54 protein-coding genes and 1 tRNA gene (2 of these 55 cut by a window edge) are annotated in these 57,671 nt (G+C 47.3%); 42 read left to right on the top strand and 13 right to left on the bottom strand.

What is annotated here, in order from left to right; all coding sequences use genetic code 11:
- Together MTBPR1_RS12720 and MTBPR1_RS12715 are read left to right on the top strand one after the other, a co-directional pair.
- Positions 1-921: the 3' portion of a sensor histidine kinase gene (locus MTBPR1_RS12720; protein WP_069189391.1), read on the top strand. It extends 606 nt beyond the left edge of the window; only the last 921 of its 1,527 coding nucleotides appear in the window; the start codon falls outside the window, past its left edge; the stop codon is at positions 919-921.
- A gap of 13 nt (positions 922-934) precedes the next feature.
- A complete protein-coding gene (locus MTBPR1_RS12715; RefSeq protein ID WP_069189390.1) occupies positions 935-1,663 on the top strand; it encodes a substrate-binding periplasmic protein in 729 nt (242 codons plus the stop codon).
- 19 nt (positions 1,664-1,682) lie between these two features.
- Here MTBPR1_RS12715 and pap read toward each other — a convergent pair whose 3' ends face one another.
- A complete protein-coding gene (gene pap, locus MTBPR1_RS12710) occupies positions 1,683-3,221 on the bottom strand; it encodes a polyphosphate:AMP phosphotransferase (RefSeq protein WP_069189517.1) in 1,539 nt (512 codons plus the stop codon).
- Positions 3,222-3,373: 152 nt separating this feature from the next.
- Here pap and MTBPR1_RS12705 point away from each other — a divergent pair, with 152 nt between their 5' ends.
- From MTBPR1_RS12705 to MTBPR1_RS12675, 7 genes are read left to right on the top strand one after another with little or no spacing between them, the layout of a single operon-like run.
- Positions 3,374-5,146, top strand: coding sequence for an ATP-binding SpoIIE family protein phosphatase (locus MTBPR1_RS12705; RefSeq protein WP_069189389.1), 1,773 nt, complete (start codon positions 3,374-3,376; stop codon positions 5,144-5,146).
- A 6-nt stretch (positions 5,147-5,152) separates the two neighbouring features.
- Complete coding sequence (locus MTBPR1_RS12700; RefSeq protein WP_069189388.1) at positions 5,153-5,488, top strand: STAS domain-containing protein; 336 nt, start codon at positions 5,153-5,155, stop codon at positions 5,486-5,488.
- A gap of 26 nt (positions 5,489-5,514) precedes the next feature.
- Positions 5,515-6,333, top strand: a complete 819-nt coding sequence (locus MTBPR1_RS12695) for an MlaE family ABC transporter permease (protein WP_069189387.1) — start codon at positions 5,515-5,517, stop codon at positions 6,331-6,333.
- Positions 6,330-7,160 carry an ABC transporter ATP-binding protein gene (locus tag MTBPR1_RS12690; protein ID WP_069189386.1) on the top strand — a complete coding sequence of 277 codons (831 nt, stop codon included), beginning with the start codon at positions 6,330-6,332 and terminating at the stop codon, positions 7,158-7,160. The genes MTBPR1_RS12695 and MTBPR1_RS12690 overlap by 4 nt, the downstream gene beginning before the upstream one ends.
- On the top strand, positions 7,157-8,125 hold the full coding sequence (locus MTBPR1_RS18490) for an MlaD family protein (protein WP_083223080.1): 969 nt from the start codon (positions 7,157-7,159) through the stop codon (positions 8,123-8,125). The genes MTBPR1_RS12690 and MTBPR1_RS18490 overlap by 4 nt, the downstream gene beginning before the upstream one ends.
- An 18-nt stretch (positions 8,126-8,143) precedes the next feature.
- Positions 8,144-8,728 (top strand): ABC-type transport auxiliary lipoprotein family protein, encoded by a 585-nt coding sequence (locus tag MTBPR1_RS12680; protein ID WP_069189385.1) that lies wholly within the window; start codon positions 8,144-8,146, stop codon positions 8,726-8,728.
- A 5-nt stretch (positions 8,729-8,733) separates the two neighbouring features.
- Positions 8,734-10,074 (top strand): class I SAM-dependent RNA methyltransferase, encoded by a 1,341-nt coding sequence (locus tag MTBPR1_RS12675; RefSeq protein ID WP_083223079.1) that lies wholly within the window; start codon positions 8,734-8,736, stop codon positions 10,072-10,074.
- A gap of 89 nt (positions 10,075-10,163) precedes the next feature.
- On the opposite strand, the gene MTBPR1_RS12670 is transcribed toward MTBPR1_RS12675, so the two are convergent.
- The gene (locus MTBPR1_RS12670) at positions 10,164-11,102 is read right to left on the bottom strand and encodes a radical SAM protein (protein WP_069189383.1); all 939 of its coding nucleotides are present in this window, start codon (positions 11,100-11,102) and stop codon (positions 10,164-10,166) included.
- Positions 11,103-11,276: 174 nt separating this feature from the next.
- Here MTBPR1_RS12670 and MTBPR1_RS12665 point away from each other — a divergent pair, with 174 nt between their 5' ends.
- Positions 11,277-12,278 carry a response regulator gene (locus MTBPR1_RS12665; RefSeq protein WP_069189382.1) on the top strand — a complete coding sequence of 334 codons (1,002 nt, stop codon included), beginning with the start codon at positions 11,277-11,279 and terminating at the stop codon, positions 12,276-12,278.
- Positions 12,279-12,285: 7 nt separating this feature from the next.
- Here MTBPR1_RS12665 and MTBPR1_RS12660 read toward each other — a convergent pair whose 3' ends face one another.
- The gene (locus MTBPR1_RS12660; protein WP_069189381.1) at positions 12,286-12,681 is read right to left on the bottom strand and encodes a bacteriohemerythrin; all 396 of its coding nucleotides are present in this window, start codon (positions 12,679-12,681) and stop codon (positions 12,286-12,288) included.
- A gap of 195 nt (positions 12,682-12,876) precedes the next feature.
- Between MTBPR1_RS12660 and MTBPR1_RS12655 the strand changes: the two genes are divergently transcribed.
- Both MTBPR1_RS12655 and MTBPR1_RS18160 read left to right on the top strand, forming a co-directional pair.
- Positions 12,877-12,950: transfer RNA gene (locus MTBPR1_RS12655), tRNA-Gly, on the top strand.
- 566 nt (positions 12,951-13,516) lie between these two features.
- Positions 13,517-14,053, top strand: coding sequence for a site-specific integrase (locus MTBPR1_RS18160; RefSeq protein WP_165602672.1), 537 nt, complete (start codon positions 13,517-13,519; stop codon positions 14,051-14,053).
- Between the two features lie 163 nt (positions 14,054-14,216).
- Here MTBPR1_RS18160 and MTBPR1_RS18005 read toward each other — a convergent pair whose 3' ends face one another.
- Positions 14,217-14,507 carry a DUF6626 family protein gene (locus MTBPR1_RS18005; RefSeq protein WP_126465225.1) on the bottom strand — a complete coding sequence of 97 codons (291 nt, stop codon included), beginning with the start codon at positions 14,505-14,507 and terminating at the stop codon, positions 14,217-14,219.
- 118 nt (positions 14,508-14,625) lie between these two features.
- On the opposite strand from MTBPR1_RS18005, the gene MTBPR1_RS12645 reads away from it, so the two are divergent.
- Positions 14,626-15,228 carry a hypothetical protein gene (locus tag MTBPR1_RS12645; protein WP_069189379.1) on the top strand — a complete coding sequence of 201 codons (603 nt, stop codon included), beginning with the start codon at positions 14,626-14,628 and terminating at the stop codon, positions 15,226-15,228.
- 174 nt (positions 15,229-15,402) lie between these two features.
- On the opposite strand, the gene MTBPR1_RS18000 is transcribed toward MTBPR1_RS12645, so the two are convergent.
- On the bottom strand, positions 15,403-15,735 hold the full coding sequence (locus tag MTBPR1_RS18000; RefSeq protein ID WP_126465223.1) for a hypothetical protein: 333 nt from the start codon (positions 15,733-15,735) through the stop codon (positions 15,403-15,405).
- 123 nt (positions 15,736-15,858) lie between these two features.
- Between MTBPR1_RS18000 and MTBPR1_RS12635 the strand changes: the two genes are divergently transcribed.
- Complete coding sequence (locus tag MTBPR1_RS12635) at positions 15,859-16,422, top strand: tyrosine-type recombinase/integrase (RefSeq protein ID WP_069189377.1); 564 nt, start codon at positions 15,859-15,861, stop codon at positions 16,420-16,422.
- Here MTBPR1_RS12635 and MTBPR1_RS12630 read toward each other — a convergent pair.
- The gene (locus tag MTBPR1_RS12630) at positions 16,419-16,709 is read right to left on the bottom strand and encodes a hypothetical protein (RefSeq protein WP_069189376.1); all 291 of its coding nucleotides are present in this window, start codon (positions 16,707-16,709) and stop codon (positions 16,419-16,421) included. The genes MTBPR1_RS12635 and MTBPR1_RS12630 overlap by 4 nt on opposite strands.
- Positions 16,710-17,107: 398 nt before the next feature.
- Positions 17,108-18,124, bottom strand: coding sequence for an ACR3 family arsenite efflux transporter (gene arsB / locus MTBPR1_RS12625; RefSeq protein WP_069189375.1), 1,017 nt, complete (start codon positions 18,122-18,124; stop codon positions 17,108-17,110).
- Positions 18,125-18,814: 690 nt separating this feature from the next.
- Here arsB and MTBPR1_RS12620 point away from each other — a divergent pair.
- The 11 genes from MTBPR1_RS12620 to MTBPR1_RS12570 all read left to right on the top strand — a co-directional run bounded on the left by MTBPR1_RS12620 (position 18,815) and on the right by MTBPR1_RS12570 (position 29,295).
- The gene (locus MTBPR1_RS12620) at positions 18,815-19,816 is read left to right on the top strand and encodes an ABC transporter substrate-binding protein (RefSeq protein ID WP_069189374.1); all 1,002 of its coding nucleotides are present in this window, start codon (positions 18,815-18,817) and stop codon (positions 19,814-19,816) included.
- A 68-nt stretch (positions 19,817-19,884) separates the two neighbouring features.
- The gene (locus tag MTBPR1_RS12615; RefSeq protein WP_069189373.1) at positions 19,885-20,784 is read left to right on the top strand and encodes an ABC transporter permease; all 900 of its coding nucleotides are present in this window, start codon (positions 19,885-19,887) and stop codon (positions 20,782-20,784) included.
- Entirely contained in the window at positions 20,777-21,955 is a 1,179-nt protein-coding gene (locus MTBPR1_RS12610) for a quaternary amine ABC transporter ATP-binding protein (RefSeq protein ID WP_069189372.1), read from the top strand. Before MTBPR1_RS12615 ends, MTBPR1_RS12610 begins: the two co-directional genes overlap by 8 nt.
- A 69-nt stretch (positions 21,956-22,024) precedes the next feature.
- Positions 22,025-22,564 carry a shikimate kinase gene (locus MTBPR1_RS12605; RefSeq protein WP_069189371.1) on the top strand — a complete coding sequence of 180 codons (540 nt, stop codon included), beginning with the start codon at positions 22,025-22,027 and terminating at the stop codon, positions 22,562-22,564.
- Positions 22,565-22,658: 94 nt separating this feature from the next.
- Positions 22,659-23,162 (top strand): hypothetical protein, encoded by a 504-nt coding sequence (locus tag MTBPR1_RS12600; protein WP_069189370.1) that lies wholly within the window; start codon positions 22,659-22,661, stop codon positions 23,160-23,162.
- Between the two features lie 2 nt (positions 23,163-23,164).
- The gene (locus tag MTBPR1_RS12595; RefSeq protein ID WP_069189369.1) at positions 23,165-24,034 is read left to right on the top strand and encodes a phytanoyl-CoA dioxygenase family protein; all 870 of its coding nucleotides are present in this window, start codon (positions 23,165-23,167) and stop codon (positions 24,032-24,034) included.
- Positions 24,035-24,136: 102 nt separating this feature from the next.
- Entirely contained in the window at positions 24,137-24,601 is a 465-nt protein-coding gene (locus MTBPR1_RS12590; protein WP_069189368.1) for an Hsp20 family protein, read from the top strand.
- Positions 24,602-24,768: 167 nt separating this feature from the next.
- Positions 24,769-25,002 carry a DUF1150 family protein gene (locus MTBPR1_RS12585; protein WP_069189367.1) on the top strand — a complete coding sequence of 78 codons (234 nt, stop codon included), beginning with the start codon at positions 24,769-24,771 and terminating at the stop codon, positions 25,000-25,002.
- A 239-nt stretch (positions 25,003-25,241) separates the two neighbouring features.
- Positions 25,242-27,005 carry an outer membrane beta-barrel protein gene (locus MTBPR1_RS12580; protein WP_069189366.1) on the top strand — a complete coding sequence of 588 codons (1,764 nt, stop codon included), beginning with the start codon at positions 25,242-25,244 and terminating at the stop codon, positions 27,003-27,005.
- A gap of 187 nt (positions 27,006-27,192) precedes the next feature.
- Positions 27,193-28,554 carry a class II 3-deoxy-7-phosphoheptulonate synthase gene (locus tag MTBPR1_RS12575; RefSeq protein WP_069189365.1) on the top strand — a complete coding sequence of 454 codons (1,362 nt, stop codon included), beginning with the start codon at positions 27,193-27,195 and terminating at the stop codon, positions 28,552-28,554.
- 159 nt (positions 28,555-28,713) lie between these two features.
- Positions 28,714-29,295, top strand: coding sequence for a hypothetical protein (locus MTBPR1_RS12570; protein ID WP_069189364.1), 582 nt, complete (start codon positions 28,714-28,716; stop codon positions 29,293-29,295).
- A gap of 4 nt (positions 29,296-29,299) precedes the next feature.
- Here MTBPR1_RS12570 and MTBPR1_RS12565 read toward each other — a convergent pair whose 3' ends face one another.
- Complete coding sequence (locus tag MTBPR1_RS12565) at positions 29,300-30,760, bottom strand: DUF294 nucleotidyltransferase-like domain-containing protein (protein WP_069189363.1); 1,461 nt, start codon at positions 30,758-30,760, stop codon at positions 29,300-29,302.
- Positions 30,761-30,958: 198 nt separating this feature from the next.
- Here MTBPR1_RS12565 and MTBPR1_RS12560 point away from each other — a divergent pair, with 198 nt between their 5' ends.
- Positions 30,959-32,926 (top strand): sodium:solute symporter family protein, encoded by a 1,968-nt coding sequence (locus tag MTBPR1_RS12560; protein WP_069189362.1) that lies wholly within the window; start codon positions 30,959-30,961, stop codon positions 32,924-32,926.
- On the opposite strand, the gene MTBPR1_RS12555 is transcribed toward MTBPR1_RS12560, so the two are convergent.
- A complete protein-coding gene (locus tag MTBPR1_RS12555) occupies positions 32,923-33,813 on the bottom strand; it encodes a DMT family transporter (RefSeq protein WP_083223077.1) in 891 nt (296 codons plus the stop codon). The genes MTBPR1_RS12560 and MTBPR1_RS12555 overlap by 4 nt on opposite strands.
- Before the next feature lie 62 nt (positions 33,814-33,875).
- Between MTBPR1_RS12555 and MTBPR1_RS12550 the strand changes: the two genes are divergently transcribed.
- Complete coding sequence (locus tag MTBPR1_RS12550; RefSeq protein ID WP_069189360.1) at positions 33,876-34,166, top strand: YciI family protein; 291 nt, start codon at positions 33,876-33,878, stop codon at positions 34,164-34,166.
- On the opposite strand, the gene MTBPR1_RS12545 is transcribed toward MTBPR1_RS12550, so the two are convergent.
- Positions 34,163-34,906, bottom strand: coding sequence for an NRDE family protein (locus MTBPR1_RS12545; RefSeq protein WP_069189359.1), 744 nt, complete (start codon positions 34,904-34,906; stop codon positions 34,163-34,165). The two genes, MTBPR1_RS12550 and MTBPR1_RS12545, sit on opposite strands and share 4 nt — an antisense overlap.
- A gap of 113 nt (positions 34,907-35,019) precedes the next feature.
- On the opposite strand from MTBPR1_RS12545, the gene MTBPR1_RS12540 reads away from it, so the two are divergent.
- Positions 35,020-35,385, top strand: a complete 366-nt coding sequence (locus MTBPR1_RS12540; protein WP_069189515.1) for a DUF1476 domain-containing protein — start codon at positions 35,020-35,022, stop codon at positions 35,383-35,385.
- An 86-nt stretch (positions 35,386-35,471) separates the two neighbouring features.
- A complete protein-coding gene (locus MTBPR1_RS12535) occupies positions 35,472-36,743 on the top strand; it encodes an adenosylmethionine--8-amino-7-oxononanoate transaminase (protein ID WP_069189358.1) in 1,272 nt (423 codons plus the stop codon).
- 1 nt (position 36,744) lies between these two features.
- Here MTBPR1_RS12535 and MTBPR1_RS12530 read toward each other — a convergent pair whose 3' ends face one another.
- The gene (locus MTBPR1_RS12530) at positions 36,745-40,323 is read right to left on the bottom strand and encodes a FecR domain-containing protein (RefSeq protein WP_069189357.1); all 3,579 of its coding nucleotides are present in this window, start codon (positions 40,321-40,323) and stop codon (positions 36,745-36,747) included.
- A 53-nt stretch (positions 40,324-40,376) separates the two neighbouring features.
- Positions 40,377-42,740: a hypothetical protein gene (locus MTBPR1_RS18400; protein ID WP_126465219.1), complete on the bottom strand. Its 2,364-nt coding sequence runs from the start codon at positions 42,738-42,740 to the stop codon at positions 40,377-40,379.
- Between the two features lie 184 nt (positions 42,741-42,924).
- Between MTBPR1_RS18400 and MTBPR1_RS12520 the strand changes: the two genes are divergently transcribed.
- The 4 genes from MTBPR1_RS12520 to MTBPR1_RS12505 all read left to right on the top strand — a co-directional run bounded on the left by MTBPR1_RS12520 (position 42,925) and on the right by MTBPR1_RS12505 (position 49,661).
- Entirely contained in the window at positions 42,925-44,625 is a 1,701-nt protein-coding gene (locus MTBPR1_RS12520) for a peptidase domain-containing ABC transporter (RefSeq protein ID WP_069189355.1), read from the top strand.
- The gene (locus MTBPR1_RS12515; RefSeq protein ID WP_069189354.1) at positions 44,625-45,920 is read left to right on the top strand and encodes an HlyD family type I secretion periplasmic adaptor subunit; all 1,296 of its coding nucleotides are present in this window, start codon (positions 44,625-44,627) and stop codon (positions 45,918-45,920) included. Before MTBPR1_RS12520 ends, MTBPR1_RS12515 begins: the two co-directional genes overlap by 1 nt.
- Before the next feature lie 71 nt (positions 45,921-45,991).
- Positions 45,992-47,845: a TolC family protein gene (locus MTBPR1_RS12510; RefSeq protein WP_069189353.1), complete on the top strand. Its 1,854-nt coding sequence runs from the start codon at positions 45,992-45,994 to the stop codon at positions 47,843-47,845.
- Positions 47,846-47,975: 130 nt separating this feature from the next.
- Complete coding sequence (locus MTBPR1_RS12505; protein ID WP_069189352.1) at positions 47,976-49,661, top strand: methyl-accepting chemotaxis protein; 1,686 nt, start codon at positions 47,976-47,978, stop codon at positions 49,659-49,661.
- Here the strand turns inward: MTBPR1_RS12505 and MTBPR1_RS12500 are convergent.
- Positions 49,658-50,068, bottom strand: a complete 411-nt coding sequence (locus MTBPR1_RS12500; RefSeq protein ID WP_069189351.1) for a DUF3775 domain-containing protein — start codon at positions 50,066-50,068, stop codon at positions 49,658-49,660. The genes MTBPR1_RS12505 and MTBPR1_RS12500 overlap by 4 nt on opposite strands.
- Positions 50,069-50,234: 166 nt before the next feature.
- On the opposite strand from MTBPR1_RS12500, the gene hypA reads away from it, so the two are divergent.
- The 9 genes in view from hypA to MTBPR1_RS12455 are tightly spaced (at most 21 nt apart) and all read left to right on the top strand, a layout consistent with a single transcriptional unit that may run on beyond the window.
- Complete coding sequence (hypA, locus tag MTBPR1_RS12495) at positions 50,235-50,576, top strand: hydrogenase maturation nickel metallochaperone HypA (protein ID WP_069189350.1); 342 nt, start codon at positions 50,235-50,237, stop codon at positions 50,574-50,576.
- Between the two features lie 2 nt (positions 50,577-50,578).
- Positions 50,579-51,349: a hydrogenase nickel incorporation protein HypB gene (gene hypB, locus MTBPR1_RS12490; protein ID WP_069189349.1), complete on the top strand. Its 771-nt coding sequence runs from the start codon at positions 50,579-50,581 to the stop codon at positions 51,347-51,349.
- Positions 51,300-53,543 (top strand): carbamoyltransferase HypF, encoded by a 2,244-nt coding sequence (hypF, locus tag MTBPR1_RS12485; protein WP_240492897.1) that lies wholly within the window; start codon positions 51,300-51,302, stop codon positions 53,541-53,543. The genes hypB and hypF overlap by 50 nt, the downstream gene beginning before the upstream one ends.
- A 14-nt stretch (positions 53,544-53,557) precedes the next feature.
- On the top strand, positions 53,558-53,779 hold the full coding sequence (locus tag MTBPR1_RS12480) for a HypC/HybG/HupF family hydrogenase formation chaperone (RefSeq protein WP_338031289.1): 222 nt from the start codon (positions 53,558-53,560) through the stop codon (positions 53,777-53,779).
- A complete protein-coding gene (gene hypD / locus MTBPR1_RS12475) occupies positions 53,776-54,903 on the top strand; it encodes a hydrogenase formation protein HypD (RefSeq protein ID WP_069189347.1) in 1,128 nt (375 codons plus the stop codon). The genes MTBPR1_RS12480 and hypD overlap by 4 nt, the downstream gene beginning before the upstream one ends.
- Before the next feature lie 21 nt (positions 54,904-54,924).
- Positions 54,925-55,218, top strand: a complete 294-nt coding sequence (locus MTBPR1_RS12470; protein ID WP_069189346.1) for a hypothetical protein — start codon at positions 54,925-54,927, stop codon at positions 55,216-55,218.
- 10 nt (positions 55,219-55,228) lie between these two features.
- Positions 55,229-55,765 (top strand): acyloxyacyl hydrolase, encoded by a 537-nt coding sequence (locus tag MTBPR1_RS12465; RefSeq protein ID WP_069189345.1) that lies wholly within the window; start codon positions 55,229-55,231, stop codon positions 55,763-55,765.
- 11 nt (positions 55,766-55,776) lie between these two features.
- Entirely contained in the window at positions 55,777-56,823 is a 1,047-nt protein-coding gene (hypE, locus tag MTBPR1_RS12460; protein ID WP_276204547.1) for a hydrogenase expression/formation protein HypE, read from the top strand.
- Positions 56,824-57,671, top strand: partial view of a hydrogenase maturation protein gene (locus tag MTBPR1_RS12455; protein ID WP_240492896.1) — the 5' portion only. The gene runs 664 nt beyond the window's last position; 848 of the gene's 1,512 nt are visible here — the first part of the coding sequence; the start codon lies at positions 56,824-56,826; the stop codon falls past the right edge of the window. It abuts the gene before it with no gap.

Below are 57,671 nucleotides of genomic sequence, written 5' to 3'. Positions count from 1 at the left end.
CCAATCAGCTGGGAGAAGAAAGATGAAATCGCCATGGTCATCCATTCCTTCAACCAGTTGATGAAACGCCGCCAAGACCTGCACCAAGAAAACAAGCAACTCGCCAGTAACCTGTTAGAAGCGCAGAAAATTGAAGCCATCGGCCATCTCGCAGGTGGGATTGCCCATGAAATCAACACACCTATTCAATATATCAGTTCTAACATTCATTTTATGAATAGCGCACAAAAACGCTATGTGAGTTTTCTAAACAGTCTAAAAGATCAACTCTCAAAAGACAGTGACACCCAAAACACTGAAGAGTTCAACAAATGGGTTGAAGCAAAAATTGAAGAACTTGATCTGGATTTTATCTCAGAAGAAATAGACGGCTGCCTTACAGAAACAACTGAAGGCCTTACCATTATCAGCGACATCGTGCGCGCCATGAAAGAATTTAACCATAGTGGGCAAAAAGATAAGAGCCAAGTTGATATCAATGGCTGCCTTAAACGTGCTTTAACCATCTCTTCCAATCAATGGAAACATATTGCCCGTGTTGAAGAACAGTTACATGACGGTGACTGTATGGTCATGGGATATTATAACGAAATCAATCAGGTGATCCTGAATTTAATCATCAATGCCACCCATGCCATTGAAGACCACAAAACTGAGCGCAAGGGCGTCTTAAAAGTTACCAGCGCCCTCAATGAAGACCATTGCCTCATCACAATTTCTGATAATGGCACGGGTATTCCAAAAGATGTTCAAGATAATATCTTTTTACCATTTTACACGACCAAAGAGGTCGGGCGCGGCACCGGGCAAGGGCTGACCTTATGTTATGATATGATTGTCAATAAACACAAAGGTAAGATTTATTTTGAAACTGAAGAAGGAAAAGGAACAACTTTCTTCATCAGGCTTCCCCTTAGATAGGCTTCCCCAGCATATGAGTAAAAAAACAACATTCTTTTTTTTGGTGAACCTTCTACTGTTCCTCTGCCTAAAGGCACCGACGGGACAGGCAAAAGACATTACAGTGGGTATTCCTCATAACCCGCCACTGGTTTTTCGCGATGGTGATCGCGCTGGCGGGATTATCCCGACCATTGCCATAAAAGCTTTAAAAAAAATGGGCCATCGCGTTGTTTTTCGCTCCATGCCGTTTGGTCGTATGTATAAATGGCTTCATAGCGGTAAAATCGATGTTGCCCTTTCTGTTCTTGCCACCCCACAACGCCAGAAAAACGCCCATTACAGTGACCCTATTCTTGTTGAAAAGCTGAATATCGCCACCCACACTCAAGGCAAACCACACGACTTATCTGGATTTGCCAAACATGGTATCTGTGGCATTATTGGTTTTTCCTATCCCACCCTTATCTTCACACCGCAAAATATGATCTTGGAAAAAGACTATGCCACCTGCTTATCCAGCTTAACTAAAAAGCAGGTTGCCGGGGTGATTATTGGCTCCATCACCGGCCCTTATATTATACGCAATGAGCGCCTTGACAGAAAAGTTACGCTTTTGCCCGGTGCAGTAGGTTTTGTAAATATTGGTGCAGCCCTAAGCCATAAGGCCTTTAGCGATAATGATCTGGCTGAGTTTAACCACCATATACTCACGACCCTTCAATCCCCTGAAGGACAGGCTCTTATTGCACCTTATCAATAAGAGCCCGTTCCATAAGTCTTTACTTCTTTGCCAAGCGTGCTTCCAGCGCATCACAGACTGAGCGCAGAACTTTCAGGCGGGCAAACTTCTTATCGTTGCCTTCCACCAAAGTCCATGGTGCGTTTGAAGTGCTGGTTTTTTCAACCAGATCGTTGACCGCTTCTTCATAAAGCGCCCATTTTTCACGGTTACGCCAGTCTTCATCTGTCAGTTTCCACTGTTTCCATGGCGTCACTTCACGCGCTTTAAACCGTGCTAACTGCTCATCTGGGTCAATATGAATCCAGAATTTCAACAAGACCGTGCCATGATCAACAATTTGATCTTCAAAATCGACAATCTCACCATAGGCACGACGCCATTCATCTTCACGCGCAAAGCCTTCGCAACGCTCCACCAGCACACGCCCATACCATGAGCGATCAAAAATCGTCATGCGCCCCGCGCGCGACATATGACGCCAAAACCGCCACAAATAATGGTGCGCACGCTCGTCATCATTGGGCGCTGCAAAAGGCAAAACCTTATAACTGCGCGCATCAAGGGCCGTGGTAATGCGCCGGATATTGCCGCCTTTACCAGCAGCGTCTGAGCCTTCAAATACAAGAACGGTCGAAACCCCTCTTTCGCTTGCCTTGCGCGACAACATATTAAGGCGACCCTGAAGGGCTTTCAGTTCCGTTTTATAGGCCGCTTTCTCCGCCTTCTGGCTCATATCAAGACTGCTGAGAACCGTTGGATAAGGCAATGGTTCAACAGGGGCGTCTTTATTGGCTTTGCCCGCATCGACTTCAGGTTCACTTGCTTGTTTTGCCTTAAGTTGAGCCAAGGCTTCTTTTTGTGTTTTGCGCAACTCAATATGGCGCACAATCGCATCGCGGATTTGCTTGGCAACGGTCAAAGAGGCATAACGCGGATCAACCCCTTCCACGATAGACCAAGGTGCATGACCTTTAGAGGTGCGCATAATCAGACGCTCTGCACTATCAATAAACTGATCATACAGGCGCCAATGGTTCCAATCACTTTCATTCACCCGCCAAGACTGAAGTTCGTCTTTTTCCAGTTTCTTTAAGCGCTTTTTCTGCTCATCCTTGCCCAGATGCATCCAGAATTTCAGGATCAATGCCCCATCATCTGCCAAGGTTTTCTCAAACGCTTTAATGCGGTCGAGCTTTTCATCATATTCTGCCTTGGTGATGGTGCCATAGACATTATCCAGCAGAGGCGAGCTATACCAAGAGCTTAAGAAAATACCGAGCTTGCCTTTAGGCGGTAGATCGCGCCAATAGCGCCAATAAGGCGGACGTTCCGATTCTTCATCAGAATGGCGCACATAGGCATTGTTATCAATCCAGCGTGAATCCATCCATTCATTTAAAGAATTCACCGTGGTGCCTTTACCAGCACCATCCACACCAGCCATAACGATAACAACAGGGAAGTCACATTGCCTGAGGTCTTGTTGAATGCCTAACAGTTCTGTTCGTAAATCCTGAACCTCTGCTTCAAATTCTTTTTTAGAAATCGAACGCCCTAATTCCGCTGTCTCAAACATGTGCCCCTCCACAACCATTTATTTTCTTTGTCTATTAAAATACAAAAACAAAGCGAGAGTCCATTAGAAACAATAAATTGGCTCCACGGGAAAATGGGCAAAGCCTTAAACTTCTCCTTTTCGTTTAAGAATAATCCGGTCATAGTAGCGCCATGGAAAAGACACATGACGATACAATCCCCGTCAGCATTGCAGAGCAGATCAACCTGCTCGCCAGCATGACAGCAGAATTTGCCAACACCTTAAATGTTGATGAAACCCTGCAAACTGCCCTGTGTGAAATCACCGATTATCTAGAGGCTGAAGGCGGCGCTGTCTTCTTATTAGATGAAACTTCCCAGATCATCACCTGTGTGGCCTGTTATGGCGCAACCGAAATTACCGGACTCACCCTTGAATATGGTCAAGGTATCGTTGGGCGCTCTGTTGCTGCCAATGAAGGGGCCTTGGTGCGCGATGTTAAAAATGATCCGAGCTTTTATGGTGCAGTTGATGACCAAACGGGTTTCACCACCCGCTCCATCCTCTGCGCGCCTTTAAGCGTAAAAGACCGTTGCGTCGGTGCCATTGAGCTGGTGAATAAGAAAAACCACGATGACCTGTTTGGTGAAACCGATTTAAAGGTTTTAGAAACATTAGCCGCCTCAGCTGCCCTTGCGGTAATCAATGCGCGCATGGCTAAAGCCCTTGTAGAACAAGAACGTGTCAAACGTGAGCTTGAACTGGCCGCTGAAATTCAACGGCGTTTTTTGCCAGATGAAAACAGCTCTTCTGAAGAACAAATCGCTGGTATTAATAAAGCTGCGCGCGGTGTTTCCGGTGATTTCTTTGATTATTTCACCCTGCCCGATGGTCGGCTTTATTTTACCCTTGGTGATGTATCAGGCAAAGGCATCAATGCAGCCTTGCTCATGTCTAAAACAGCCTCCTTATTTCGCTGTCTGGGCAAAACGGTGCGCGACCCGGGCAAGCTTTTAGGCCGCATTAATGCAGAGCTTTGTGAGACCGCCGCCCATGGCATGTTTGTCACCATGGTTGCCGGGATTTATGATCCAAGACCGGGATGTGAAGGATTAATCCGCCTGTCTAACGCAGGCCATGAACCTGTTGTGCTTCATCAAGATGATGAATTTGAAACCTTTGGCGCAGATGGCCCGCCCCTTGGTATTGTGCCGCCCATGCCCGGTGAGGATGGGGCTTATCAAGAAGTACAAATTTTCCCAAAAGGCGGCTCTCTTTATATCTATACTGATGGTCTGACAGAGGGCTATACCCAAAGCGGCGCGCCATTAGATACAATCGGGGTGCGCAAAATCCTGAATGCCTTTCAGGACCAACCCTTAAAGGTCCAGCTCCATCACCTTGTGCAGGCGGTTTCACAAAGTGGTGAGAAGCTGCGCGATGATGTGACGGTTTTAGCCTTAACCGATTCGCTTCGCAAAGATGACGAGATTGAAGTTAAAGCCAGCTTTGATGATAGTGAACAAATCGAAGAAGCCGATGGGGAATGGCTGATTGATTTTAAATTCCCGGCGCGCCCCAGCTGGATGAAACTATCGCGTGCCTGCGTGCGCGAAGCCTGTTTAAAAGTCGGTTGTGATGAACAGACCACAACCGATGTCGTGCTTGCCTTGGATGAAGCCTGTCAGAATGTCATTCGCCATGCTTACGGCGGGTCCAGTGATGAAGAGATTGAACTGACCGTGCGCCAAAGACCGGGCCGACTGGTCTTTCGCCTGCGTGATTTTGCCCCCATGGTTGCACCGGGCATTATCAAACCACGTGATTTAGAAGAACTACGCCCCGGCGGGCTTGGCACGCACCTCATTCAGGAAGTTATGGACGATGTGCAGTATCTTCGCCCCACACAAGGCGAAGGAAACCTGCTAAGATTAGTTAAAAATATAGAATTGAATAAAGGCTAAGAAAAAATGGACCTCACAAAACGTGAAGAAAACGGCGTTATCATCTTTGAACTGAGCGGTGAAGTTGATCTAGAAACCTCTCCGCAACTGCGCCAAGCCCTGTTAGAACAAGTCAATAATGGTCAAGCCGTTGTGGTGGGTATGGCTGATGTCTCATATATTGACAGTTCAGGCATTGCCAGCCTTGTTGAGGCTTTCCAGACCGGGCGGCGCAACACAACGGGCTTTGCACTGGCAAATATTTCTGAAAGTGCCATGCGTGTTTTACAACTGGCTCGCTTGGATAAAGTCTTTACAATCCATGGCACAATTGATGAAGCTGTTAGCGCGCTCAATACGTAAACACTCATTTTTCTAAAGGGTATAAAATGGGCGAACGAGAGGCTGACAACAGCCCCCTTGCACAAAAGGTCGAAAATGTCGGGCGCAACACCTTGGTGGGTGTGTCTGAAATCGGCTATTGCGCGTCTCTTATATGGGAAAGCCTCTACTGGGCGTTTATGGGGAAAGCCATGGGCCAGCCCGTTCGCCTGCAATCTGTTTTTGCCCAGATGATGGAAACTGGCATTCGTGCTATTCCCATTGTTGCCATGCTCGGGGTCACCGTTGGGATGATGCTTGCCATTCAAGGCATCTATACCATGCGGATTTTTGGTGCAGAAAGCCATGTCACTATCGGTATTGCCTTTTCCGTTGTGCGTGAATTTGCCCCGCTGATCACAGGCATTTTAGTTGCTGGGCGCTCAGGCTCGGCCTTGGCTGCGCGCATTGGCATTATGAACATCAACCAAGAAGTCGATGCGCTCTCGGTTATGGGGATTAATCCGGTGCGTTTTCTTGTGGCCCCAGCCCTCCTTGCCATGGTGATTATGGTGCCTTGCTTAACCTTTTTTGCCGATGTGATCGGCCTGCTTGGTGCGGGCCTTTATGTCTCGCTTGATCTGGGGATTTCTCTGGCGGCTTATTGGGATCAGGTCTTTGAATGGTTAAGTGTAGATGATGTCATGCACGGGCTTGGTAAAAGTGTTCTCTTTGCCATTCTCATTGCTGTCATTGGTGTGGCCAATGGCGCAGGTGTGCGCGGCGGCGCTGAAGGGGTGGGTAAAGTTACCACACGGGCGGTTGTGCAATCCATTTCAGCCATTGTTTTAACCGATATGCTCTTTGCTTTCATGGTGACACGATGAGTAAACCCACAGAAGCCCAACTGCTGGCCCGCGACAAGATCATTGAGGTTGAAGACCTTGTCACCCATTATGGCGAGCGCCAAATCCTCAATGGCATTTCCATGGATGTGCGCGATGGGGAGATCATGGTGATTATGGGTGGCTCGGGCTCAGGTAAGTCCACCTTGCTGCGCCATCTCATGAGCTTGGAAGCCGCCACTTCCGGCACCATGAAGCTTTTGGGCAAAAACATTGCTGATCTTTCCCTTAAAGAAACCTATGACTTGCGCAAAAAAATTGGCGTGGCATTTCAAGGCGGGGCGCTTTTTAGTTCCATGAGCGTGGGGGAAAATATCAAGCTGCCTTTGCGCGAACATACCAAACAGCCCGAAATGACCATGGATATCATGATGCGCATGAAGCTTGAAGTGGTTGATTTGGCAGGTTTTGAAGATTTGACCCCTTCTGAATTATCCGGCGGCATGCTTAAACGCGCCGCTGTTGCACGCGCCATTATCATGGACCCGAAGCTACTGTTTTTTGATGAGCCAAGCGCGGGCCTTGACCCCGTGGTTGCCGCCCAACTTGATGAGCTTATCTTGCGCCTGCGCGATGCTATGGGCATGTCCATTGTGGTGGTCACCCATGAACTGGATAGCGCCTTTCGCATTGCAGACCGCATCACCATGCTGGATCGAGGCAATATTTTGATGGTGGATACACCGGAAAATATGAAAAACTCGTCCAACCAACGCATTCAAAACCTGTTAAACCGCCGCATCGAGGAAGAAGAACTTGATGCCGACGCATACCTTCGTCGCCTAACTGGAGAGGACCTTCACCCATGAGCGCCCTGAAAAACGCCAAGATGAACTATATGATCGTTGGCAGCTTTGTCATCGCCAGTATCGTGTGCTTGATCATCGCCGTTGCTCTGCTCACCGGGCGCACCGGATCGGTTGATACCTATTACACCCTCTATAACCGTGTACAGGGGCTGAAATTTGGCACCCAAGTGGTCTATGAAGGCTATCCGGTGGGACAGATTGAACAGATCATTCCTGAAAAACATGATGGACGCATGCGTTTTAGGGTGGAAATGTCTGTGGCTGAAGGCTGGGACATTCCCCAAGATAGTGTGGCTGCGGTTTCTTCCGCCGGCCTTTTATCTGCACTGACCATCAACATTCGCGCAGGCGATAGCCCCACGCCCCTCACGCCGGGTGATAAAATCATGGGGATTGAAAATGCCGATATGTTTGCTGCCATGTCCTCACTGGCAGAACAGATCAGCTCGCTTATGGAAACAGATGTACGCCCGCTCTTGCTCAGCCTGAATACAGCTGTCAACAGCGTTTTTTTTTTCAAGCAGAAGACGGCATACGAGATTGCCACCAAGCTGAAAGACATTATTGATGAAATCGGTGTACGCACGCCGCAAATTGCCGATAACCTTGAAAGTTTCAGCACGGATTTAAATAGCTCAGGCAGCGAGCTTGCAAAGATTTTATCGCCTAACAATCGCCAGAAAATCAACAGCACCATTGCTGATCTTGATAAGCTGGGCTCCACCTTGGAAAAAGCCGATCATATGGTGGGCAATATGGATAATATGGTTACTGATAGTAAGCCGGAGATGGAAAAAGCCATTGCTGATTTGCGTTTCGTGATGGAAACGCTTTCGCGCCATATTGATACGATTTCGCAAAACCTTGAAGGCACCAGCCGCAATATGTACGAATTTAGCCGTCATATCCGCCAGAACCCGGGCCTGTTGTTGGGCGGAACCCCACCAACGGATAAAGCACGTTAAGGGCAAAGGAGAAACAAAATGAAAAACACCCTGCTCACCTCTCTCGCTTTTGGCGCCAGTGCGTTTTTACTGGCAGCTTGCGCCCAGCCTGAATTGCCCCAAGACAATTATTATCGCCTGAATGTGAAAACACCAACCTCAGGCATGGTCAAACTGGATGGCGTGTTAGAGGTAGAACGTTTTCGCGCCGATGGTCTGATTTCGGGTCGCCCCATTGCCTATAGTGAGGGCAAGGGCCACCTTTCAGAATATCATTATCATTTCTGGGTGGAGCCACCTGTTGACCTGCTGCAAGACGCTATGGTCAAATTCTTGCGCGCTGCCAACCTTGCCAAACATGTGGTCACACCTGAGCTGCGCATGGATGAGCATTACCTGCTCACCGGAAAGATCAAACGTTTAGAGCGTGATCTTGCCAGCCGTGATAAAGTCGCCGTTGAGATTGAGATTGGCCTAAAGCGCACATCCGATGATAAAATTATCGTGCTAAAAACCTATGCAAGAGAATTAGTGCAAAGCGATAGTGGCGTTAATGGGGCTGTTGCTGCTATGAATGCGGCCCTTTCAGATATTTATGCTGAATTTCTTAATGATGTGAGATAAAGCCTGTGCCTCGTCCGTTTTCCACGCGCCGCCGATCGCGCCCCAATACGACCAAAACTAAAAAACCATCCCTGCCCAAAGAATTGATGGAAGTTTCCATTTATAGCGTTGGCGCAAAAGGTGATGGCTTGGGCCGTGATGATACAGGCCATGATTTTTTTGTGCCCTATACGGTTGAAGGCGATGTGGTGAAGGTGCGCGTTACCGATAAGCGCCAAGATGCCTATATTGGTGAGGTGAAAGAAATCATCACCCCCTCAACCCACCGCATTGAGGCACCTTGCCCGCATTATACCAAATGCGGTGGTTGTAACCTGCAACATATGGATGAGCATTATTATCACGAATGGAAAACCCACAAGGTGATCGATATCATCCGTCGCAGTGGCATCATTCATGAAATGGAACCGGCCTTTTTTGGTAAACCGTCTGCGCGCAGACGTGCCTCTTTTGCGGTGATGAAAAAAGGTAAAAAAATCATCTTTGGCTTTAATGCCCGTTCCAGCCATCGCATTGAAGAAATTGGAAACTGCCTGTTGCTCACACCTGAGCTGAATGCCCTGATTACGCCATTGCGTGAACTTTTGCCCAAGATCATGAAACAGGAAGGCCGCGGTGATATTATCATCAACTTCCCGCTTGAAAGCAGTGATATCGTCTTTTCCCTGCCCGGTCGCCTTGAATTTAAAGCCCATGAACATCTCATGGCTTTTGTTGAAAAACATAATGTCGGGCGGGTTTCATGGCGCGAAAATGGACGGGGTGAGCCTGATACCATCGCACAACACTGCGCTGTGACCACCGAATTTTCCGGTTCTTCTATTGAGCTTCCCCCAGCCCCGTTTTTGCAACCCAGTAAAGAAGGCGAGCAAGCCCTTGTGGATTTTGCCCTTAGTGCGCTTAATGGGGAGAAAAAGGTCCTTGACCTTTATGCAGGCTGTGGCAGCTTCACCTTTGCCTTGGCAACCAAATCCATCGTCCACGCCGTTGAAAGCAATGGCGCTGCCCTTAAAGCCTTGGAACTCTCTGCCGGGCGCGCAGGCATTGGTGGGCGCATCACAACAGAGGTGCGCGACCTTGATCGCCAGCCTTTAATGGGTAAAGAGCTTGCCAAATATGATGCGGTTCTCTTTGACCCGCCCCGCGCAGGCGCACGCGAACAAGCCGAAGCCTTGGCTGAAAGTGATATCAAGCTGATCATCGCCATTTCATGTAATCCCGCCACCTTTGGGCGCGATGCAGCAGCCTTGCTTAATGGTGGCTATGAGCTTGAAAAGATCATGCCTGTGGACCAGTTTACATGGTCTGATCATGTGGAAGTTGCTGCTATTTTCCGCAGACCTTAAGGCCTGTTTAAGCGCGCGAGTAACCAGTGTGCATAATGTATCTGGTGCAAGACGTTGTGCGATTGAATTTCACGCCAAAATAACAAAAACTAGGCTTTGGAACAGGACCCGCCGCCTAAAACGCAGAATTTGGCACAATGGGGGTGGTTTAGCTTAACTTCTTTATCTGCCTTTGAAAGCTCAGCCCCCATCTCAAACTTTTCATCATAGGGCAAGAGTGTACAGGGCACGACCACGGGATGGTCTGCGCCTTTGCGCTTGATGATCATACGTGAGGTCGCACACATCATGGCCTCGGGCTGCACCCCAACAATATCCCAACAGGCCACGGTAATTTCCGGCACCTCTGCCTGTTCATCCATTTCAGGAAAGAGAACCAGCCCCATGGGGTCTTGTGCATCTACAGGGATATTTTCCCGCACAAACATCTCACCATAGCCTGCGCGTTCACTCGCTTCATCCTCATGCCAGACCGTGCGCCCGGCAATGGCGAGTTTGAAACCATTTTGCGCAAGCCATGATAAACCTTCAATCATTGGGTCCCATGACCCTTGCCCACGCAAAGACTCATGGTCCTCTTTTAGGTAATGATCAACAGAGACCCGCACGCCCAGTTTATCCCCATAGGTTTCTTTCAGGCCAAGAAGCTCAGCCTTTTTCTGATGTAAGGGCTTCATGGCATTGCTCAGCACCAGTACTTCAAACCCACGCTCCAGACACGCGGTTAAAATAGGGATAATATCCGGGTTCATAAACGGCTCGCCCCCGGTCAAACCGATTTCACGCACATCCATGTGATGGTCCGCAATTTCATCCAGATAGCTTTCCACCTCACTCAAGGTGATATAAGCAAGGCTATCATTTTTCGGACTGGATTCCATATAACAGCCCTGACAGGTGATATTACACAGACTGCCCGTATTAAACCAAAGCGTATGAAGATGGGTAAGCCCCACCAACGCGCGGGTTTCCCCCTTGGCCGTAATATCGGGATGTTCGAATTTTTGATACTGAAGCGTGCTATCCACAAGCCTGTCCTTTAATGCGGGTCGTTACCATACTTATAGATGTACCCCCAGAGACAGAAAAGACCAATTCAAAAAAATGTGAAGTGTCCCTTCCGAAATGATGTATGATCCTATATTAGAAAAGGCAAGAGCGGATTTTCTCTTTATCCGTGCATGATGAAATAGGTAAAAAAAGTGAAAGATTTAAGCTTCACAAATGTCAGAATGGCACTTGGCGAACCCAGCCTTGAAACAAGGCGGGCCTTGTCTGCTGTCCTACATCAAAAAGGCTTTCACGATATTATTCCAGCTGCCAGCCTTGAGACGATTGTTGATAGCGTCACAACAGACCGCGCAGACCTTATCGTCTGTGATGCCCATATCGAAGGGGGCGATCTCTATCAGTTGGTGCATGACATTCGCCATGGTAAAATCGGCTCAAACCCGTTTTTAGTCATCATCATTCTTGCAGACCAGCCCGATGTTGAATTGGTTAAAAGACTTGTTGATGCGGGCGTTGATGATATTTTAACCAAACCCATCACCGCGGGTAAATTTGCAGATCACATCATTCATCTTAGTAAACACCGCAAAGATTTTGTTGTCACCGTTGATTATATCGGACCGGATCGTCGAAAAGACGGCCCGCGCCCCGGTACACAAGTCATCCCGACCATTAAAGTTCCCAACCCTTTGCAAGATATTACATCGGGCAGTAACCTCAATAAAATCAAACACGAGATTGAAGACGCCAAGAGAAAGATCAACGAGCAACAGGTAGAACGCCTCGCCTATCAGGCCTGTTATCTCTCAGACCATCTGGTCAGCGCTTATGATAGTGAGCCCGATAAAGAAGTCGTGCCTATGATCACGCGCCTTGAGGCCGTGACATCCGAGTTAGAGGAAAAACTGCCTCTCTCATCATACGCCCATGCGCGCAAACCCTGCTCTCAACTCTTAGATATGGCCCATCGCTTACATCGTGAGCCTCTCAATCCCAAGGCCGAAAATGTGCAACGGCTGTCCGTCCTCTCACAGGAACTTCATGACCTGTTTGTTCAGATCAATCCAGATGCCTTTCCTGAAAAAGCGCATGAAGGTCAGGATAACCAAGACGATTATGACAATTCTGCGCCATTTGATGAGTCGATCCTGTCGCAGGAAGAATTGTTTAAGCGCCTAAATACGATGGAATAAAAACGCCTTAAGATAGATACGGCTTAAACTTGGCATCTTCTTTTGCAATATGGTTTTCCACCCATTCCACCATTTTTTGCAAAACTTGTATTTTATCGGGGCGGTCTTCATCTTTAAAGGCGAGATAAAGATCATGAAAAATCTGGCGGTATTTTTCATGCAAAAGCTTATGGCTCAACAACTCGCTAAACCCACGATCTTCAAAAAGCTGTTCTTCATAATCCATATGGGCATAAAGGTGTGACGCCAGTTCAGCCAAAACAAAATCACTGTCAGGGCCCTCTTGCGCGGATGTATCCATCGCCGTGGAAAGTTCATTTATCAATTGCACGAGCACTTTATGCTGCTGATCTAATGATGGCTCCCCAAGAAGAAAAGCATCATCCCATTGTAATATCGTCATTATCACACCAAAATACTCTGAATAGTTGAGCTAATTATTACACAATAAAACAAAAAACGTAAAGACCTCTCAACCATCTTCTTCCATAGCATTCATTTTTATAGCGTAATACGAGTATGATAAGACAGAATATATCTTTCATGTTTTTTTGTTGAAGCGACAGGCCAGATCGGATAAAAGCACCAGAGACAAAAAGCGGGCGTAGTTCAATGGTAGAACGACAGCTTCCCAAGCTGTACACGAGGGTTCGATTCCCTTCGCCCGCTCCAGCTTTTTTCTCATTATATATCAATGACTTATAGGTCCATTTTTTCTGGATTTTGCTGGCATTTTTTTTGATTTTTTTCTATTTTTGAATCACTTTTGAATCACCAAGGTGTTTTAATCAGTGGCTACGGTCAGGCGGCACGGTAAAAAATGGCAAGGAATCGTGAGACGCAAGGGTTGTAAATCCAGCGTTAAAAGCTTTGCCAGGAAGTCAGATTTGATGAGGTGGGTTCGTTCAGAAGAGACAACCATAGACGCACTACAGAATGGTGATGACCACAGGATTTTGGATGAGTTGTCATTGGGTGATTTATTGGTCAGATACCGTGATGCAGTATCACCCATCAAGAAGTCGTATCGGCACGAACGCAACCGCATAAACTTAATCCTACGTCACCCAATCACGCAGTTAAAACTATCAGAACTTAACAGTGGATATTTTGCAAGATACCGAGATGACCGACTACGCACCACAGGACCGCAGAGCGTTCGCCACGAGCTAAACACATTCAGTATTGTTATACGCACAGCCAAGATTGATTGGTCCATTCCAATCCATAGCGTTTGGTTGGATGATATTCGTAAGCCTAAGATACCAGCAGCACGAGATAGACGGTTGATGGGTGATGAGTATGAACGATTGATGATTGCCGCGAAGGACAGCTTATCAATCCATATGCCCAACATTATTGAGTTCGCCATTCAGACAGGAATGAGGATTGGTGAAATAGCCAGTTTGGAATGGTCCAACATATCGCTACACCAACGCATAGCGCATTTGCCAGATACCAAGAATGGAACGAGCCGTGATGTTCCATTGAGCACGACAGCCGTTCAGGTGTTGTCGCAGCAACACGGCTATAATGATGACCATCCATTTCCAATCACCAAGCACGGTATCGGTGCAGCATTTAGGAAGATATGTAAAAGCGCAGGCATTAAAAATCTACGGTTCCACGATTTGAGGCACGAAGCTATCAGCCGATTATTTGAACACGGTTTAGCCATTCCAGAAGTAGCGTTGATATCGGGGCATAAGGACTTTAGAATGTTGGCACGATATACCCATTTGAAGGCACAGAATATCGTTCATAAGTTGGGCTAAATAACAGTTCAATGTATAGATAGTGAGACACGCTTATGAACGACTTAGACCAACAAGACATAGACCAAGACTACCGAATGCCAATGTTGCCAGCCCGTGATGAATGTTATTCAGAGCAGATTGAGTTGAGGTTGATGGCTATGGGGTTGCTACCAACGCCTAATCAAGATGACGATAAAGCTTTGTCATAAACAGCAATGGATAAATCCATAGCCAGTTGTTTGAGTTCTTCACCAGCGACCCTACCAACATTTGAAGCCAGTAGATTATTCGCAGTTTTATCCACCGATGCAGTCAGAACAATCATTGTCGGCAATGGTAAATCTTTTCCACGCGCACGATATGACCGAGCATAACTTTCACATTTTTTAAGATACCTTTTTGAGTAATCATTCCAGCCAGAGACCAACCCGCATTCCTTTAATATGGTGAATGTATAGTTCAGATAGTTCATTTTTTATTCCATTGTTTTGAGCTACTTTTGTAGCAATCATCATAAATACGATTGTTAAATATTGAATAGCAGGTCAGCCATTTGGTATTATACAAGATAACAATGGTATTTATTAAAAATGAACAACAATAAGAATAAAAAATGGGAAGACTACGAAGGGAATATTCCTAAAGAACAATCCTACATTAACAATAAACGACTACGGTCCGACCTTATAGAATGGTTGAACAATGAGGGTTGGGGCAACGCTTTAGCTTATACATTCACCTTTCCAAGCGGTGATAAAAACCGTGAATGGGTGATGAATATGACGAAGATATTTTTCAACGCTATAGATAAAAAAGTTTATGGCGGTCATTCACGGCATAGGAAGCCCCGACGGTGTCAGCGTATCAATGCTATTGAGCACGGTGCTAATAATAACAACTATCATATTCACGGCATCATAAAAGTTCCGTCCAACGGGTTCGCCAATAAAGCATTCACGAACATTGACCGCTTTAGATTGATGATGGGTGAAGTATGGGAATCAACGGTTCCATTCAATCGTGATATCACGCCATACCGTTATCAGATTGAAGAACCCAATAATCCAACATTGGGTCATTCACCCGAACAATGGATAACCTATTTTTCTAAAACGATGACGAAGCTAAACCCCGAAGCCATATGCTTAAACACGCTATGGCAATGCAATGACGATGGGAAGTCATTGACCTAAAAAACGAAGATAATACACGGTTGTTTAAGGTATCGCACCGTGTTCATTTTCATATATATCAACTTAAAAAATGCTATCAATGGGTAGTGTTTATTGGAAGGTATTATCTAAAACCTAAAAACAATGCAGAGACAACAATCATTAAAAAGAGTCTAACTATAAAGTTAATAATATTCAGAATGATTTCTTAATATAGTTCATAGCCAACTTATCAATATGAGATTGATTTTTGAGTTCGTCAGCAGCAGCTAAATCAGTTTCAGATGAATCAGAACCAGTTCCATACATAACACCCAAGAGCTTTGATTTTTTGAGGTCCAATCGCTTTTGGCGTTTTTTGAGCAAGTTCATTTTGCGCAATCCACGCAATGTAATCTTTGCCATTTTCTTTTTGTCAGTTCGTATTGTTTTTTTGGATGGGTCATAGTGGATACCATTTCCACAGCTATGACCAAGTATTTCATATAATCGCATACCAGTATTTATTAAGTATAAAAATGTTATCATTTGTATCTTTGCTATAAATCACGCAGTAATACACAGGTTTTGTCAGTATAGTTTGTATATACATCTTAATAATGTTATAATACACTTAATAAAATGAAGTAGTGAATGGTTTGGATTTAAGTTATGAGCAAGCAAGCTAAAGTATTAAGCGAACAAGAAGTGAAGCAAGTGTTGGCGATGATTGCCACGAACCGCCACGCCGAACGCAACCGTGCAATATTTATGTTGAGTTATTTAGCAGGCTTAAGAGCGATTGAGATTGCGTCATTACGTGTATCAGACATTGCCGTAGATGATAAAGTTCAAGACCGCATTGTCCTTAACAAGACACAGACCAAGGGTAATGACGCGCGGGTCATTTTTGTATCAGACAAGTTGCGCAAGGAACTTAAATCATATTTGGAATCAATAACCGTTCGCGTTGATAGCCAGCCGTTATTTTTTGGTCAGAAGGGTTCATTCAGCCGCCATAGCATTTGTATGCTATTGGGTCGCATCTATGAGCAAGCAGGTATCAAGGGTGCCAGTAGCCATTCAGGTCGTCGCACATTCGCCACGACCTTAGCCGATAAAGGTATTGGTATTCGTGTAATCCAACGATTGATGGGTCATAGCCATATCAGTACGACCGCCCAATATGTTGATGTTCGTGATTCACAGTTGGAACAAGCCGTGCAGTTGATTTAGATATTTGGGAACTTATGTTGAACCGCTTTCACTATGAGTGATTGGAGTTCCATTCCAACTACCTTTGCTTTGTCATAATCTTTATCGGCTACATAGCCTTTGAACTTTGGAATCAAGGTTTCGTAGTCAGAACGGCAGCTATCACAACAATCAAGTATGATATCTTTGAAGTCAGCCATAGCTTTATCAACATTCCAATGACCATTATGCTCACCAATAACACCCTCGGTCATTTGGTTATATTGATAAGCCCATTCATCAAGAATCTTAATACCGTCAGTTGGCACACCTAAACCCTTATATGATTTATTAACCCCATTCTACGCCATTTATGGCATACTCCATTTTGTTCTATCAAGAACAACCAGAAGCCACATTATAAATATTTTATTAGATTAGTGGCATCACTTATATGGGTTAATACCTTTGGAATATTTTTGAATCATTTTTTTGATTTTTTATTTCTATTTTATGATTTCATTTTAGCTAACACTTTGATTCTAAAAGGTGAATAAGAGTGTAAAAAAGACAATAGAATCAACAGTTTATTCCCAAGCTGTACACGAGGGTTCGATTCCCTTCGCCCGCTCCAGCTTTTCCAAAATATCACATGTAAGACATTGAGGTTAAACAGTTCATATTGTTTAAAGGCTCATAGTGATGTCTAAAGTGATGCCTAAAGCCACTATTCAAACCAATGTTTCGTCTTATTGGCGATGAATACCAAAGATAACATAACTGGGACTTCTACCAGCACGCCCACCACGGTTGCCAATGCCGCACCCGAATGTAAGCCAAACAGAGAAATTGCTACAGCAACGGCAAGCTCAAAGAAATTTGATGTTCCGATCAACGCAGCAGGAGCAGCAATATTATGGGACAGCTTCAATGCCTTTGCCCCAAGATATGCAATGATAAAGATTCCATAGGTTTGCAGTGTTAATGGTATTGCTATTAGAAAAATTGTCTGAGGTTGGGCAATGATGGTTTCTGCTTGAAAGCCAAACAGAAGAATCACCGTTGAGAGCAACCCTACGACTGACCACGGTTTAATTTTTTGAACAAAATTTGTCAGACGATCTTCATCATCTCTGCGCTCTAATTTCTTGCGGGTAACGACCCCCATCAACAATGGAAATACGACATAAAGAATGACCGACAGTAGCAATGTTTCCCATGGGACGTGAATATCAGTTACACCAAGTAAGAATGCTGCAATGGGGGCAAAGGCAAAGACCATGATAATGTCATTTACCGAGACTTGCACCAAAGTGTAGTTCGGATCACCTTTGGTCAGTTGGCTCCATACAAAAACCATGGCAGTGCATGGAGCAACCCCTAATAAAATCATGCCTGCGATATATTGTTCAGCCGATTGTGGATCGACCCAATCTGCAAAAAGAACCTTGAAGAACAACCACCCCAAACCAGCCATAGTGAAGGGTTTAATCAACCAATTGATGATGACCGTGAGAACCAGACCTTTGGGTTTTCGTCCAATGTCTTTGATCGACGAAAAATCAATTTGCACCATCATAGGATAAATCATCACCCAGATGAGGACCGCCACAACAAGATTTACATGAGCAAATTCAAGGGCTGCAATAGCTGAAAATACGGGCGGAAATAGATTTCCCAACAACACACCTGCCAAAATACACAGGCCAACCCATATGGTTAAGTATCGTTCAAATAGCCCCATCAAAGTGCCTCATTTCTTTTAGACGGTATATGGTAAGAGCATTCTCTCTACCCTTAACTTCAATACGACTAATTTGCTAGGTTTAAGCTGTGTTCGCAATCAACCCTAATGGTAATACGGGGTTTTATAACTTTAGCTTATACGAATTTATCTAATTAATTTAACCACAACAGGATGAACCTTCCTGAATAGGTGGACAAGGCTAAACTCACAAAGCAAGTGAAATTGATACATGTAGGAGACAGCAGAATCACTTAAAGATCGACTTCGCCCACTCCAGTTCTTTTATTCTCTGAAAATTACATCTATTTTAACCCAACAAAAGCTCAGCTTATTGTTTGGCATTTTCACGCCCCTAAAGCCATACTTCGCAAAACAAGTAACCATCTAAGTATAAAAAAACAAATTGAAATAAATTAAATACTCATAAGTAAAAGTAAGGTTTTTATTTGGTAATTAAATCATTAATAAAACAAAAAAAAACGCATTTCACCAAAAACAATACTTCATAATAACTATTGCATTAAATAAACATTATGTAATTTGATTAACAACACCAATGCGTCAATTATAATTTCATATATTGATTATTGACAGACTGCCTGTAAGCTCCTAGCTTTTATTTATCTGCGAACCCCTTATGAGTGGTTCGCTTTTTTATTAGAAAGAAAAATAACAGGGAGACGGCTAATGAAGAAGATGATGATTGGGGCAATGAGCCTTGTGGCAGCACTGGCCACATCACAAGCGGCTGAAGCTTGTGGCAAAGTCACCATTGCAGATATGAACTGGAGCTCAGCTGAGCTTATGGCCAATGTGGATATGTTCATTCTGAAAAATGGCTATGGCTGTGATGCCGAGCTGGTTCCCGGTGATACAATGCCAACAGGAACGTCCATGATTGAAAAAGGCGAGCCTGATGTGGCGCCTGAGATGTGGACAAACTCTTTCCCGCAAATCTTTAAAGATGCCGGTGAAGGTAAGAAACTGCGCATTGCGGGCAAATCCCTGTCTGATGGCGGTGAAGAAGGTTTCTGGGTGCCGGAATATCTGGTCAAACAAAACCCTGAACTGGCTACAATCGAAGGCATCATGAAAAATGCCAAAATGTTTAAACACCCAGAAGACCCAGATCTTGGCGCTTTTTATGGCTGCCCGGCGGGTTGGGGTTGCCAAATTTCTTCCGGTCACCTGTTTAAATCTTTGAAACTGGCTGATGCGGGTTTTGATTATGTTGATCCAGGTTCAGGTGCTGGCTTATCCGGCTCTATTGCCAAGGCTTACACTGGTGAAAAACCATGGTTTGGCTATTACTGGGCCCCAACGGCTGTGCTGGGTAAATATAAAATGGTCATGGTTGATTTCGGCTCTGGTGTAGATGCTGAACATTTCAAAGGCTGCCTATCCCAAAAAGATTGTGAAGAGCCAAAAACATCCATGTATCCGCCTTCACCGGTTTACACGGTGACTGCAAGCGACTTTGCAAGCAAAAACCCACAAGCCTATGACTATTTCACCAAACGTTCGTTTACCAACGCACAGATGAACGAACTGCTGGCCTGGAAAGAAGAAGAACAGGCTGATGGTGGTATTGCGGCTGAGCATTTCATCAAAAATTATGAAGCAATCTGGAGCAAATGGGTCTCTGGTGATGCGGCTGCAAAACTTAAAAAAGCAGCAAATAACCTTTAAAACATTAAGGCTCCATCCTTCGCGGTGGGGCCTTTTTTCTTTTATATAAATCGAATTGAGACAGACTGATGGCTGAAAAATCTTGGCTCACCGACTTCCCGCAAATGGCGCGTAGCGACCTTATCGCCATTCGTAAAGGGCTGGATGGGGCCTATCGCGACTTTTCACGATCTTACGGGGATATTATTGAAAGTATCTTTGATCCTTTACTCTATTTCCTTGTCTGGTTTGAAAAACTCCTGCTCGCCACACCATGGTGGGTGGTTTTGATCGTCATCACCGCCTTGGTCTATCTGGCGTCTCGTTCGTGGAAAATGTCGGGCGCTGTTATCGTTGCCTTCCTTGCCATTGGCTATTTTGGCATGTGGGATAACACCATGCGCACCATGAGCATCATTGTGGTCTGCACCTTTATCTCCATTGCCGTGGGCATCCCCATTGGCATTATGATGGCGCGCTCTGATCGGGTGCAGGCCATTGTCACGCCAATCCTTGATATCATGCAGACCATGCCGGCCTTTGTGTATCTCATCCCTGTGGTGATGTTGCTGGGTATCGGTAAGGTGCCCGGTGTTATCGCCGTTGTGATCTATGCCATCCCCCCTGTTATTCGCCTCACCAACCTTGGTATTCGCCTCGTTGATAAAGAGGTATTAGAGGCCGCAACCGCTTATGGCGCAAGCAAGGCGCAACGCCTGTGGGAAGTGCAGCTTCCCCTTGCCATGCCCACCATTATGGCGGGCATCAACCAAACCATTATGATGGCCTTGGCCATGGTGGTGATTGCCTCCATGATCGGGGTTAAAGGGCTTGGTCAACCTGTTTTAAAATCCATTACCAACCAGTATTTCACCATGGGCTTGCTCAATGGTCTTGCCATTGTAGTCCTTGCCATTGTTTTTGACCGTGTGACACAGGCTTATGCCAAACGCACCCAAAAACATTTAGGAGACAATCAACATGCCTGAGTGTTTGATTAAAATTGAAGGCCTCTACAAACTGTTTGGCAACACACCAAAACAGTATATGGAGCTCGTCCATCAAGGGAAATCCAAAGATGATATTCTGGCTGAAACGGGCCACACTTTGGGCTTAAAAGATATCAACCTTGATATTAAAAGAGGTGAAATTTTCGTGATTATGGGCCTGTCGGGCTCTGGTAAATCAACCTTGATCCGCCACTTCAACCGCTTGATTGACCCAACAGAAGGTAAGATCATTGTTGAGGGCAAAGACGTCATGGATTTTTCCGCCAAAGAGCTGGAAACCTTTCGCCGTCATAAAATGTCCATGGTCTTTCAACGTTTTGGCCTGATGCCTCACCGCACGGTGATTGAGAATGTAGCCTATGGCCTGTCTGTTCAAGGTGTTGATAAAACCACGCGTGAAACAAAGGCTAAAGAATGGTTAGAGACTGTTGGCTTAGCGGGATATGAAGATCAATATCCAAGCCAGCTTTCTGGTGGGCAACAACAACGCGTAGGCCTTGCCCGCGCGCTCTGCACAGATGCTGAGATTTTGCTGATGGATGAGGCGTTTTCCGCCCTTGATCCGCTTATTCGCTCCGAAATGCAGGACCAGCTAATTGAGTTGCAGGAAAAACTCCATAAAACCATCGTCTTTATTACCCACGATCTGGATGAAGCCCTGCGCCTTGGTGATCGCATTGCCATTTTAAAAGATGGTGAACTGGTCCAACAAGGTGCACCAGAAGAAATCCTGCTCAACCCGGCAACCGATTATGTGGAAGCTTTTGTAAAAGACGTTAACCGCGCCCGTGCGCTTACCGTTGAAACGGTGATGAAGCCACCTGCGTGTCGCATCACGGCAGAAACCATTGGTGAAGCCCTTATCCAAATGAAAAAGGAAAAGGGTGATTATGGTTATTACGTCAATGATGACGGCTATCAAGGGGTGATTTTACAAGAAACGCTGGAAGATGCACCACAGGGTGATTATGGCAACAAGCTGTGTAATGACATTTACGAGCAGGTTGACCCCATTTCACCAGATAGCGTGCTTGAAGAAGTCATCCCCGATACATTGGATACGGACTTCCCACTGCCTGTGGTCAATGATAATGGTGACCTCAAAGGCCAGCTGTCGCGCTCTTCTTTGGTGAAGGTCCTAAGCAGTTAAGTTTTGCTTGTGCTGCATTGCAATATCGCTTAAGGGTTACGCCCAGTTACCATTGAAGGAAAACCTGTCATGAATATTATTTTGATCGGTATGCGCGGGGCTGGGAAATCCAAAATTTCACGCCGCCTGAGTGTTTTGACAAAGCGCGATGTTTTATCATCTGATCTGTTGATCCAATATGATAATGCAGGAAAATCCATACCGGAAATTCTGGCAGACAACGCTGGCGACTGGCGCGCCTTTCGCGATATGGAATATGCCACATTGCAGAAAATCTGTGCATTGGATGGTAACATCATTGACTGTGGTGGCGGCATCATCGTTGATGTAGATGAAGATGGTAGCGAGATTTATTCAGAGCGCAAGATCGAGCTTTTGCGCCAAAACGGACGTATTGTCTGGCTTAAAGGCGATATCCCCCGTTTAGCTGCCAAAGTAAAAGGCGATGCCAAACGCCCATCATTATCAGAAACCAAATCAGCCGAAGAAGTCATGATGCGCCGTTTGCCTTTTTATGAAAAGGCCGCCGACATCATCATCGATATTGAAAACCTCTCTAAAAAAGAACTTACCGCACAGGTTCATGAGGAAATTAGCAAATATCTTTGATAAGGGTCATTTGATCCTGTTGATAAATCGGGTAGTGTAAAAGCCTCACTCACCCTCTTCCTTGCTTTGGCAAGCTTATAAAGGTTCGGCTTTGATGAAAAAAACACTCCGCATATTCAGCATGGGATGCCTCCTTGCTTTAAGCGCCTGTGGTGAACCCGCGCCCGTGACCTGGAATGCCAACCTTGATGTGGACTGCAAGCCACAAGACCCGTTAGACAAAGCCTATGCGACCCTATCCACAAAGAAATTCTGGCGCGAGCAAGAATATGATATGGGCACCTTAAAAAAAGCTGGCGAGAAAAACCTGAGCATGAGCCGCACCGTCCTTGATGATAGCCGCGGCCAAAAAGGCGAATATTTTCAACGCGCCCAAAAAGCCGCCCGCGACCTAGGTTTGAGTGGGGCTGCACAACGCGCCCATGTGAAAGAAAATATGGACCGCTATGATGCAGAAGTTAAAGACATTGAAATGCGCATCAAATATCAGGAAAACGCCTTAAGCTGGGTGCGCAAATGCACCACTGCCGTCCATGCTGAATTGCGCAAATTAAGCCTTTCCCCTGTTGAATATGATCCTGAAAAACGCCCCAGATAACAATGGCTCTTCCCACTGATAAGCTGCTTGATCTTTCTTATTGGAAAGAGCTCAATCCGCATTTAACCGTCTCTCAAAAGCCGACCTTCAATACCCCGATTAAAATGGGGCAGGACCAGCTTGAGCAAATTTCAGATACCATTCACCATGATGGCTATCTTCACCAGCCGCCTGTTTTTGCTGATCAAGATATCTCAGCCTTGCGTTTGGGTATTGAAAATTTGGTTGAAGCTGGATGGCCCGCGGCCTTTATCTATGTCTATGATGAGACATGGGATTTATTTCATCAGCTTGATGAATTTCTCTCCCATTTCTTAGGCGATGACTTTGGCCTGCTTCCCCATTTCTGGGCATGGCATATTGATAAGGATGACAAAGGCGCAACCTCCGGCTGGCCGCCCCATGTGGACTATCCCGGTGAATGTGCTTTTTTTGATGATTTCCTTGTCAGCCTGTCTTTATGGATTCCCCTGACAAATGCCACGCCTGAAAATGGCTGCATGAATATCCTGCCGCTTTCGCGCCAAAAAGAATATGAAAGAGAAATCAAAGAGCCCAGCGATATCTTGCTCCAAGATGTGCGCTGCCTACCTGCCCCATCGGGCTCACTTCTTGGTTGGCGCCAAGACCTGTGGCATTGGTCAGGACGCAGCTCACGCTATGCCAAAGAGCCGCGTATTTCTTTGTCTTTAGAGTTTCAGAATCGAGCATTTGAGCCTTTATGCCCGCCTTTGTTTGACCTCACGACCCCGCCTGAACCTGAAAAACGCATTCGTTTGATCTGTGGTCAATTTGGAAAATATGATCATATGGAACGCGTTGTTGAAGAATTAGAAATAGCCGGGCGCAAAATCGGCATTACCGAGGCTTGACTCTTGCGCCAATCCTGACGACATTAGAGCCATAGCTTGTGGTGCCTATGATAGGGCTGCAAGGACGATACAGATCTCTCGCTTTGATTAAAGGAGACACCTATGCCTCGACTGTCGGTTTTTAACAGTCCCCTACTGTTGGGTTTTGACCATTTTGAACAGGTGCTTGACCGCGTGTCCAAATCCTCTGCTGAAGGCTACCCGCCTTATAATATTGAACAAACCGCACAAAACAGCTTGCGCATCAGCTTGGCTGTGGCTGGGTTTTCCATGGATGACCTTGCGGTCACCATTGAAGATAACCAACTGATGGTGCGCGGCAAAAACACCCAAGATGATAGCGACCGCATTTTCATCCACCGCGGCATTGCTGCACGTCAGTTCCAGCGTAGCTTTGTCCTGGCTGAAGGGGTTGAAGTCACCGCTGCGCGCCTTGAAAAAGGGCTCCTGCATGTGGATTTGGTTTTACCGATTCCCGAGACCCAAGTGCGCAAAATCCCCATTGAGGATATGGAACGCCCCGATGTTCCTGCCAATGCCAAAACCATTGATGTACAACCCGAATAAGAACATTACACTGTCCTTATCACCCTTTTGTGATCGTTTTTTTAGCCTTTTGTAGCAATTTCTTGCTATACTGAGTCTTGTGAACGTACCTGACTTACAACAGAAGGTGACGTAAGGCAGGCTATAATGAACGACATACATGGTGTCGAACAAGAATAGAGGCCGCCATGACCAACTATATATTTAGTGAAGAGCACGCGCTGATTTCTTACACGCGCGAAGAAGCCCATAAAGCGTTCGAACACGAACGTCTGGCTTATGTTATTGAAGAAACTGTCGAAGGAACGCCGGGATTTTCCATCTATAGCGGAACCGGTGAACATTTGGGTCATACCGACACCAGAGACATCGCCTTTGCCACCGCCTTCCAATACGACATGCATGCCCTGAGTGTGCATTAAAAGTCTGAGCAAAAGTATTTATAATATCTCATAGCTTTTACATCTTTTTGCATTCCTCAAAAAAAGGACGCGCAGTGATGTTAAGATGCTTTGTTGTGCGCGAAAGACACCTTGGCTGATTAAACCAAAACCACTCACAACTCTGAGCTTACAAGGCAATTCCCCCTTAATAAGTTGACTCTTATACTCACATCACTTAGAGGTTATTCTAAATAAAACTATAAATTGAGGGTAATAGAATGAAGAAAAGCCGCTTATTGCTGAGCGCAAGCCTGTTGGTACTTGCTACATCCACGGCTCATGCTGATGAGAATCTATTACCCAAAGATTTCTATGTTGGGGCTGGCTTCGGTATTCCAAAATTCTCTGGTGGTGAATCTGATGGTGCCTCCTCTGATGCGATTATTGGTTCCAATAGCGTAACCTTCAAAGGTTTTATGGGATATAATATTAACCCACATTTTGCAGTTGAAGCGGGATACATCTCAATGGGTAAAGCCCATGATGACGATACCTTGCATGACACAATGACTGCAAGTGCATGGGAACTCAATGCCTTAGGACGTGTCCCTTTAACGTCTCGATTTACAAGTTATGGTAAAATCGGTGCCGCTTTTGTTAAATCCAAACTCGAAGATGGCGGCGGTGACCCCGGTATGAGCACAGCTCATTCAACGGACCTGACCGTTGGCTTGGGCCTTGACTATCAAGCCAATGAAAACTTCACCATTCGCGCCGCATGGGATCACTATGAGGGAATGGGAGACATTAAAGGCACATCTGATGCAACAGGTACCTTGAATAACGATAGCGTTAGCTTGAACCTCATCCTCCATGGGGACCGCCCATTTGAAGAAGTTGCCCCGCTTGGTCAGGGTAGTGATAGTGGTTTTTATGTTGGTGGTGGCTTAGGCGTTGCTGACATTGATGGTCGCATTTGTGACCAAACCACTTCCGGCTGTGAAGATGCCAGCGCAGAAAATGAAGCCCAAGACACCGAGATGGCCTATCAAGGCTTTTTAGGCTATCAATATAACAGCTATCTTGCTTTTGAAGCTGGCTACCGCGACCTTGGTCAGTTTAACATTTATAACGATGCCCCATTTGACACCATTGATTTAACCATGTGGAATGCGGATGTTGTCGGGACCCTTCCGGTTACTGAACGTTTTGCCCTTCTTGGTAAAGCAGGTGCCGTTAAATATAAAATGACCCGCACAGACGGTGATGGCGGCTTCCAACGCTATACAAAAAATGGTTATAGCTATTCCCTCGGCCTTGGAGCCAGCTATCAGGTTAACAATAACATTAGCTTGCGCACAAACTATGACTTTTATCCTGATTTAGGAAGCAACGACGAGCTCAGTAATGGTCTAGAACCTGTTGGTGATGCATCTGTTTCAGTCCTAGGCTTAAATCTGATCTATCACATCAACCCAATGCGCCGTGATGACGTAGCGCCTATCCAAAATATGGATAATGATGGTATTTACGTGGCTGCAACGCTTGGCTTATCTGAATATAACGGAACTGAAGGCGCCTCTTCTGATTATGACACTGGCCGTGACCTGTCATATCAGGCTGTTCTAGGTTACCAGTTTAATGAAACTTACGGCGTTGAAGCAGCTTATGTTAACTTGGGTAAATCCCATGATGATGATAACTCTAATGAACGCGCCGAAGCCACTGTTGCAAGCTTGAGCGCCACATACAGTATCCCAATGACAGAGCGTTTTGTTCCTTTTGCCAAAGCTGGTCTAACGGCATGGCAAGTTAAGCGCGAACAGGATGATGCGGGTGCCAATACTCTTGAACGTGACAAAGGCACAGGTTGGACCGCTGGCTTAGGTGCAAAATATGCCCTTAGCGATAGTTTTGGTTTGCGTGCAAACTGGGACTTCTTGCCAAACCTTGGTCGCCTAGACGGTGTAAACCAAAGTGATAATGACACAGGTAAAGCTGATGTTCATAATATTTCTCTGGGTCTGTACAAACAGTTCTAAAGCAAATCACTTCTTTACCAAGATTGTTAAACACCCTGACATGAAACCATGTCGGGGTGTTTTCATAAGTGCATTTCACACAATTTTCATACTGAAAACCGTATTTCTTCTGGAATTCTTAACGAATCCCTTCTATACGGGATATTCTGAATATTTTAAGAACACTCGAATTTAAGGATTCCAGAACATGTCCCAGACTTGGACCCCAGATAGTTGGCGCAGCAAACCTATCCGTCAGGTGCCGACTTATACGGATGCGGATAAAGTTAAACAGGTTGAAGAGACCCTGTCTTCCTATCCTCCGCTGGTCTTTGCGGGTGAAGCACGCCGCCTGAAAGCCGAGCTTGGTCAAGTGGCCATGGGCAACGGCTTCTTGCTACAAGGTGGCGACTGTGCAGAATCCTTTGAACAATTCAACCCCAACAACATCCGCGATACCTTCCGCGTATTGTTGCAGATGGCTGTTGTTCTCACATTCGGTGCGTCTTGCCCCATCGTTAAAGTCGGCCGTATGGCAGGCCAGTTTGCCAAGCCGCGCTCAAGCGACATGGAAACACAAGGTGATGTCACCCTGCCAAGCTACCGTGGTGATGCGGTAAATGGGATCGAGTTTACGGAAGAAGCCCGCATTCCTAACCCTGATCGTTTGATCCAGATGTACAATCAGTCAGCCTCAACGCTGAACCTGATCCGTGCATTGGCGCAAGGGGGCTATGCCAACTTAAATAAAGTTCATAAATGGAACCTGAGCTTTGTTTCTGGCACACCAGAAGGCGACCGTTACAAAGACCTGTCTCAACGTATTTCCGATGCCCTGTCCTTTATGGATGCCTGTGGCATTAATGGCGAGACAACACCGTCTTTGCGCGAAACTGAATTCTATACCTCTCACGAGGCACTCTTGCTTAACTATGAGCAGGCCATGACCCGTGTAGACAGCACACGCGATGCTGAAGAATGGTATGACACTTCCGCCCATATGGTATGGATTGGTGAGCGCACACGCCTGTTAGACGAAGCCCATATTGAATATATGCGCGGCATTGCCAACCCTATCGGCTGTAAAGTCGGCCCAACCATGACGCCGGATGACTTGATCTCCCTGATCGATAAAGTGAACCCTGAAAATGAAGCTGGTAAGCTGACATTGATCACGCGTATGGGCGATGGCAAAATTGAAGAAGGCCTCGGCCCACTTCTAGAGCGTGTTAAAGCAGAAGGGCGTCATGTGGTTTGGGCCTGTGACCCAATGCATGGCAACACAGTTTCTGCTGAAGGTGGCTATAAAACACGTCACTTTGATCGCATCTTGGGTGAAGTCAAAGGCTTCTTTGCCGCACATAAAGCTGCTGGCACACATGCTGGTGGTGTTCACTTTGAAATGACTGGTCTGGACGTAACAGAATGTGTTGGCGGGACTTACGAAGTCAAAGAAGGTGATCTTGGCGATCGCTACCACACACAATGTGACCCACGCCTGAATGCAAACCAAGCACTGGAAATGTCCTTCCTGCTTTCTGATGCCCTCAAGGCTGAGCGCGACAGCTAATCGCCTCAACGTTTTTTTTAATGCCCCGTTCCTTTTTTATAAGGCACGGGGCTTTTTTATGTTCTGCCCCCTAACGACAGGCACCCAATATTACATTTATAATTTGACACATTCCCCTAGATAGATACTATCTAAAATAGTTTTCAAAGGGGAGAAACAATGCGTCTGTTTGCTGCAATATCTTGCTTACTTATACTTAGCGCCTGTGCCACAGATCACTGCGGCGTAAAAACCGTTAGTGGCAGGTGCCTTGGAAGTGGTGAGTATCAATATATTGATATTGAAGAGAGCCGCTTAACCAGCATCCCTGACATTAAAAAACGCATCAAAAAAGTTAAAGCACGCTCGCTCCATAGCCACTATCAAGAAGTAGTTTATCTCAACAATGGAGTTTTCCTTGCTGAGCGCTACTATCGTGGTGGCTTTTATGATTATTTCAGCGATGATAGATTCAGAAAATTTGCAGCCGCATGGACAGTCATAGGCAAAAAAATCGATCCCGATGAACTGAAAACAATCCATTCCAAAGAAGCCGTCACTTATGCTCTTTTTAATCGCGCCAATAAACAATGTATTTTTGGCAGGACACTGTTTGGTCACTCTGTCGAGCTAGAAGGTGGCTCAGGCAAGCAAGCTTTATTAACGGGCTTCATCTGCGTGCCTGAAAACTATGATAAAGATATTTTAGCCAAAGAATATATCTCTGGCGTGGGTAAAGTAAAACTAAAAGCAAACAGATAAACTCTTAATACACATCCCCCGTAAACTCCCCTTTCAGGCGCTTTCGAAACGACTCGATATGGCGAAGGGAGTTGATCAGGCTGTCTTTTTCCCGTTTGCTCAAGCGTCTGATTTTAACAAAGCGCGTCACGGGTTGCTTGCTTTCATATTCACGCACCTGACGTTTTAGGAGCAATTGGGTGATGAAGCGAAAGGCCGAGCTGAGATAATCGGCCTCATTCTCGCTCAAAGCTTTCGCCTCATGTAATTTCTCAATGCGTTTTAGGGTCGAGGTCTCACCAATCCCTGCCTTTAAGGACAACAGGCGCACCCCTTCAACCAAGGGCAAGAAGCCACGGTATTTTAAATCCACCATACGCTTGTGAGCTTCATCACTGGGGTCATCAATCAAGCGTCCAAACAGGTTAATGGCAACCCGGTGGTCGCGTTGAGCGTGATACATTTCCTGTAGGAAAAAGTGATTGGCCTGCACGGTTTGCAACACGCTCGCGCGCAAATCATCCGCCAATTCCACCTTCCCCCATACGGGTTGAAAATCAAAAAAGATATCGGCCAAGCGCAAGGCAACAGAATTGCGTTTTTTACCCCAGAGCTTTACCTGTTTGATCCATTGTGAAAGCGTTTTGCGCCACAGCGGATTTGTCGCCATGACATGACCTTCACAATAGGGAAAGCCAACCTCATTGAGGTCATCACACATACGTTTGGCAAGTTCCCGAAAGAAATGATCTACCCGATTATGGTCTTCATCGGGATAATCTTCCAAGATGAACCCATTATCCTGATCGGGATATAGATAGTTTTCCCCACGCCCGCCTGAGCCCATAACAATGGCGCAAAACTCAACAGGGGGTGCGCCCCAGCCTTCTGCCTCCATATGGGTGAGGTTTGCGGATATAATGCGCGCCACCGTATCATTATTTACATGGCTTAATAGGCGTTGGGTGAGCGAAGCCGCCACTTGATCTTTAAACATGTCATGGGCGAGTTCCACCTGCGCGTCTTTCACATCGCGTAAGCTTTCAAGGCTACCTTCTGCGCTTAAACGGTCAATCTGCTGCATAAAATGGCTAGAGGCCGCTTCCACAGCCTCTTTTAAATAGATCATGCCCACAGGCTGCATGGTCTCATCAACCACCACCAGTTCGCAAATTCCATAACGGCGCATGCGCCCGATGGCGTGATAGAGATATTCATGGGGCGCGATGGTCTGGACCTCTTTAACCATCACATCTTCAATCACGGTTTGCTCAGAGACTTTAAAGACAATCTTATTTAAAATATCTTCGCTGCGCAAAATGCCCGCCAGCTTGTTATGGGTGTCGCTCACCACACAACAGTGCGTCTTTTTATCAGACATAAGGGCGACCACATCGCAACAAGGCGTCCCCACAGACACAGCGGCCTCTGGCATATGCATGAAATCTTTCACGCGTTTTGAAAATATCTCGGTCTGGGATCGCATTTATATTCTTGCCCCTTACATCTGCGTCAAAAACTTCACGCAACATATCATGCCATTATATATGATTTGTTGCATTCCGTCTCACATTGCGTAACAATCGCTTCCACGCACTGAGGATCAAAAAAAAGAAACCAGTGCAATACAGGGGGGCCTCCTTATAAAAACAATACGGGCCCTTTGACTAGGGAGAATTTGGGTTTGAACGAGAAGCTTTTGTGGCTACTTGGGTTCGTGGCGTTGTACTGGGCCTATTGTATCTATCTTGGAATTCGTGGCGCACGTTTGGCGCGCACGGCAAGTGATTATTTTTTGGCGGGACGCAACCTGCCTGTGTGGGTTTTTGTCTTAGCCGCCACGGCTATTTCCTTTTCCGGCTGGACCTTTTTAGGCCACCCCGCGATGATTTATCGCGATGGCTTTCCCTATGCCTATATCTCGTTTTTCACCATTATGATCCCATTAACCGGGGTTATTTTCCTCAAACGGCAATGGATGCTGGGCAAGCGTTTTGGCTATGTCACCCCCGGTGAAATGCTGTCTGATTATTATAAATGCGATCGTATCCGTTTTCTCACCGTCATTGTCGCCGTTCTCTTCACTGTTCCCTTCATGGGGGTTCAGCTCGGGGCTGCGGGTTATTTATTTAACGTTCTGAGTGACGGGCTCATCAGCACCACTGTGGGCACGCTCTTGCTCGGCATGGCGGTTTTTCTCTATGTGGTTTATGGCGGCATGCGCGCGGTGGCTTATGCTGATAGCTTCCAATGTATCTTGCTCGCCGTTGGGGTCATCCTTACAGGCGGCATCGCCATTTATGCCATTGGCGGTGTTGAAAATCTGCTCATCAGTTTTGAAAGAATGGGCAGCTCTGAATTTGGCCTATGGGGGACAACCAAGGGCGCAGGTGGGGGTAATTATAACTCCTATCTTGCCGTTCCCGGTATCATGCAAGGGGTCAGCGGGGTTGAAGAAACCACCTATAACGGCGGGCCTTGGACGGGCATGATGATCCTGACCTTCCTTATGGCAATGATGGGGGTGCAAGCCTCCCCTGCCTTTTCCATGTGGAGCTTTGGTAACAACACGCCCAAGCCCTTTGCCCCGCAACAGGTCTGGGTATCCGGCCTTATTCTTGGTGGCTTGCTATTTATCGTTTCCATCGCCCAAGGTATGAGCACGCACCTTCTTGGCGCCACACCTTCACTGGCAGGCAGCGGTGTGCCCATTGATTGGAAACTGCCTACTGAAATCTCAGACATTCCTGATACCTTGGTGCCTTATATCCTTACCATCGTGCAAGATAACATGCCATGGCTTGTGGCCTTTCTGGGGGTTTGCGCTTTGGCAGGGATGCAGTCTGCGGGCGCGGCCTATATGTCCACTGCCGGGGCCATGTTGACGCGCGATGTTTATAAACACCGCCTACAACCCCAAGCCGGACATAGCATTCAAAAATTCGTTGCCCGCGTAAGCGTGCTTATCATCCTGCTTGCCGCCTTGGTCGTGGCCCTGACCAACAAAGACACACTTGTTTTGCTTGGCGGGATGGCGGTGGCCTTTGGTTTGCAAATGTGGCCTGCCCTATTGGGGGTCTGCTGGATTAAATGGTTTACCGCGCGCGGAGTAAGTGCAGGGCTTATCGTTGGGCTGCTCGCTGTATTTTTCACCGATAATTATGGCGTGGGCCTCCTCAATCTGATTGGGCTAGACCTATGGGGCCGCTGGCCTTTAACCATCCATTCCGGTGGTTGGGGCATTGCGCTCAACTTATTGGTCTGCATTGTGGTTTCTGCCACCTCGCAACAAGATGGCACGCGCGATCATAAATCCAAGTTCCATACCTTCTTAAAAGAACATGCCGGCCTTGCGCCCAATAAACGCAAGCTTATCCCGCTGGCATGGGGGGCAACGCTTATTTGGGTTTTCTTTGCCATTGGCCCGGGCGTGGTTGTGGGCAACGATGCCTTTGGGGCACCTGATGTGGGCCGTGATGGCTGGACCTTTGGCATCCCGTCTATCTGGGCATGGCAGATTATGTTCTGGTTGTTAGGCGTGGCTTTATTATGGTTCCTTGCTTACTTCATGGAAATGTCCACCGTGCCGGAGCAAGAAATTGAAGCCTTGAGCGAAGATATTGGTGATCCTGGTCTGGATGATGAAGACTAAGCCTTCGCCTTTTCCAACTTTGCTAATTTCGCCAGTTTTGCTTCACGGCGCACAATATAGATTGTCGCACTAAAAATGATGATCGCGCCAACCCATGCCCAAAGGTCTAAGGCTTCATTAAAGAAGAAATAGCCGATAAAGGTGGCAAAGATCATATGGCTGAAATTAAACGGCATGGAAACAGAAGCATCTGCGGCCTGCATGGCCTTTGCCATGGCGATCTGCCCGCTTGAGGCAAAAACACCCATGGCAACCAACCAGCCATAATGTTCAGCTTGCGGCCAGATCCAGACTGTGGAGGCCCCAATCAGGGAAAGCGGCGACATAAACAAGCCCATGTAAAACACAATCGCCATGGGATGTTCTGAACTTGTGAGATGCTTCACCGATAAAAGCGCACAGGCAATAAACACACTGGAGGCCAGCACAATCATGGTGCCTATTTCAATTTCCTGCAGGCCCGGGCGGATAATGACCAAGGCGCCAATAAACCCGACAATCAGCGCCATCCAACGATGAAGCCGCACGGTTTCCCCCAACACAAGGGCTGCGCCCAATGTGGTAAATAGCGGCACGGTAAAACCAAGGGCCGTGGCTTCAGAAAGCGGGATGAGTGTCACCCCTAAAAACCAGCATGACATGGCTGCGGTCCCAAACAGGGCGCGAATGCCATGCATCTTGATCCGTTTTGTTTTTAAGATGGAAAAACCCGCATGGGCAATAAAAGGCAGCATGAAAAGCCAGCCAAAGAAATTGCGAAAGAACACCATTTCAAGGGCGGGGATATGGGGAGATAAATGACGGATCATACCCGACAAGCACGCCATTGTTGCGCAAAAAAACACCATCCATAAGGCCGCGCGAGTCGTGGGAGAAATAGTTTCCATTAAAACTATTTAATACGGTATGGTTATTTTAGCCAGACTTTTTAAGAAAAGGAGTACATCTCATGCAGTTTCTAGTTATCGCCAAAGACGGCAAAGATGAAGATGCGATGGAGCGTCGTCTTGCTACGCGTCCTGCCCATTTTGAACATGCGCGCCTGCAAAAAAAGAAAGGCATTTTGATTATGGGTGGCGCTCTTTTAGATGAGCATGACCAGATGATCGGCTCGTCTCTTTTCGTGGAAATTGAAAGTGAGGATGCGCTCATGCTATGGCTGGCAGAAGACCCTTATACCAAAGCCAATGTCTGGCAATCCTTTGAATACCACCCCATGAAAATTGCGAACCTAGATTAGAGTTCAACGTCGTAAAAGTCATTCTCGCCCGGTTTGCCTGAACAAAATTTCCAAATGGGTTTGCGTTCCTGTTCCCACGCTTTGGGTAGGGCCAGCAGGCTTGAAGAAACGGTTTCAAAACCAAAATCGGTTTCAATCTGCATGGCACTGCGACTTTCCCCTGAATGTTTGCGACTGCTAAGCAAAGCCTGCCATGTCATCCAGTCATCCTGTGAAGGTTCTGGGGCGGGGGCTGCGCGAAAACGCGGCAGGTGTAACCCCAAGCGATCTGATTTTTCTGTATCGTTTAAGTCATGGGCGGAGATCATAGAAAGACCGTCTGCGATTTCTTCCACTTGAATGTTCATCCCGTCATTTTTAACCCACCAAGCCGTGCGCGCATCAGCAATGACCATATTAAAAGGGCGATAAGCTTCAGGGTTTAAATCTTCAAAGGCTTGGGCGGCTATTTCCGCCTCCGCATGATCAAGGGCTTCTAGGGGGAGCTCACCGCGGGATCTAAAATCAGGATGCGCACCCAACGTGCCAAAACGATTAAGGATACAGGCCACAAGCCCGTCATCATTGATCCCCATCCATGTGCCACCTGCTTCTTCATCAATGCCGGCAACCACATGAGGGCGATCAGGCCAATGGCGCATGGGGGCCTGCCATGGACGGTCTTTCATCTCATCACGGTTAGCCCCAAGAAGCAAAGGCCAGTCATGATCAGGGCGACGCAAGATAACAACGGTGCACATCTGACATGTTTCCTTATTTTTTCGTTGTATTTAGATCATATTACCTTGTCTTGCTCAATGAAATGCATATATTTTTTATAGAGGCATTAATTAAAAAAGAAATGGGGAAGAATATGAGTGATATCGCACGCGCCATTAAAGAACGTGAACAGGCTTTTGAAGCGCAATATAAACTCGATGAAGAACAGAACTTTAAAATCCGCGCCCGTCGTGACCGCTTGTTCGGCACATGGGTGGCAGAAAAAATCGGCCTTCAAGGGGAAGAAGCCGAAAGTTATGCTGTAAAAGCTGCTCAACTTGATCTGGAAGCACCCGGTGATGGCAACCTGCTTGCCAAGGTCGTTGCGGATCTGGATGAAGCAGGAAAAGTTATCACCAATGATGAGCTTTTAACGGCGCTGACTTCAGCCCTTAGTGATGCCCAGAAATCTTTTCGCGAAGAATATCCCGAACCTCTAGATGGCGATCATCGCCTCTAATTTTTTAAGACCACATCATCGCTATTTTATAACCCCGCATTTATGTTGCGGGGTTATATTTATGACACATACCAAGGATGCTCCTTATGACTGCCCCTAAATGGTTCACTGACGGTTTTCCCCATGTTTGGCTACCCTATAGCCAAATGCAAACAGCCCCGACACCACTTGCAGCCAAATCCACACAAGGCTGCACCATTACATTGGAAGATGGTCATGAGCTGGTTGATGGTATTGCCTCTTGGTGGACAGCATGCCATGGCTATAACCCTCCCCATGTGATTGAGGCGATGAAACATCAACTTGATGTCATGCCCCATGTGATGTTTGGCGGGCTTAATCATGAGCCTGCCCTCAAGCTTGCCAAACGTCTGGCTGATCTGTTGCCAGGCGATCTTAATCGCGTTTTCTTTGTGGATTCAGGTTCGGTCTCAGTTGAAGTCGCCATGAAAATGTCGATCCAGTATTGGATCAACAAAGGGGTAAAGGGGCGATCAAAATTCGTCTCCTTTAAAGATGGCTATCATGGCGACACCCTTGGCTGCATGTCCATTGCAGACCCTGAAGAAGGCATGCATCATGTCTTTAACGAGGTGTTGTTTGAACAGTTTGTCGTTGATGTCCCGCGCAGCCCAAAACAGTTAGAAGAATTTGATGCCTTCCTTGCCAAACATAAGGATGAAATTGCAGGTGTCATTACTGAACCTTTGGTCCAAGGCGCAGGCGGCATGAAAATGTTCAGCCCGGATGTGTTAAAAAACATGTGTGAGACAGTGCAAAAACACGAGCTGCTGTTTATTGTGGATGAAATTTTCACAGGCTTTGGGCGTACAGGCACCATGTTTGCCATTGATCAGGCCGAGATTGTGCCCGATATCATTTGCCTGTCAAAAGCCTTAACCGCCGGTGTGTGCCCACTGGCCTGCGCAGTTGCCCAAGACCATATCTATGAGGCATTTTTGAGTGAAAGTTTTGATGATGCCCTACAACATGGGCCGACCTATATGGCAAACCCACTGGCCTGCGCGGCTGCCAATGCCAGCCTTGATTTATTTGAGCAAGAGCCCCGCCTTGAACAGGTTAAACATATCCATCAAAAACTCAGAAACGCCCTAACGCCACTACAATCCATCAAGGGTGTGAAAGACATACGTATCCTTGGTGCCATCGGGGTCGTGCAGGTTTGGGATATTAAAGACACCAACTGGCTAAAAAAACGCTTTGTCGAAGAAGGTGTCTGGCTGCGTCCCTTTAGGGATATTATTTACCTGACCCCTGCCTTTACCATCAGTGATGATGAGCTGGATAAGCTTACAGGCACCATAGAAAAAGTGCTCACACAATGGTCTGAACTATAGGCTAAACATCTTCAATATCACCTGATGCCACCGTTGCAGCCCCCACATTGGCAACAACGGAATAGCCCCCTGCGGCTGTGCCATTGTTATCCACATAAAGGTCACCATTATCGTCCAAAATCACGTTTGATCCGGCTGAGGCATTGGTGCCGTCATACGTCCCTGTGATATCTTCAAACTGGATCGGGCTTGCGGTTGAAACGGTAATAGAAAAGGTTGCGAAATCAATCTTGATTTTGTCTGTACCCGTGGTGAAATCATTAATGCGGTCTATCCCGCTTGACGCATTAAAACTAAAGGTATCTGCGCCCGCACCACCATGAAGAAAATCACTCCCGGCCCCACCATCAAGAAGGTCATTACCCTCCTCACCTAACAGCACATCAACCCCGTCTTCGCCGACAAGGGTATCATTGCCATAATCACCTTTAAGGAAATCATCCCCCGCCCCGCCATTAATATAATCATTCCCAGCATTGCCAAAGACTGCATCATCACCAGCAAACCCATATAGATATTGGTCCGCCGAGGATGTTGCGATCAGAACTTCACCTGCTGCTGTGCCTGAGGATGTAACAGACAGAGTAAATGTCTCATCTCCAGCAGTTACCGTTTCCACGCTGTGGCTATCATACTGATCAACAATAACGACCTTGTTTGATGTATCAATTTCGACATGTAAATCATTACCGGAGCGCAACACTTCAAGTTCTTCCATATCAGTGACTTGTGCTGCTGTGATATCATTCACAGTCGTGAAGCTGTAATCAATCACCTCATCATCAAACTTGATGGTATCGGTCCCGCTATGATCGTCAATGGTATCAAGGCCAAATGCCGTATTAAATTCATAGGTATCATTACCGCTGCCGCCAACCAGCGTATCATCACCCGCCCCACCGTTGAGCGTATCATTGCCCCCGCCTGTCTCCGCACTAAAGGGGTTTGCCACCATGAAAATATCTGAAGATGCATTGCCATCAGCAGGCACGAGATTGGTTGATGAACTGTAAAACATAATGCTTTTGCCATCAGACGAAATATGAGCCTGATAGGCATTGCTATCGCCAACAGTGCCCGCAGCTGGCGCATCTAAAACAGAAATATAGCCCGTGCTGATCTGTTTAATATAGACGTGCGAGCCCGAGGTCACTCCACTGACAAGGTTTGTCGCTAAAGATTCAAAAACAACAAAATCGCCATCATCAGAAATAGTCGCATTGTAGGAATGGTTCCCCGTTGCCTCTGCACTGGCGCTTGTCGTATTAACCCGGATGGTATCGCCTGTGGTCAAATCCCGACGAAAGATATCGCGAAATCCGTTTGTATCACCCGTAACCATGGCTGTGGCATCGGATTCAAACACCACATAGCGTCCATCGGTTGAAATGGAAGGGTTATACGAACTGCTGGTCGTCATCAAAACTTCTGAGGAATCAACCGATGCTATATCTGAGACTTTTTGGGTTGCCACATCATAGATAAAAATATCCGTCCCCGTATTGGTATCGTCTGATGAGTTATCTGCATTTGAATCCCACAGGTCATTGGCAGAACTTTCAAACACAACTGTTGAGCCACCACCAGAGATCACCGCTTTATAGGAAGATGCGTCACCCGTTCCCAAACTGGCAGAGACATTTTTACTCACCAATTGCAGGGAGTTATCCGTCATATTTTTTATAAATAGATCATAGGTGCCATTTGTATCTGTGGCACTCACATCAGAGGAGAAGTTACTGGCATAGGTGCGAAAAACAACCAGATTACCATCATCAGAAACCGACATGATGCTAGAGATATTATCCCCTTCTGTGGTGCCATCACTTAAGGTGCTGACCATCTCCACTTCACCACTTGAGAGGTTCTTGCGAAAGACTTGTAAATAAGACCCAGCCCCCCCATCAAGGTTGGTTGCAAGGGAATCAAAAAACAGATATTTGCCATCACCTGATAAAATACCGTTCGTGGAGGCCGCATTGCCTGGGTCCCCAGCGGCATTGGCGCTACCTAAAACCAGATCTTGCCCGATTTTGACATAAACATCATCAACACTGTTGGTATCTTCACTCACCAATGCAGAACTTGATGCCACAAAGACCGAAATAAGATCATTGCCATCATCAGTAAAAAGATTGGTTGGAAGTTGGGTTAAGATGGCACTGCCAGCAGGGCTGATTTCCAAACCATTATCATCCGTACTGATGCGACCAATGATCGGCTCATCACCATAAAGCACATCATTACCTGCCTCGCCATAAAGGGTATCATCGCCATGATCACCCATGGCCCAATCATCACCAGCCCCCATATGAAAGGTTTCTGCCGCATCCGTGCCTAAGCGTTGTTCAGCCGCACTTGTCCCGGTAATTGTTGTTCCCGATGAAACCGGATCAGAGACAACCGGGTCTTCAACAATCGGGGCAACCGGGTCAGGCACAGGTGCCGGAGGGGGTGGTGGAATATCACCTGTTTTAACATCCAACAAGCTTCCCGGGTCGGGCAGTCCCAAATCACCAAAATCAAGGCCGACGTCTTCCCCCGCAGGGCCACCCTCTGTGGGAGATAAACGATCCTCACCCGCAGCGCCAATCAGATCGCCCTCGCCTTCAGCTCCTGCCAAAGGCTCCCCGACAGGCTTTTCACCTAATGGTCCACCTTCAGCAAACATCGGTTCTGCTTCAGGGGCAATATCACCTTCTTGTGGGGCCTCTTCTTTTAAGGCTTCTTCCTCAGGGGCGAGCTCTTCTTCTGCGGCAAGTTCTTCTTCGCCTTCACCCTCACCTTCTGCTTCACCCGCTTCACCTTCAGCGACTTCCTCGCCTTCCTCAACAGCTTCTTCGCCCTCTGCGTTTTCGCCTTCTTCACCTTCACCATTGCCATCTTCATTGGCTTCATCACGGCGTTTTGGCGGTGGCGGCATCACAGAGAGGGCAGAGCCATACATATTTTCAATCTGGGCTGCTGACATTACCGTTGGCGGGGGCGGCGCTTCAAAGCGGCTGGTCATGGCAACAGACTGGTTAGGCTGGTTTAGGACCTGAACACCTGCATCATTGCGCACAATGATCTCACCTAATTGACCATCCTCTTCTGCCATCAGGGTGATTTGGTTTTCACTTCCTTCTGGGGCTGCAACACCCGCACCTTTTGTGCCGCGCACCCCAATGGTTGCCACAGGTGTATTTAACACCATGGCCTCATCTTGAGTTTTTGAGATTTGACCGGAAACGAAAGAAAACACCCCATCAGCCACACTTAAAGTCATAGACCCACTTGGCCCTTCGGGGTCATAGACCATCTCATCAATGACCATCTGTGCACCTTCACCCAGTGCCACGGTCGTATCATCAGCAAAAATCAACCCCACATTACCAGAGGGGCCGACTTCCAACGTGTCGCCCATGAAAATCTCATCACCTTCATTCAGGCTTGCGCTCTCACCATTAAGGCGGCGCACAGTGACTGTGCCGTTCACAGTCTCGATACGACCGGCGGCTTCACCACTTCCTGCAAGTTGAGCAAGTTCTACGCCTTGCTCACCAAGGTCTTTCAGGTCGAATAACACGTTATCGGCCATTCTTATTCCTTCTGCTTTGAGAGGTCATTCCCTCTCTCACTTCATAAACCATTTTACTCAGACAATTCAATATCACTTGCCACCACCGTTGCACCACCTGCAACATTTGTCACAATGGAATAGCCCCCGGCTGCGGTATCATTGGTATCGATCCACACATCACCATTACTATCCATAATCACATTTGATCCAGTTGTGGCATTGGCCCCATCATAGGCCACATTGATCTCTTCAAACGAAATAGAGGAAATGCCATAGCTGGTTTTATCAATCGATAGCTTATCCTCGCCCGTGGTGAAATCACTAATGCTATCTGTACCTTGGGATGCAAAGAAATGAAACGTATCATTGCCTGTACCCCCTGTTAAGCTATCATCCCCAAGGCCGCTCCACAGCATATCGTTTCCGGCCCCGCCATCCATCACATCAACACCATCAAATCCATAAAGACGATCAGCCCCACCCAATGCCGAAATAGTATCTGCCGTATTTGACCCTGTTAGCACATCAAGGCCTGCCGAGGCCGTATTAATGGATGTATAAAACTTAAACGTTACACTCGCCCCATCTGCTAATGTTGCCTCTTCAAAAGTCATATGAATGGCAGAGTCACTTGCAGCCCCGTCAGGATCAAGGGGGGATGCATAGACAGAAGCAGCCGTTGGGTCTTTTTCCCACGGGTTTGTCACCGAGACTATGGCAGAACTGTCTTCTGAAACAAAAGAAATGGCATTGTCCGTTGTTGAACCTTTGGCAACAACCGCTGCCGGACCTGTCGAGGTGGTATTATTCAACACATCATTATCAGTATTTGAAGTGAAATTTAAATCGGAATCCTGATCGGGGTCTGCTGCGCGCATATAACGCACATTATTTAACGTGCTGCCCGATGTGTTTGTTATCGTCACTTCGGTTACAAAAAACGTTGCATCCTGATCAAAAGAAATCACTTGGCTAATATCAGCAAAAGCTGTGGAGCCTGAAGAGGTCGCAGATAAGGTACTTCCCGAGGATGTATCATAGGTCAACATGGAAATATCGCTATACCCGTCCGTCTCATAATTTTTTAAAGGCGTTGCCAAGCCACTATGGCTGAGGGAGAAACCTTCCATTGGTGCACCGGGTAGAAAATAATCATCACTTGTCGCACTTGCCCCACTATCAAACCCATCACCATCTGCCACCATGGCAAGATTATTATGTGTATTATTATGAAAGCCCGTTGGGGCCTCAGCAGTTGTTCCAAGTGAGCCATATTCTGAAACACCCAATTCTAGATAAGTCCCTTGCAAGAACACCTCACCACTCACAGCCGGTGTCGTGGTATCGGGTGGCGTGACGTCAGGATCATCTTTTTTGGTTGTTTCCTCATCGCTTGTCCCAATTGGGGTTAATAAGGAAGCCGGGTCAGTTAAAACGGCTGAGCCAAAATCAAATGTATCCCCAGATGTTGCAAATCCTGTTGGGCCAAACCCGTCCTCACCAGCGCCGCCGATTAAAGCATCTTCGCCTTCACCGCCTACGATCGGCTCTTCCCCCAAGGCCCCACCCGTATCGGCAAACATAGGTTCAGTCTCAATCTTTTCTTCTTCAAGGACGATCTCTTCAGCGTCCTCTACTTCGCCTGAAGCCTCGGCCTCCCCCTCTTCTTCTGCGGCCTCGACTTCTTCCTCAATTGCCTCTTCAGCTGCTTCTTCCACCTCATCCTCTGTGGCCTCACCCTCAGCATCACCACGACGTTTTGGTGGGGGAGGCATCACAGAAAGCGCACTACCATAGGCATTTTGGATTTCCGCGCTCGACATCACAACAGGTGGGGGCGGTGCTTCAAAACGGCTCACCATGGCAACAGATTGATTGGGTTGGTTCAACACCTGCACGCCCGCATCATTGCGCACGATGATCTCACCCAGCTGACCATCCTCTTCCGCCATTAGGGTAATCTGGTTTTCACTGCCCTCAGGTGCGGCAACACCAGCGCCTTTTGTCCCGCGAATACCAATGGTGGCAACGGGTGTGTTCAGCAGCATGGCTTCATCTTGGGTTTTAGCAATTTGTCCGCTGACAAAAGAAAACACGCCATCTGCAATACTTAAGGAAAGAGACCCGCTTTCACCAACCGGGTCATAGACCATTTCGTCAATGACCATTTGCGCACCAGAACCCAGCGCCACGGTCGTATCATCAGCAAAGATCAAACCAAGGCTGCTGCCATCTGCCACATCCAGACTATCGCCCATGAAAATGGCGTCACCTTCACGCAAGGCAACGCTTTCACCGTCTACACGCTGAACTGTCACTGTGCCGTTTATGGTCTCTACACGACCAGCGGCTTCTGTATTGCCCGCAAGCTGGGCAAGTTCAACACCCCTTTCACCAAGGGTATTGAGGTCAAATAACATATCTTGTGGCATCATTGCGTCCTTCTGGATTGCATTGCCGTTTTTCCCATTCTGGAAAACATGAAGATTATATCGCCAAAATAGATTTTTTTCAATCTTTGGTTATTTCGTGATGCAAAATATGGGCCTTAACAAAAAATAAATCTTTATCTGCAAGGTATAATAGGTTGAAATAAGGCATAAATCTAAGGGGAGAGCTATGAAAGAAGAAGGCGACAAAGGGGTTTTCAAAACCATCTTTGCACCCGTATTTCCCATCTTGGGGGAAATATTTGCCGCCACATTGGTCATCAATGTGCTCGGTTTCGCCATTCCTGTTTTCATCCTTCAAGTGTATGACCGCGTGATCGCCCAAGCGGGTATTTCCACGTTACAGGGCCTCATCATCGGTATGGCAGGCGTCATTATTTTTGACTTCATCTTGCGCCAAGCCAGATCAAGCCTTTTACAAAATGCAGCCATGCGCCTTGATGCGACCTTGGCAAAACAGCTTTTTAGAAAATTCACCAGCCTGCCCTTGCGCATCCTTGAACATCGCCCCAGTGCCTTTTGGCAATCCCTGTTCCATGATGTAGATAATATCCGCATGGCCCTTTCCGGTATTGCCGCCATTTTGCTGGCTGATCTGCCCTTTAGCGTTATCGGCATTATCCTCATTATTGCCTTGGCAGAACCACTGGCATGGGCCTTATTATTCATCGTGCCTCTGTTTCTTTTACTGGCTTTTCTGTCTAGCCTGTCTGCGCGCAATTCCACCAAGGATGAACGTACCGCCACCATGCGCCGCGATGCACTTGTTTCTGAAATGATCGCAGATCGCACCACTATCAAAGCCTTAGGCATGGGCAGTTACCTTGGAAAGCTTTGGGAAGAACGCCAAGCCAAAACCATTGATAGCTCCATCAAAAAAGCCGCACGTGCAGACCGATATCACAATCTGGGCAAAACCTTATTACTGTCGTCAACGGTCACCCTTACAGGTTTTGGTGCCATTGCCATCATCAATCAAGAAATGACGGTCGGGGCCTTGATCGCCGCAAACATGCTGGTCTCGCGCATTTTGCAACCCCTTAACCAACTTGTCCTACAATGGAAATCCTTAAGTGCGGCGCGTCAATCTTACAAGCGCGTTGTGCGCGTGCTGGATTATCCTGAAGACCGCCAAGACGCCACCTTAGAGCTGGAACGCCCCAAAGGTAAAATCACCATGGACGCCATTGCCTATCATTTTGGTGATGAAGAAAATACACCTGTTATTCGCGGTGTTGGGGCATCACTCGGGGCAACAGGTCTTCATGCCATCGTTGGCCCCAACGGAAGTGGCAAAAGCACGCTTTTAAAGCTTATGCGTGGGCTCTATACCCCGCGGGTTGGGCGTATTATGCTTGATAATGCAGACATGAGCCAATTTAGTGATGCTGAAAAGCTCAACTGGTTTGGCTACCTGCCCCAAGACACCCGCCTGTTAAGTGGCACCATTAAAGATAACCTCTCCATGGGGCCTGTCCCGCCCAGTGATGAGACCATCTCCAAGGCCACAAAAATTGCGGGCATTCATGATGAGATCATGGCGATGCAACAGGGCTATAGCACGCAAGTGGGCGAACATGGCGATAACCTGTCTGGGGGATTGCGCCAACGCCTTGCCCTTGCACGCACGTTGGTGACCGACCCAGTTGTGCTCTTGTTGGATGAGCCATCAAATAACCTTGATACAACTGCGGAGATCAAACTGGCCCGCCTGTTGAAAAAACTCTCTGAGCAACGCACGGTCATTATGGTGACCCATAGTATGAAACTGCTTGAAATCTGTGACAGTATCATGGTGCTGGAGCGTGGTCAGGTAAAAGCGGGTGGGAAAGCCTCTGATATCTTACCCCGTCTGAAAGGAGTTCGATAATGAGCGCCTTACAAAAACTGATCAAACAGAAGAAAAAGTCAAAATGGCTCTATCCGTCGCGCTTTATCATCCTCTTGCTCATCGGGCTTGGCTATTGGGCGCATAGTACAATCCTTGATGAAGTCGCCATCGCGCCGGGGCGTGTGGTCCCCCAAGGCCAGGTTAAAACTGTCCAGCACCTTGAAGGCGGCATTATTAAAGAGCTCAATATCAGTGAAGGCAGCACCGTTCAACGGGGGGATCCTTTAATGGTTTTAACCTTGGGTGTGGGTAAGCTTAATGAACAAGAACTGCTTACAGAGCTCGATGGTTTTCGCCTTGTTGAGGCCCGCCTTGTCGCCCAAAGCCAAGGTAAATCACAAGTCTTCTTCCCTGCTGAAAGTTTGGAGCGCCGCCCCCACGTAGCCCAGCGCGAACAAAATGCCTTTGAAGCCAGAAGGTCAGAACTTTCAGGCCAGCTCAGCGTCATTAAAAAACAGATAAAACAAAAAGAACTCGCCATTGAATCCTTGCGCACACGGCGCAATGCGGCCTCCAGCAAGCTTAATATTAGCGAGGAAAGCCAAGCCTTGGCAGAAGATGCCATGAACAAAGGCATGGGTATGCGCTCAGAATATCTTGAGCTCAGCTCGCAAGTGGAAAGCCTGCTCGGTGAAATCCGCACCATTGATGCAGAAATTCCAGCAGCGCGTGCAGATATTGAAGAAGCCCGTGCACGTCTAAATGAAACCCGCCTTAAACATAAACGCAAAGCCTCAGACCAGCTTAGTAAAGTCGCGCGTGAAATTTCGCGCATTGAAAAGGTTTTAGGTGAAGCCACAGAACAAGAACAACGCACCGTCATTCGCGCGCCCATTGATGGCACGGTGAAAAACCTGAAATACACCAACGTCGGCGGCGTTGTGCGACCCGGTGAAGCCATTATGGAACTGGTGCCCGTGCGCGATAGTTTGGTGGTTGAAGCCCGCCTCAGCCCCACGGACCGAGGTTATGTTCAGTTAGGGCTTCAAGCCAAAATCAAAGTCTCTGCCTATGATTTTGTGCGTTATGGTGCATTGCCCGGTCAAGTCATTCAAATTGCACCCGATACGGACAAGGGCGAAGACGGCACGCCCTATTATCGCGTGATTATTTCAACAGAGCGCACCTACCTTGGCGATGGCAGTATTTTACGCCTGCCCATTACCACTGGTATGGAAACTCAAGTTGATATTGTAACAGGCAAGCGCAGTGTTCTTGAATTCTTTATCCGACCGCTTCTGCGCCTAAAAGATGAAGCCTTTCGCGAGCGTTAATCTTATTTTAAAGCTTCTTCTATAACTTGGTGTCCAGTTTACGAATCTGATTCATCCTTAAGGGCGAAAAAATGGGACTGGGTTTAAAGAAGTTTCTGCGCAATACAGTAAGCGCACTGGTAATGGTAAGTGCCATTGGTTTTGCACAAGACGCACAAGCCAATCCACTTTCTGCCGAGCTGGTTTACCTGCTGGAAAACTATCCCGCCATTCGTGCAAAATCTTCCCTAAGTGATGCCGCGCGCGAAGATATCAAAGCAGCCTACGGTCTTAGCGCCCCTGTCATTGCCCTTAGTGGTGATACAGGCTATCAGCGCACGGATAATCCGGGCAAAAACGACATGCGGGTTAAAGGCAATGTAACCGCTACCTATAACCTGTTTGATGGTCATTATAGTGTTTTTGAAACCAAAGCCGCCCAAGTGGCCCATCAAAGCACCATGGCTGATTTGGACAGCACAAAACAACTGATTTTATTCCAAGGGATTCAGGCCTATCTCAACCTTGTTTTACAAAATAAGATGGTTGAGATTTCACAAACAAACGTGAAACTGGTTGAACAGATCAAGACCTTTATTGAAACTGAATCTAATGTGGGACGTATGTCTCAGGCTGATCTTTTACAAGCACGCGCGCGCCTTGCCCAAGCCCGTGAAGCCTTAACGGCCTATCAAGGCTCCCAACGCCAAGGTCAAAACCGTTATTATCACCTCTTCCAGCGCGTTCCCCCTGCTGGGCGCATGCAAGACCCACTGGCCCCAAGTGCCGTGGTGCCAGAAAGCTTGGAAGAAGCCATTCGTGTGGCGCGCAAACACAACCCGATTTTAAAAAGTGCAAGTCTTCTCGCCGAAGCAGCCTCAACACGTGTGGGCTCAATTGACTCAGCCCTTTATCCTCGCGTTGATTTAGAAGCTTCTGGTGATGCGAAATATAATGTGGATGGCACCGATGGTGCAGAAGGCGAAGGCAGTGTTCTGTTAAAAATGAACTGGAACCTGTTTGATGGCGATCGCACAAAATCCCAAAGCCGCGCGGCCGCCCTGCGCCATAGCGCAGCCATGATGGATTTGCGCCATAAACACCTTGAAGTCGAAGAACAGGTGCGTAACGCTTTTTCCATTATCGAAACAGAACGCCGCCGCTATCGCACGCTACAAGAGGCTGAATCAATCGCTGCTGAAGCCTTTAATGCGCGCCATGAAATGATGGAAAGTGGTAAAGAAACCATCATTACGGTGCTTGATACAGCGCTTGAATTGCTCAATGTACGCATTGCAGTCACCTCATCTGATTACGCCCATCGCTTGGCAAATTACCAATTATTGCTGGCAACGGGTCAGCTTAATCAGGACTCCATTGGCAAGCTCGTGATTGAAGGTCAACTTCAGCCTGCTGTTTCAGATGATAACAAGCTGATTAAAAAACTAATGGATGGCAAAGCGCTGAAGAATTCTGATGCGCCTGCAACAGCAGAACTCGGCCAAGGGCTTGATATGGCTGAGCCAACAGAGCTAGCACCTGCCCAATCTTATGATGAAATGGCCCCCATGCAGCTTGAAGCCGCTGTAGCTGAAGGTAGCCCTGAAGGCTATAATGATATGGCTGCTTTTGAATCTGCCCATGGTGCGCCCTATAGTGACGAGCTTGCCCCAGAAACTGGCCCAACAGGACCGATTGAACTGGGTCCGGCAGCCGCTGATGAAAGTGGCTATTTCGTTGTACTTGGCAGCTTTTCAGAACCTGCTTATGCCCAAGACCGCATCACTTTGGCAGGCATGGGAAATGCCTTTATGAAAGCCATTGATATCAACGGCACCACTTACCAACGCGTTATGGCAGGCCCGATGAGCCAAAGCGAAGCGGAAAGCGCAAAAGACATGGCGCGTGATCGTGGCATTCCCGATAGCTGGATTTTGCGCCAGTAAAACCACATAATATCCCATAAAAGACATTTCGCACTTGCGAAGATACCACTATAGGCATACCTTACTGTAAATTATAAAAAATTAGATTTAACTAATATTCTTATATTGCGACTGCAAAAAAGGCTCCGCCATGTCTCTTGGAAATATCAAGATCCGTACCAAACTGGGTTTAATCGTTGCTCTGTCCGTCATTGGTTTAATGCTGACAGCTTCACTTGGCCTTTATGCTCTAAACTCCTCGCTCCATCAGGGACGCGAGATGCAGACCCAAAATTTAGTCGGCTCGGTTTATTCCGTATTGGAAAGCTTGAATAAAGAAGTCTCCAAGGGGCACCTCACTTTAGAAGAAGCCAAAATGGAAGCCAAAGAAATTGTCGGGGCCATGCGTTATGGCGACAATGACTATTTTTGGCTCAACGATCTTGACCATGTGGTCATCCTTCATCCCATTAAGCCCTCTTTAAACGGGAGAAACCTTGAAAAGCTGGAAGACCCCAATGGCGTGCGTGTTTATGGCGAGATTGTTAATCGCGCCAAGCAAGACGGTGAGGGCTATGTCTCTTATCACTGGCCCAAACCGGGCAGTGACAAGCCTGTTTCCAAGCTTGCCTTTGTCAAACTCTATGAGCCATGGGGCTGGGTAATCGGCACAGGCATCTATATGGATGATGTCAGTGACGCATTTTGGACGATCGCCATCCAAGAACTGCAAGTTCTCCTTGTTATTTCCATCATCATGATTGTTGTAGCGATCTATATTGCGCGTGATATCCGCCATGGCATCACCACCATGGCAAAAACCATGAAACACCTTTCTGAAGGGGCCACAGATATTGAAACCCCTATGCAAGAGCGCAAAGATGCCATTGGCAATATGGCAAAAGAGGTTGAATATTTCCGCACCCAGTTGATTGAAAATGAAAAAATGGCTGAACGCCAACGCCAAGAAGAAGAAGCCCAACATCAACGCGCAGCCCTCATTGAACAACTTGCAACGGATTTTGATGCAGGTATTAATGTTGCCCTTGGCTCTGTTGCCTCAGCCGCCAGCCAGCTGGATACAACAGCCAGCAGCATGTCATCAACGGCGCAACAAACAAGTACGCAGGCAACGGTCGTTGCTGGTGCTTCTGAAGAAACAGCCAACAATGTGCAAACAGTGGCAGCTGCCTCTGAAGAGCTGACAGCTTCTATTCAAGAAGTGGGTCAACAGGTTCAGACCTCAACTGATATTGCGCAAAGTGCAGCTCACAAAGCCCAAGAGACCCAAATAACGGTTAACAGCCTGTCTGATACCGCCAGCCGCATCAGCCAAGCCTCTGCCCTTATTGGTGATATTGCAGAACAAACCAACATGCTCGCCCTAAACGCCACCATTGAGGCCGCGCGCGCAGGTGATGCAGGTAAAGGGTTTGCCGTTGTTGCCAATGAAGTCAAATCCCTTGCCACACAAACAGCACGTGCAACTGAAGAAATTAACGCCCATGTACGCGCTATCCAGACGGTAAGTTACGATACGGTTGAAGCCATCAGCGAAATTAACAATGTTATTGAAGATATGAATAACATTGCCTCTGCTGTTGCAGCAGCCGTTGAAGAACAAAGTGCGGCAACATCAGAAATTGCCCGCAACATTGAACAGGCTGCCGCTGGCACACAAGAAGTCAACCGCAACATCATTGAAGTCAATCAAGCGGCAAATGATACGGGTGCGGCTTCACAACAAGTGCTAAGTGCGTCTTCCATGCTTAATGACCAATCAGTCTCTCTTCGCAAGATCGTTGAAGACTTCCTTGGTAATGTGAAGTCGGCTTAAAGACGCCCGACTTCAAACTCTTCAATCGAGACACCCATTTCGGACAACCCTTCTTCCAGATAATCGGATAGAAGGGGCGTCCCCATGAGGTATTCAGGGGAAGATTTTGCACTGGGGTCAGCCTCACAGGCTTCTTTAATGGCCTCGTCCCATTCTGCTTTTGAATAGGTCCCGCGACCCAACCACATCAGGGCGACAAGTTCATGAAGCTGGTCTTCATTTAAATTCACTAATGCTTCGCGAAGTTCGTCTTCTGTTGCATCATCAGCGTAATCTTCCAAAATCTCCACACAGCCATCATCAACGGCGTCAGACTCCCGCCCCATATTTTCCGGTTCGACTTTCACGTCAAACTCACGTGCTTTCATGATGATATAAAAGACACTGTCTGCTGAGAGATATTTCATCGCACACCTCCCTATCCATATTTGCTGGATAGACTTATTTTTTACTGTATCGTGACTATAACATGTAAGTACTCTGTTATCGTTGATCTAGATCATCATAAAAATATGATCAATCAAGGCAAAACTCTTGCGTGGGCTGTGATATAGTCATTGAGGGAGATGAAAAATGCATGAAATGTCCCTGACCCAAGGGGTACTTAACATTCTGGAAGACTACGCCAGAACCAATGACTTTAAGAAGGTGAAAACCGTCTGGCTGGAGATTGGTCAGCTCTCCCATGTGGAGCCCGAAGCCCTGACTTTTTGCTTTGATGTTGTGATGAAAGATACCATCGCCGATGGGGCCAAACTGGAAATCATCCATACACCGGGTCAAGCCAGTTGCCTTGATTGCGCTGAAGAAATGACAATAAGCTCGCGCATTGCTGAATGCCCAAAATGCGGCAGTTATAAGCTGCATATTTCAGGCGGTGAAGAAATGCGGGTAAAAGAACTGGAGGTCGAATAACCATGTGTACAGTCTGCGGGTGTGGCACATCCAAAATGGAAGACGCCCATAATCATGACGATATACATTTTGGTGACAATGATGCGGGTGTGTCGGTTCCCGGTATGGATGAAAAACGCATTATCGCCATTGAAAAAGATATTCTGGGCAAGAACGATCATCTTGCAAGCCATAACCGAGAACGTATGAAAGCTGCGGGTATTTTTGCCCTCAACCTTGTCTCTTCTCCCGGTTCTGGCAAAACAACCTTGCTTACCCGCTCCATCACCGATCTTAAGGCTGAGCTGCCCATTGCGGTGATTGAAGGAGATCAACAAACCGCAAATGATGCCGATCGCATTCGTGAAACGGGCGTACCTGCCCTTCAGGTGAACACCGGAAAAGGTTGCCACCTTGATGCCCATATGATCGGCCAAGCCATGGACCGTATGGAAATGCCTAACAAGGGTGTTCTCTTTATTGAAAATGTCGGCAATCTGGTCTGCCCAGCAGCTTTTGACTTAGGTGAGGCCCATAAAGTTGCCATCCTTTCGGTGACTGAGGGTGAAGATAAGCCCATTAAATATCCCGATATGTTTGCTGCTGCTGACATTATGATCCTGACAAAAACAGACCTGCTGCCTTATCTGGATTTTGATGTGGAGGCCTGTATTAACTATGCAAAGCGGGTCAATCCTGAACTTAAAATTTTCCAGCTTTCCTCCACTAACGCAGAGGGCTTAGATGCGTGGTATGATTGGATTAAAGCCGGTGTTGAATGTGCTCAACAATAATCGCAAACAATATCGCGTGCGCGGCACGGTCCAAGGAGTGGGGTTTCGCCCCTTCATCTATAAGCTTGCCCATGACCTGGGCTTAACAGGCTGGGTGCTTAATGATGGTGAAGGCGTGCTCATTGAAATTCAGGGCGAGCAGCTTGAAGCCTTTCACGCGGGATTAGAATATGACGCACCTGCCTTATCGCGCATTGATGAGATTGACATCAGCGACCTTCCTTTCCTTAAAGATGAACATACTTTCATCATCAAACAAAGCGAACACAGCGGTGTTTTCACCGACATTGCACCAGACAGCGCCGTCTGCCCTGATTGTTTAAAAGAAATGCGCGACCTCACAGACAGGCGTTTTGGGTTTGCGTTTATCAACTGTACCAATTGCGGCCCGCGCTATAGCCTCACCCATAGCCTGCCTTATGACCGCCCGCAAACATCTATGGCAGCTTTTAAAATGTGCAAAAGCTGCGAGGATGAATATCATGATCCAACAGATCGTCGTTTTCATGCCCAGCCAACCTGCTGCCTTGAATGTGGGCCACGTCTTTCCATGTCTATTGGGGAGATGGCAGACCATATTCGCAATGGTGAAATTCTCGCAATTAAAGGGATAGGTGGTTTTCATCTGGTTTGTGATGCGCAAAATGAAAAAGCGATTTTACGCCTGCGCGCACGCAAAAACCGCGAGGCCAAACCCTTTGCCATCATGGTGCCTGATTGCACGGCTGTTTCAAACTTTGCCCATATGAGTGAGGCTGAAAAAACTTTACTTGAAAGCCATGAACGCCCGATTGTGCTGCTTAAGAAAAAAGATACATCATCAGGATTACAGCTAGCAAAAGCCATCGCGCCAGAGCTGAACCGCATTGGCGTGATGCTGCCCTATACCCCCATCCATCACCTTTTACTCGACCAACTTGCAGGCACACCCTTGGTGATGACAAGCGCAAACCCGGCTGGGGAGCCCTTGGTAATTGGCAATGAAGAAGCTCATGAAAGATTAGACGGCATTGCCGATGCCATTGTCACCCACAACCGCGATATTCTCATTCGCGTTGATGACAGTGTGGTGCGCCATGATATGGGGACAACCACATTTTTGCGCCGCGCACGTGGTTTTACCCCCACCCCTATCAAGCTCAAAGACAGCACGCCGCCTATCCTCGCCCTTGGGGCCTATCTTAAGAACACCATCTGTGTCACACGCAAAAATCAAGCTTATCTTTCCCAACATATTGGCGATCTTGATAATGTGGCGACCATCACCTTTTTAGAAGAAACCGTGCATCATCTTTGTAAGGTTTTACAAGTTCAGCCCGAATTGATTGTGCATGACCTCCATCCCGATTTTGCCTCCACACGGCTGGCCCATGAAATGGGGCTTGAGACTTTGGCTGTGCAACATCACCATGCCCATATCGCCTCTGTCATGGCAGAACACCAAATTGAGGGCCCTGTCATTGGATTGGCCTTGGACGGATTTGGCCTTGGGGGACATGAAGAAAGTTGGGGCGGTGAATTGCTTAAAGTCGATGGGCTGAGCTGTGAACGTATCGGTCATTTAAAAGAACTCGCCCAACCCGGTGGTGATAAGGCCGCGCTTGAGCCTTGGCGCATGGGCGCAAGTGTGCTTCATCAATTGGATAGAGCTGATGAGATTAAAAGCCGCTATCCAGACAGAGATACCCAAACCTTACGCCTCATGCTGGATAAAAAGTTAAACGCCCCGATGAGCAGCAGCATGGGCCGCCTGTTTGATGCTGCCTGTGGTCTCTTAGGGGTGTGTGAGACCTCCCAATATGAAGGCCAAGCGCCCATGATGCTGGAAAGTCTGGTCAGCCGGATTGAAAGTGATCCTTATGGCTGGACGATCGATAAAAACATCCTCAACCTGCTGCCCTTGCTGAACTCCCTTTCAGGTTTAAGCGCTCAAAGTGGGGCCAACCTGTTTCATGGCACCCTTATCTTTGCCTTAAGTGATTGGGTTGAACGTGCGTGTCAAAATCATAACATTGAGAAGGTCGCCCTTTCGGGGGGATGTTTCTTAAATGAAATTATCACCCAAGGGCTCATAAGAAAATTGCAAAAAGTAGGCATCACGCCTTATCATAATCAACAAGCCCCCCTTAGCGATGCTGGCCTTTCTTTAGGTCAGGCATGGCTTGGGCAACAAAAACTTATTTGCGGAAGCTAACCATGTGCCTTGCCATGCCATCCAAAGTCGTTGAAATCCTTGAAGGGGATATGGCTGTTATTGAACTGGGCGGCGTTAAAAAGACCATCTCGCTTGGTCTGGTGGAAGATGTGAGCGCAGGTGATTATGTCATCGTGCATGTGGGTTATGCTTTATCCAAGGTCGATGAAGATGAAGCCTTAAAAACACTTGCCCTTTTTGAAGAAATGACCAAAGCCCAAGGCATCGCACCATGAAGCATGTGGATGAATATCGCGATGGGGAAACGGCGCAAAAATTGGCAAAGACCATTGCGCGTGAAGTTGATCCCAATCGTGAGTATCGTTTAATGGAATTTTGCGGTGGGCACACCCATGCGATTTTTCGCTATGGCGTGCAAGACCTGCTGCCCACAAATGTAAAAATGATCCATGGGCCGGGTTGCCCGGTTTGCGTCTTGCCTGTCTCGCGCATTGATCAGGCCATTGCCTATGCGCGCACGCCCGATGTGATTTTATGTTCTTATGGCGACATGCTGCGTGTGCCGGGTTCTAAATTCACATCCCTGATGAAAGCCAAGGCCGAAGGTGGCGATGTGCGCATGGTTTATTCCACGCTGGATGCGCTAGAGCTTGCCCAAAATAATCCTGATAAAAAAATCGTCTTTTTCGCCATTGGCTTTGAAACCACTACACCACCCACTGCCCTTGCCATTAAACAGGCCCAAGCCATGGGGCTCACAAATTTCTTTATCCTATCCAACCACGTGCTTACCCCCTCTGCTATCCAAAATATTCTGGAAAGTCCGGATGTGCGAGATTTAGGTAGCATTCCCCTTGATGGCTTTTTAGGCCCGGCCCATGTAAGTGCGGTCATCGGCACCCAGCCTTATGAGTATTTTGTAGAAGAATTCCAGCGCCCTGTGGTAATTTCCGGCTTTGAGCCTTTAGATGTGATGCAATCCATCTTGATGTTGATCCGCCAACTCAATGAAGGCCGCGCTGAAGTCGAAAACCAATATCGCCGCGCGGTCACCCATATGGGCAATGCCAAGGCAAAAAATCTGGTGGCTGAAATATTTGAACTGCGCCGCACCTTTGAATGGCGCGGCCTTGGTCATGTGCCTTATTCGGGCCTGAAAATCAAAGAAGAATATGCAAATTTTGATGCTGAAATTCAAATTCCAGTGGAGACTCCACCCGCACATGAAAATAAAGCCTGTGACTGTCCGGCAGTTTTGCGTGGCATAAAGAAGCCAACTGATTGTAAACTGTTTGGCACCCACTGCACGCCAGATAATCCCATGGGGTCTTGCATGGTATCTGCAGAAGGGGCTTGTGCGGCCTATTATTCATACGGGCGCTTTAGAAAAGCGGTTTAATAACGATAAGGAAATAATGAAATGAAAAAAATCACACTGGCGCTCATTGCCACTTTCTTTGCTTTTAATGTGTCTTCTGCCCTTGCAGTTGAAGCCTATACAGAAGACCAACAACAAGAATTTACCAGCTGGTGCACAGGGACAAAATCCAATTCAGAGCCCATGTGTAATTGCGCGTTAAAACAAGTCATGCAAACCGTTGCCCCGGCCACACTAGCAACTTTCCTTGCCAATGGCGGTGAAGTTTCTTTTTCCCAAACAAGTGTGATGACAGCCGCCGCTGTAACCCAAGCCCTGACAAGCTGTTCAAAATAAGGATAATCCCATGCGCCGACTTTTACTGAGCCTATGTACAGTTCTCCTGTTTGGTTTTCACACCTCTGCCCAAGCCGATGGTTTGGTGAAAGAGCTTAAACTGGGTGTGTTAGATCATGATACCGATGGGTTATGGAGTGGTTTTAACCGTGAAGGCGGGATTGATTTTAACGCAGAAATCATCCTCAATCACGATCTCGCCTTTTGGGGTGGGGTCATGAGCCCGGCGCTTGGGCTTTCTGTAAATAGCCAAGGTGATACCTCAAAGGCCTATTTGGATGCCCGCTGGCAAACTGATCTAAGCGACAATATCTTTTTCGCCCTTGGTGTGGGGGCTGCGGTTCATAACGGCAATAACAAGCTCACCAATGTAAATCGCAAGGCCCTTGGTTCAAAAGCCTTATTCCACTTCCCACTTGAGCTCGGCTATCAAATTGATGAGCGCTACAGCATCTCGCTTTTCTTTGATCATGTTTCCAATGCCTGGACGTCCAGCCCCAATGAGGGCATGGACACCTTAGGCATTCGCTTTGGCTATCGTTTCTAAGAAAGATTTCCATGTCGCCACGCACAGCCTATAGCCGCGCGCTTGATCTTGAAAACGGTGTGGTGGAAATGTGCCACGGTGGGGGTGGGCGCGCAATGGCCCAGCTTATTGACCAGCTCTTTGCCGATGCGTTTGCCAATGACATTCTCGCCCAAGGTAATGATCAGGCTGTCTTTGACCTGCCAGCAGGTCGTGTGGTGATGAGCACCGATAACTTTGTCATCTCGCCCCTGTTTTTTCCCGGCGGTAATATTGGGAGTTTAGCGGTCCACGGCACGGTCAATGATGTGGCCCTTTCAGGGGGACGTCCGCTTTACCTGACAGCAGGTTTCATTTTAGAAGAAGGCTATCCGCTTAAAGAGTTAAAACTTATTGTTGAGAGTATGGCAAAAGCCGCAGAGCAAGCCGGTGTTAAGATTGTAACGGGTGACACAAAGGTTGTTGAGCGCGGTCACGGCGATGGGGTTTATATCAACACAACGGGTATTGGCGTTGTGGATGAAGCCATCACTGTTTCAGGAGAGCGTGCCAAACCCGGTGATAAAATCCTCATTAACGGTTTTGTCGGGGACCATGGCGTTGCCATCATGTCCCTGCGCGAAGGTTTAGGTTTTGACTCCTCTATCCAATCTGATTGCGCCAGTCTAAACGGTCTTATTAGCGATATGATCAGCGCTGTGCCTGATATTCATGTCATGCGTGACCCGACCCGTGGGGGACTTGCTGCAACATTAAATGAGTTGGCCCATCAAAGTGGTGTGGGTATGGAACTACTTGAAAACAAAATCCCCATTCGCGATGAAGTGCGTGGGGCTTGCGAGATCTTGGGGCTTGATCCGCTCTATGTTGCCAATGAGGGTAAGCTGCTTGCCATCTGCGCTGAAGAAGAGGCTGAAAACCTCTTGGCCGCAATGAAAGCCCATCCTTTAGGCAAAGATGCGGCGATCATTGGTCGCGTGCTTGAAGATGATCATCATTTTGTCCAACTCAAAACAAGCTTTGGCGGCTCCCGCGTTGTGGACTGGATTGCAGGCGAACAACTGCCAAGAATTTGTTAAATGAAAATCCTGCTTCTCACCCATAGCTTTAACAGTTTAAGCCAACGCCTTTATGTGGAACTGGCCCGTCTTGGTCATGACATTAGCGTCGAGTTTGATATCCATGATCGCGTCACAGAAGAAGCCGTTGAGCTGTTTAAACCCGACTTGCTCATTGCGCCTTTTTTAAAACGTGCAATCCCTGAAACCGTCTATTCTAAACTGCCCTGCCTGATTGTGCATCCCGGGCCTGTTGGTGATCAAGGCCCCTCAGCATTAGATTGGGCGATACTGCGCGATGAAAAAGAATGGGGTGTAACCCTGCTTCAAGCTGTTCAGCAAATGGATGCAGGCCCCATCTGGGCGAGCCGAATTTTCCCCATGCGCTGTGGCCCCAAAAGCAGCCTTTATCGCAATGAAGTGACAAATGCGGCTGTTGAATGTGTGCTTGAAGCCTTGGAAAAATTTAAATATCCAAATTTCAAACCCACCCCGCTTGAGGGAAAGGGTGTTTGGAATGAGCTGATGAAACAAGATGTGCGACAGATTAACTGGGACACAGACACAACAGAGACCATCTTGCGCAAAATAAATGCAGGTGATGGCAACCCGGGTGTTCTTGATACCCTGAATGGTATCGAGGTCTATCTACATAATGCACAAGCTGAAACAGACTTAAGTGGAAATGCCGGTGAGATTATCGCCACCAAAAACGGGGCCATTTGCCGCGCAACCCTTGATGGGGCAATCTGGATTGGGCATCTACGCAAAAAAGGTAAAGAAAATTTCAAACTGCCAGCCACATCGATCCTTGGTCTTGAAAGCGGTGAAGGAGAGCGTGACATCTGGTTTGAACAGGTTGGTGAGAT

Source organism: Candidatus Terasakiella magnetica (genome assembly GCF_900093605.1).
Lineage (GTDB): Bacteria > Pseudomonadota > Alphaproteobacteria > Rhodospirillales > Terasakiellaceae > Terasakiella > Terasakiella magnetica.
Note: the sequence above shows the minus strand (reverse complement) of the source record. Positions and strands in the feature narration are given on the sequence as shown.

Bases quoted from the DNA above. Each gene is read 5' to 3' on its own strand.
- hypA (WP_069189350.1), top strand. From the start codon at position 50,235: ATGCATGAAATGTCCCTGACCCAAGGGGTACTTAACATTCTGGAAGAC.
- MTBPR1_RS12570 (WP_069189364.1), top strand. From the start codon at position 28,714: ATGCGTCTGTTTGCTGCAATATCTTGCTTACTTATACTTAGCGCCTGT.
- MTBPR1_RS18400 (WP_126465219.1), bottom strand. From the start codon at position 42,740: ATGATGCCACAAGATATGTTATTTGACCTCAATACCCTTGGTGAAAGG.
- hypE (WP_276204547.1), top strand. From the start codon at position 55,777: ATGTCGCCACGCACAGCCTATAGCCGCGCGCTTGATCTTGAAAACGGT.
- MTBPR1_RS12535 (WP_069189358.1), top strand. From the start codon at position 35,472: ATGACTGCCCCTAAATGGTTCACTGACGGTTTTCCCCATGTTTGGCTA.
- MTBPR1_RS12530 (WP_069189357.1), bottom strand. From the start codon at position 40,323: ATGGCCGATAACGTGTTATTCGACCTGAAAGACCTTGGTGAGCAAGGC.
- MTBPR1_RS12510 (WP_069189353.1), top strand. From the start codon at position 45,992: ATGGGACTGGGTTTAAAGAAGTTTCTGCGCAATACAGTAAGCGCACTG.
- MTBPR1_RS12465 (WP_069189345.1), top strand. From the start codon at position 55,229: ATGCGCCGACTTTTACTGAGCCTATGTACAGTTCTCCTGTTTGGTTTT.
- MTBPR1_RS12705 (WP_069189389.1), top strand. From the start codon at position 3,374: ATGGAAAAGACACATGACGATACAATCCCCGTCAGCATTGCAGAGCAG.
- MTBPR1_RS12540 (WP_069189515.1), top strand. From the start codon at position 35,020: ATGAGTGATATCGCACGCGCCATTAAAGAACGTGAACAGGCTTTTGAA.
- MTBPR1_RS12565 (WP_069189363.1), bottom strand. From the start codon at position 30,760: ATGCGATCCCAGACCGAGATATTTTCAAAACGCGTGAAAGATTTCATG.
- MTBPR1_RS12635 (WP_069189377.1), top strand. From the start codon at position 15,859: ATGAGCAAGCAAGCTAAAGTATTAAGCGAACAAGAAGTGAAGCAAGTG.
- MTBPR1_RS12575 (WP_069189365.1), top strand. From the start codon at position 27,193: ATGTCCCAGACTTGGACCCCAGATAGTTGGCGCAGCAAACCTATCCGT.
- MTBPR1_RS12660 (WP_069189381.1), bottom strand. From the start codon at position 12,681: ATGACGATATTACAATGGGATGATGCTTTTCTTCTTGGGGAGCCATCA.
- MTBPR1_RS12645 (WP_069189379.1), top strand. From the start codon at position 14,626: ATGAACAACAATAAGAATAAAAAATGGGAAGACTACGAAGGGAATATT.
- MTBPR1_RS12715 (WP_069189390.1), top strand. From the start codon at position 935: ATGAGTAAAAAAACAACATTCTTTTTTTTGGTGAACCTTCTACTGTTC.
- hypB (WP_069189349.1), top strand. From the start codon at position 50,579: ATGTGTACAGTCTGCGGGTGTGGCACATCCAAAATGGAAGACGCCCAT.
- MTBPR1_RS12515 (WP_069189354.1), top strand. From the start codon at position 44,625: ATGAGCGCCTTACAAAAACTGATCAAACAGAAGAAAAAGTCAAAATGG.
- hypD (WP_069189347.1), top strand. From the start codon at position 53,776: ATGAAGCATGTGGATGAATATCGCGATGGGGAAACGGCGCAAAAATTG.
- MTBPR1_RS12550 (WP_069189360.1), top strand. From the start codon at position 33,876: ATGCAGTTTCTAGTTATCGCCAAAGACGGCAAAGATGAAGATGCGATG.
- MTBPR1_RS12680 (WP_069189385.1), top strand. From the start codon at position 8,144: ATGAAAAACACCCTGCTCACCTCTCTCGCTTTTGGCGCCAGTGCGTTT.
- MTBPR1_RS12505 (WP_069189352.1), top strand. From the start codon at position 47,976: ATGTCTCTTGGAAATATCAAGATCCGTACCAAACTGGGTTTAATCGTT.
- MTBPR1_RS12580 (WP_069189366.1), top strand. From the start codon at position 25,242: ATGAAGAAAAGCCGCTTATTGCTGAGCGCAAGCCTGTTGGTACTTGCT.
- MTBPR1_RS12470 (WP_069189346.1), top strand. From the start codon at position 54,925: ATGAAAAAAATCACACTGGCGCTCATTGCCACTTTCTTTGCTTTTAAT.
- MTBPR1_RS12590 (WP_069189368.1), top strand. From the start codon at position 24,137: ATGCCTCGACTGTCGGTTTTTAACAGTCCCCTACTGTTGGGTTTTGAC.
- MTBPR1_RS18490 (WP_083223080.1), top strand. From the start codon at position 7,157: ATGAGCGCCCTGAAAAACGCCAAGATGAACTATATGATCGTTGGCAGC.
- MTBPR1_RS12690 (WP_069189386.1), top strand. From the start codon at position 6,330: ATGAGTAAACCCACAGAAGCCCAACTGCTGGCCCGCGACAAGATCATT.
- MTBPR1_RS12600 (WP_069189370.1), top strand. From the start codon at position 22,659: ATGAAAAAAACACTCCGCATATTCAGCATGGGATGCCTCCTTGCTTTA.
- MTBPR1_RS12615 (WP_069189373.1), top strand. From the start codon at position 19,885: ATGGCTGAAAAATCTTGGCTCACCGACTTCCCGCAAATGGCGCGTAGC.
- MTBPR1_RS12555 (WP_083223077.1), bottom strand. From the start codon at position 33,813: ATGGAAACTATTTCTCCCACGACTCGCGCGGCCTTATGGATGGTGTTT.
- MTBPR1_RS12695 (WP_069189387.1), top strand. From the start codon at position 5,515: ATGGGCGAACGAGAGGCTGACAACAGCCCCCTTGCACAAAAGGTCGAA.
- MTBPR1_RS12480 (WP_338031289.1), top strand. From the start codon at position 53,558: ATGCCATCCAAAGTCGTTGAAATCCTTGAAGGGGATATGGCTGTTATT.
- MTBPR1_RS12545 (WP_069189359.1), bottom strand. From the start codon at position 34,906: ATGTGCACCGTTGTTATCTTGCGTCGCCCTGATCATGACTGGCCTTTG.
- MTBPR1_RS12620 (WP_069189374.1), top strand. From the start codon at position 18,815: ATGAAGAAGATGATGATTGGGGCAATGAGCCTTGTGGCAGCACTGGCC.
- MTBPR1_RS12585 (WP_069189367.1), top strand. From the start codon at position 24,769: ATGACCAACTATATATTTAGTGAAGAGCACGCGCTGATTTCTTACACG.
- MTBPR1_RS18000 (WP_126465223.1), bottom strand. From the start codon at position 15,735: ATGATAACATTTTTATACTTAATAAATACTGGTATGCGATTATATGAA.
- hypF (WP_240492897.1), top strand. From the start codon at position 51,300: ATGCGTGGTATGATTGGATTAAAGCCGGTGTTGAATGTGCTCAACAAT.
- MTBPR1_RS12610 (WP_069189372.1), top strand. From the start codon at position 20,777: ATGCCTGAGTGTTTGATTAAAATTGAAGGCCTCTACAAACTGTTTGGC.
- MTBPR1_RS12520 (WP_069189355.1), top strand. From the start codon at position 42,925: ATGAAAGAAGAAGGCGACAAAGGGGTTTTCAAAACCATCTTTGCACCC.
- arsB (WP_069189375.1), bottom strand. From the start codon at position 18,124: ATGGGGCTATTTGAACGATACTTAACCATATGGGTTGGCCTGTGTATT.
- MTBPR1_RS12595 (WP_069189369.1), top strand. From the start codon at position 23,165: ATGGCTCTTCCCACTGATAAGCTGCTTGATCTTTCTTATTGGAAAGAG.
- MTBPR1_RS18005 (WP_126465225.1), bottom strand. From the start codon at position 14,507: ATGAACTATCTGAACTATACATTCACCATATTAAAGGAATGCGGGTTG.
- MTBPR1_RS12700 (WP_069189388.1), top strand. From the start codon at position 5,153: ATGGACCTCACAAAACGTGAAGAAAACGGCGTTATCATCTTTGAACTG.
- MTBPR1_RS12500 (WP_069189351.1), bottom strand. From the start codon at position 50,068: ATGAAATATCTCTCAGCAGACAGTGTCTTTTATATCATCATGAAAGCA.
- MTBPR1_RS12605 (WP_069189371.1), top strand. From the start codon at position 22,025: ATGAATATTATTTTGATCGGTATGCGCGGGGCTGGGAAATCCAAAATT.
- pap (WP_069189517.1), bottom strand. From the start codon at position 3,221: ATGTTTGAGACAGCGGAATTAGGGCGTTCGATTTCTAAAAAAGAATTT.